The sequence below is a fragment of the Pseudomonas sp. FP1762 genome (assembly GCF_030687105.1).
Taxonomy (GTDB): domain Bacteria; phylum Pseudomonadota; class Gammaproteobacteria; order Pseudomonadales; family Pseudomonadaceae; genus Aquipseudomonas; species Aquipseudomonas siliginis.
In genome coordinates this window covers 3,430,808-3,487,845 of sequence record NZ_CP117458.1, presented here as the reverse complement: position 1 = coordinate 3,487,845, position 57,038 = coordinate 3,430,808, and the positions used below count along the sequence as shown (strand labels likewise).

The 57,038-nt window shown below is 60.4% G+C and carries 49 protein-coding genes, 1 pseudogene and 1 riboswitch (1 of these 51 cut by a window edge); of the genes and pseudogenes, 20 read left to right on the top strand and 30 right to left on the bottom strand.

The features are described 5' to 3' along the window. Positions 1–41 precede the first annotated feature (41 nt). Together PSH90_RS27525 and PSH90_RS27520 are read left to right on the top strand one after the other, a co-directional pair. Positions 42–1,082 (top strand): annotated as a pseudogene (locus PSH90_RS27525) (cache domain-containing protein); the annotation flags it as partial. 138 nt (positions 1,083–1,220) lie between these two features. Beyond that, entirely contained in the window at positions 1,221–1,988 is a 768-nt protein-coding gene (locus PSH90_RS27520) for a methyl-accepting chemotaxis protein (protein ID WP_370593578.1), read from the top strand. Between the two features lie 140 nt (positions 1,989–2,128). Here the strand turns inward: PSH90_RS27520 and PSH90_RS15420 are convergent, their stop codons facing one another. Continuing rightward, on the bottom strand, positions 2,129–2,614 hold the full coding sequence (locus tag PSH90_RS15420; protein WP_016775037.1) for a flavin reductase family protein: 486 nt from the start codon (positions 2,612–2,614) through the stop codon (positions 2,129–2,131). Between the two features lie 323 nt (positions 2,615–2,937). Here PSH90_RS15420 and PSH90_RS15415 point away from each other — a divergent pair, with 323 nt between their 5' ends. Beyond that, positions 2,938–4,344, top strand: coding sequence for a cytosine permease (locus PSH90_RS15415; RefSeq protein ID WP_016775036.1), 1,407 nt, complete (start codon positions 2,938–2,940; stop codon positions 4,342–4,344). 249 nt (positions 4,345–4,593) lie between these two features. After that, positions 4,594–5,694: a polyamine ABC transporter substrate-binding protein gene (locus tag PSH90_RS15410; protein WP_016775035.1), complete on the top strand. Its 1,101-nt coding sequence runs from the start codon at positions 4,594–4,596 to the stop codon at positions 5,692–5,694. Positions 5,695–5,818: 124 nt separating this feature from the next. On the opposite strand, the gene PSH90_RS15405 is transcribed toward PSH90_RS15410, so the two are convergent. Together PSH90_RS15405 and PSH90_RS15400 are read right to left on the bottom strand one after the other, a co-directional pair. Continuing rightward, on the bottom strand, positions 5,819–6,793 hold the full coding sequence (locus PSH90_RS15405) for a TerC family protein (RefSeq protein ID WP_150635069.1): 975 nt from the start codon (positions 6,791–6,793) through the stop codon (positions 5,819–5,821). Between the two features lie 239 nt (positions 6,794–7,032). Next, on the bottom strand, positions 7,033–7,821 hold the full coding sequence (locus tag PSH90_RS15400) for a helix-turn-helix domain-containing protein (protein WP_150635070.1): 789 nt from the start codon (positions 7,819–7,821) through the stop codon (positions 7,033–7,035). 82 nt (positions 7,822–7,903) lie between these two features. Here PSH90_RS15400 and PSH90_RS15395 point away from each other — a divergent pair, with 82 nt between their 5' ends. Next, positions 7,904–8,902 carry a bile acid:sodium symporter family protein gene (locus PSH90_RS15395; protein ID WP_041480047.1) on the top strand — a complete coding sequence of 333 codons (999 nt, stop codon included), beginning with the start codon at positions 7,904–7,906 and terminating at the stop codon, positions 8,900–8,902. 6 nt (positions 8,903–8,908) lie between these two features. Here the strand turns inward: PSH90_RS15395 and PSH90_RS15390 are convergent, their stop codons facing one another. Continuing rightward, entirely contained in the window at positions 8,909–9,511 is a 603-nt protein-coding gene (locus tag PSH90_RS15390) for a response regulator transcription factor (RefSeq protein WP_305380939.1), read from the bottom strand. 114 nt (positions 9,512–9,625) lie between these two features. Here PSH90_RS15390 and PSH90_RS15385 point away from each other — a divergent pair, with 114 nt between their 5' ends. Continuing rightward, positions 9,626–11,254 carry a hybrid sensor histidine kinase/response regulator gene (locus tag PSH90_RS15385; protein WP_305380938.1) on the top strand — a complete coding sequence of 543 codons (1,629 nt, stop codon included), beginning with the start codon at positions 9,626–9,628 and terminating at the stop codon, positions 11,252–11,254. A 50-nt stretch (positions 11,255–11,304) separates the two neighbouring features. On the opposite strand, the gene PSH90_RS15380 is transcribed toward PSH90_RS15385, so the two are convergent. From PSH90_RS15380 to PSH90_RS15365, 4 genes are all read right to left on the bottom strand, one after another. Then, positions 11,305–11,952: a hypothetical protein gene (locus tag PSH90_RS15380; protein ID WP_305380936.1), complete on the bottom strand. Its 648-nt coding sequence runs from the start codon at positions 11,950–11,952 to the stop codon at positions 11,305–11,307. 644 nt (positions 11,953–12,596) lie between these two features. Beyond that, complete coding sequence (locus PSH90_RS15375; RefSeq protein ID WP_305380934.1) at positions 12,597–13,862, bottom strand: hypothetical protein; 1,266 nt, start codon at positions 13,860–13,862, stop codon at positions 12,597–12,599. A 265-nt stretch (positions 13,863–14,127) separates the two neighbouring features. After that, positions 14,128–15,300 (bottom strand): cystathionine gamma-synthase, encoded by a 1,173-nt coding sequence (locus PSH90_RS15370; RefSeq protein ID WP_041480052.1) that lies wholly within the window; start codon positions 15,298–15,300, stop codon positions 14,128–14,130. Beyond that, positions 15,297–16,673 carry a pyridoxal-phosphate dependent enzyme gene (locus tag PSH90_RS15365; RefSeq protein WP_095180209.1) on the bottom strand — a complete coding sequence of 459 codons (1,377 nt, stop codon included), beginning with the start codon at positions 16,671–16,673 and terminating at the stop codon, positions 15,297–15,299. Before PSH90_RS15365 ends, PSH90_RS15370 begins: the two co-directional genes overlap by 4 nt. A gap of 364 nt (positions 16,674–17,037) precedes the next feature. On the opposite strand from PSH90_RS15365, the gene metE reads away from it, so the two are divergent. After that, positions 17,038–19,326: a 5-methyltetrahydropteroyltriglutamate--homocysteine S-methyltransferase gene (gene metE, locus PSH90_RS15360; protein ID WP_305380932.1), complete on the top strand. Its 2,289-nt coding sequence runs from the start codon at positions 17,038–17,040 to the stop codon at positions 19,324–19,326. A 209-nt stretch (positions 19,327–19,535) separates the two neighbouring features. Here the strand turns inward: metE and PSH90_RS15355 are convergent, their stop codons facing one another. The 3 genes from PSH90_RS15355 to PSH90_RS15345 are packed head-to-tail and all read right to left on the bottom strand — an operon-like array spanning position 19,536 to position 22,323. Beyond that, complete coding sequence (locus PSH90_RS15355) at positions 19,536–20,300, bottom strand: ABC transporter ATP-binding protein (RefSeq protein ID WP_305380931.1); 765 nt, start codon at positions 20,298–20,300, stop codon at positions 19,536–19,538. Further along, positions 20,297–21,313 (bottom strand): iron ABC transporter permease, encoded by a 1,017-nt coding sequence (locus tag PSH90_RS15350; RefSeq protein ID WP_130888544.1) that lies wholly within the window; start codon positions 21,311–21,313, stop codon positions 20,297–20,299. The genes PSH90_RS15355 and PSH90_RS15350 overlap by 4 nt, the downstream gene beginning before the upstream one ends. Beyond that, a complete protein-coding gene (locus PSH90_RS15345) occupies positions 21,310–22,323 on the bottom strand; it encodes an ABC transporter substrate-binding protein (protein WP_305380930.1) in 1,014 nt (337 codons plus the stop codon). The genes PSH90_RS15350 and PSH90_RS15345 overlap by 4 nt, the downstream gene beginning before the upstream one ends. A gap of 139 nt (positions 22,324–22,462) precedes the next feature. Beyond that, positions 22,463–22,655, bottom strand: a riboswitch (cobalamin riboswitch). Between the two features lie 209 nt (positions 22,656–22,864). Between PSH90_RS15345 and PSH90_RS15340 the strand changes: the two genes are divergently transcribed. Continuing rightward, positions 22,865–23,092 carry a ParD-like family protein gene (locus PSH90_RS15340; protein WP_007918027.1) on the top strand — a complete coding sequence of 76 codons (228 nt, stop codon included), beginning with the start codon at positions 22,865–22,867 and terminating at the stop codon, positions 23,090–23,092. Further along, on the top strand, positions 23,089–23,880 hold the full coding sequence (map, locus tag PSH90_RS15335) for a type I methionyl aminopeptidase (protein ID WP_122704021.1): 792 nt from the start codon (positions 23,089–23,091) through the stop codon (positions 23,878–23,880). Before PSH90_RS15340 ends, map begins: the two co-directional genes overlap by 4 nt. A gap of 203 nt (positions 23,881–24,083) precedes the next feature. Here the strand turns inward: map and PSH90_RS15330 are convergent, their stop codons facing one another. The 5 genes from PSH90_RS15330 to ribBA all read right to left on the bottom strand — a co-directional run bounded on the left by PSH90_RS15330 (position 24,084) and on the right by ribBA (position 29,434). After that, positions 24,084–25,238 (bottom strand): ABC transporter ATP-binding protein, encoded by a 1,155-nt coding sequence (locus tag PSH90_RS15330; RefSeq protein ID WP_252876451.1) that lies wholly within the window; start codon positions 25,236–25,238, stop codon positions 24,084–24,086. Between the two features lie 17 nt (positions 25,239–25,255). Continuing rightward, positions 25,256–26,065 (bottom strand): ABC transporter permease, encoded by an 810-nt coding sequence (locus tag PSH90_RS15325; RefSeq protein WP_007918021.1) that lies wholly within the window; start codon positions 26,063–26,065, stop codon positions 25,256–25,258. A gap of 6 nt (positions 26,066–26,071) precedes the next feature. Beyond that, complete coding sequence (locus tag PSH90_RS15320) at positions 26,072–26,980, bottom strand: ABC transporter permease (RefSeq protein ID WP_305383138.1); 909 nt, start codon at positions 26,978–26,980, stop codon at positions 26,072–26,074. Further along, a complete protein-coding gene (locus tag PSH90_RS15315) occupies positions 26,977–28,002 on the bottom strand; it encodes an ABC transporter substrate-binding protein (RefSeq protein ID WP_016775018.1) in 1,026 nt (341 codons plus the stop codon). Before PSH90_RS15315 ends, PSH90_RS15320 begins: the two co-directional genes overlap by 4 nt. 322 nt (positions 28,003–28,324) lie before the next feature. Further along, on the bottom strand, positions 28,325–29,434 hold the full coding sequence (gene ribBA / locus PSH90_RS15310; RefSeq protein WP_016775017.1) for a bifunctional 3,4-dihydroxy-2-butanone-4-phosphate synthase/GTP cyclohydrolase II: 1,110 nt from the start codon (positions 29,432–29,434) through the stop codon (positions 28,325–28,327). 68 nt (positions 29,435–29,502) lie between these two features. Between ribBA and PSH90_RS15305 the strand changes: the two genes are divergently transcribed. Then, the gene (locus PSH90_RS15305) at positions 29,503–29,799 is read left to right on the top strand and encodes a DUF1330 domain-containing protein (protein ID WP_305380929.1); all 297 of its coding nucleotides are present in this window, start codon (positions 29,503–29,505) and stop codon (positions 29,797–29,799) included. 123 nt (positions 29,800–29,922) lie between these two features. Here PSH90_RS15305 and PSH90_RS15300 read toward each other — a convergent pair whose 3' ends face one another. The 7 genes from PSH90_RS15300 to PSH90_RS15270 form a co-directional block, all read right to left on the bottom strand. Beyond that, positions 29,923–30,486: an NUDIX hydrolase gene (locus tag PSH90_RS15300; RefSeq protein ID WP_305380927.1), complete on the bottom strand. Its 564-nt coding sequence runs from the start codon at positions 30,484–30,486 to the stop codon at positions 29,923–29,925. A 1-nt stretch (position 30,487) separates the two neighbouring features. After that, entirely contained in the window at positions 30,488–31,252 is a 765-nt protein-coding gene (locus PSH90_RS15295) for a GntR family transcriptional regulator (protein WP_016775014.1), read from the bottom strand. A gap of 57 nt (positions 31,253–31,309) precedes the next feature. After that, positions 31,310–31,699, bottom strand: a complete 390-nt coding sequence (locus PSH90_RS15290; RefSeq protein ID WP_039763896.1) for a carboxymuconolactone decarboxylase family protein — start codon at positions 31,697–31,699, stop codon at positions 31,310–31,312. A 131-nt stretch (positions 31,700–31,830) separates the two neighbouring features. Next, complete coding sequence (locus tag PSH90_RS15285; protein ID WP_056789390.1) at positions 31,831–32,316, bottom strand: flavin reductase family protein; 486 nt, start codon at positions 32,314–32,316, stop codon at positions 31,831–31,833. A gap of 12 nt (positions 32,317–32,328) precedes the next feature. After that, positions 32,329–33,810, bottom strand: a complete 1,482-nt coding sequence (locus PSH90_RS15280) for an aldehyde dehydrogenase (protein WP_125927343.1) — start codon at positions 33,808–33,810, stop codon at positions 32,329–32,331. After that, the gene (locus PSH90_RS15275) at positions 33,807–34,640 is read right to left on the bottom strand and encodes an alpha/beta fold hydrolase (protein ID WP_258706815.1); all 834 of its coding nucleotides are present in this window, start codon (positions 34,638–34,640) and stop codon (positions 33,807–33,809) included. The genes PSH90_RS15280 and PSH90_RS15275 overlap by 4 nt, the downstream gene beginning before the upstream one ends. Before the next feature lie 32 nt (positions 34,641–34,672). Further along, the gene (locus tag PSH90_RS15270; RefSeq protein WP_007968626.1) at positions 34,673–35,263 is read right to left on the bottom strand and encodes an amino acid synthesis family protein; all 591 of its coding nucleotides are present in this window, start codon (positions 35,261–35,263) and stop codon (positions 34,673–34,675) included. 461 nt (positions 35,264–35,724) lie between these two features. Between PSH90_RS15270 and PSH90_RS15265 the strand changes: the two genes are divergently transcribed. Beyond that, a complete protein-coding gene (locus PSH90_RS15265; RefSeq protein ID WP_236169616.1) occupies positions 35,725–36,768 on the top strand; it encodes a YCF48-related protein in 1,044 nt (347 codons plus the stop codon). Further along, on the top strand, positions 36,765–39,149 hold the full coding sequence (locus PSH90_RS15260) for an RND family transporter (protein ID WP_024013186.1): 2,385 nt from the start codon (positions 36,765–36,767) through the stop codon (positions 39,147–39,149). Before PSH90_RS15265 ends, PSH90_RS15260 begins: the two co-directional genes overlap by 4 nt. A 264-nt stretch (positions 39,150–39,413) precedes the next feature. Here the strand turns inward: PSH90_RS15260 and PSH90_RS15255 are convergent, their stop codons facing one another. Both PSH90_RS15255 and PSH90_RS15250 read right to left on the bottom strand, forming a co-directional pair. Beyond that, the gene (locus PSH90_RS15255) at positions 39,414–40,133 is read right to left on the bottom strand and encodes a FadR/GntR family transcriptional regulator (RefSeq protein ID WP_024013185.1); all 720 of its coding nucleotides are present in this window, start codon (positions 40,131–40,133) and stop codon (positions 39,414–39,416) included. A 187-nt stretch (positions 40,134–40,320) separates the two neighbouring features. Beyond that, positions 40,321–42,057, bottom strand: coding sequence for an IlvD/Edd family dehydratase (locus PSH90_RS15250; protein ID WP_150635083.1), 1,737 nt, complete (start codon positions 42,055–42,057; stop codon positions 40,321–40,323). 192 nt (positions 42,058–42,249) lie between these two features. On the opposite strand from PSH90_RS15250, the gene PSH90_RS15245 reads away from it, so the two are divergent. From PSH90_RS15245 to PSH90_RS15210, 8 genes are all read left to right on the top strand, one after another. Then, a complete protein-coding gene (locus PSH90_RS15245; RefSeq protein WP_071172697.1) occupies positions 42,250–43,572 on the top strand; it encodes an MFS transporter in 1,323 nt (440 codons plus the stop codon). A gap of 145 nt (positions 43,573–43,717) precedes the next feature. Further along, positions 43,718–44,710, top strand: a complete 993-nt coding sequence (gene araD1, locus PSH90_RS15240) for an AraD1 family protein (RefSeq protein ID WP_073471123.1) — start codon at positions 43,718–43,720, stop codon at positions 44,708–44,710. Positions 44,711–44,719: 9 nt separating this feature from the next. Further along, the gene (locus PSH90_RS15235; RefSeq protein ID WP_305380926.1) at positions 44,720–46,300 is read left to right on the top strand and encodes an aldehyde dehydrogenase (NADP(+)); all 1,581 of its coding nucleotides are present in this window, start codon (positions 44,720–44,722) and stop codon (positions 46,298–46,300) included. 206 nt (positions 46,301–46,506) lie between these two features. Next, positions 46,507–46,818 carry a DUF5629 family protein gene (locus tag PSH90_RS15230; RefSeq protein ID WP_252884354.1) on the top strand — a complete coding sequence of 104 codons (312 nt, stop codon included), beginning with the start codon at positions 46,507–46,509 and terminating at the stop codon, positions 46,816–46,818. Next, complete coding sequence (locus PSH90_RS15225; RefSeq protein ID WP_305380925.1) at positions 46,805–47,980, top strand: lactonase family protein; 1,176 nt, start codon at positions 46,805–46,807, stop codon at positions 47,978–47,980. Before PSH90_RS15230 ends, PSH90_RS15225 begins: the two co-directional genes overlap by 14 nt. 156 nt (positions 47,981–48,136) lie before the next feature. Beyond that, the gene (locus tag PSH90_RS15220; protein ID WP_016775003.1) at positions 48,137–48,316 is read left to right on the top strand and encodes a hypothetical protein; all 180 of its coding nucleotides are present in this window, start codon (positions 48,137–48,139) and stop codon (positions 48,314–48,316) included. Between the two features lie 418 nt (positions 48,317–48,734). Then, positions 48,735–48,947: a hypothetical protein gene (locus PSH90_RS15215; RefSeq protein ID WP_039763920.1), complete on the top strand. Its 213-nt coding sequence runs from the start codon at positions 48,735–48,737 to the stop codon at positions 48,945–48,947. Further along, the gene (locus tag PSH90_RS15210) at positions 48,944–49,201 is read left to right on the top strand and encodes a hypothetical protein (protein WP_252867745.1); all 258 of its coding nucleotides are present in this window, start codon (positions 48,944–48,946) and stop codon (positions 49,199–49,201) included. The genes PSH90_RS15215 and PSH90_RS15210 overlap by 4 nt, the downstream gene beginning before the upstream one ends. Positions 49,202–49,320: 119 nt before the next feature. On the opposite strand, the gene PSH90_RS15205 is transcribed toward PSH90_RS15210, so the two are convergent. From PSH90_RS15205 to PSH90_RS15185, 5 genes are all read right to left on the bottom strand, one after another. Then, positions 49,321–49,917 (bottom strand): glutathione S-transferase, encoded by a 597-nt coding sequence (locus tag PSH90_RS15205; RefSeq protein ID WP_252867744.1) that lies wholly within the window; start codon positions 49,915–49,917, stop codon positions 49,321–49,323. Then, entirely contained in the window at positions 49,914–53,555 is a 3,642-nt protein-coding gene (locus tag PSH90_RS15200) for an AAA family ATPase (RefSeq protein ID WP_305380923.1), read from the bottom strand. Before PSH90_RS15200 ends, PSH90_RS15205 begins: the two co-directional genes overlap by 4 nt. Then, the gene (locus PSH90_RS15195; RefSeq protein WP_252867742.1) at positions 53,552–54,796 is read right to left on the bottom strand and encodes an exonuclease SbcCD subunit D C-terminal domain-containing protein; all 1,245 of its coding nucleotides are present in this window, start codon (positions 54,794–54,796) and stop codon (positions 53,552–53,554) included. The genes PSH90_RS15200 and PSH90_RS15195 overlap by 4 nt, the downstream gene beginning before the upstream one ends. 77 nt (positions 54,797–54,873) lie before the next feature. Beyond that, a complete protein-coding gene (locus PSH90_RS15190; RefSeq protein ID WP_252867741.1) occupies positions 54,874–56,034 on the bottom strand; it encodes a hypothetical protein in 1,161 nt (386 codons plus the stop codon). A gap of 201 nt (positions 56,035–56,235) precedes the next feature. After that, positions 56,236–57,038: the 3' portion of a SoxR reducing system RseC family protein gene (locus PSH90_RS15185; RefSeq protein WP_252884350.1), read on the bottom strand. The gene runs 313 nt beyond the window's last position; only the last 803 of its 1,116 coding nucleotides appear in the window; its start codon lies beyond the right edge, outside the window; it ends in the stop codon at positions 56,236–56,238.

Below are 57,038 nucleotides of genomic sequence, written 5' to 3'. Positions count from 1 at the left end.
AATATTTCTGACCGACACTTCGAACAAGGAAGGCGCAAGCAATGAACATAAAACAAAAACTGACTCTGGCGTTTGCGGTAATCGCCAGCCTGCCGGTGTTACTGGTGGCAGCGCTGATCATCCTCAATGTCCGCGAGGGCGCGCGCGACACCTTTACCGACAGCACCGGGCGCGAGGTGCGTCAGGTGGAAAACGCGATGCAGCTGTTTTTCGAGGGCATCAGCCAGAACGTCGCCTATCTGGCCGACCATCCGCAACTGCAGAGCATCGACGCCAGCCTCAAACGCTACCTGAGCAGCGACGCCGCGCAAGTGCCGATGGGGCCGCAGGATCAACAGCTGTTCAAGCTGTTCGACGGTCTGGCCAAGGCGCACCCGGCTTACACCTATCTATCTGTCGGCACCGAGCAGGGCGGTTATCTGTTCTGGCCGGGCGATGCGCAACTGGCGAACTACGATCCGCGCACCCGGCCCTGGTACAAAACCGCGATGGCCAATCCCGGCAAAACCCTGCGCACCGAGGCCTATTACTGGGCGGCGGATGACGTGGTGCTGGTGAGCACCGTGCGCAGTTTCAACAACCAGTTGGGCAGCAATGCTGGCGTGGTCAATATCGATGTGTCGCTCAAGCAGTTGACCGACCTGGTCAAGCAGATTCGCCTCGGCGAGAGCGGTTATCTGATGTTGATGGAAGCCAACAACACCGTGCTGGTCGACCCGAGTGATCCGGCGCACAACTTCAAGAAACTCAGCGATCTCGGCGACGGTTATCAGCAACTGGCCGAGGCGGGCAAAGGCCTGGTCGAGGTGCAATTGGCCGGCGAGGATTACATGGCGCTGGTCTGGCCGTCGCAGGCGTTGGGCTGGCGGTTTGTCGGCTTGGTCAAGGCGAGCGAAGTGATGGCCGGGGCGACTCGTTTGACCTGGTTGATCGGCGCTATCGCTGTGGTTTGCGCACTGTTGTTTGCAATGGCCGGCGCGTGGTTCGCCGGACTGATGGTCAAGCCGATTCGTGGTGTCGCCAGCGGACTCGAAGGCATTGCCCAGGGCGAGGGCGATCTGACTGCGCGACTGGAAGTACGTGGGCAGGATGAAACCGCGCAACTGGCGGGCTGGTTCAACCAGTTTCTCGAAGCGATTCGCACGTTGATTCAACGCATCGGCCAGGCAGCGGGGCAGATTCACAGCAGCTCCGGCAGCGCCACCGAGGTCTCGGCGGAGATGGCCGACGTCGCTTCGCGTCAGCGTGAGGCGGTGGACATGGTGTCTACGGCGTTTCACGAAATGGTCGCCACTTCCAACGAGGTCGCGCGTTCGTGCAGTCAGGCGGCCGATTCGGCAGACAACGGTCAGCGTCAGGCACACACCGGGCAGCAGCAGATCGATGCGGCGGTGAGCAACGTCGGGCGCTTGAGCCAGGAGATCGGCCACAGTGCCGAGTCGATGCAGCAACTGGAGCAGGACAGCAACGACATCCAGTCGATCCTCGGCACGATCCGTTCGATTGCCGAGCAGACCAATCTGCTCGCGCTCAACGCCGCCATCGAGGCCGCGCGCGCTGGAGAGCAGGGCAGGGGCTTTGCCGTGGTCGCTGATGAAGTTCGCGCGCTGGCCAAACGCACTTCCGACTCCACCGGTGAGATTGACGCATTGCTCGGCAATCTGGCGCGGCGCACCCATCAGATGGGCAAGCAGATGCACGCCAGCCTCGAGGTATCGCAGGAAACCGTGGTGTCGATCAACGAGGCGCGGGCGAGTTTTGAATTGATTCGTGAATCGGTTGACGTGATCCGCGACATGAACACGCAGATCGCCACGGCGGCGGAGGAACAGCATCAAGTGGCGGAGGACATCAATCGGCACATCAGCCAGATTCATGGTGATGCGCAGTTGGTGGCGAGCCTGGCGGATTCGACTCGCCAGGATGCGCAGAACCTGACGGCGTTGTCGCAGACGTTGAATCAGTTGGTGAGCCGGTTTAGGACCTGACACGGTCGCCCAGGCAACACCAAAACCTGTGGGAGCGAGCCTGCTCGCGAAGGCGTCGGGTCAGTCAAAAATGTAACAACTGACCCATCGCATTCGCGAGCAGGCTCGCTCCCACATGGGATATCCGAGATCTGGTGAAATCACGCCACAACCGGCAACGCGCCCATCTTGCCGTGGCAATACACCAGCGGTCCGGCGACCTGCTCGGGGACGATCAGGTTCTTCACTGCGCCGACCATGATCGCGTGGTCGCCACCTTCGTATTCACGCCACAACTCGCACTCGATCACCGCCGTGGCATTGGCGAGGATCGGGTTGCCCAGTTCGCTCAATGTCCACTCGATGCCCTGCGCCTTGTCCTTGCCTTTGCGGGCGAAGGCATAGGCCTCGCTTTGCTGCACGCTGGACAACAGGTGAATCGCAAAGCGTTTGTTCTTGATCAGCACGGGATAGGAGTCGGAGCTGTAGTTAGGGCAGAACAGCACCAGCGCCGGATCCATCGACAGCGAGCTGAACGCGCTGGCGGTCAGGCCGACGATCTGACCGTCGTCGTCCAGCGTGGTGATAACGGTGACGCCGGACGGGAACGAGCCCATGACTTGTTTGTAAATGGCAGCATCGATCATTGGGTGGTCCTCGGATGGTGTGACGCGGTTTTTATGGGTTATAGGTCTTATGGTATACCGTAATATATATCTTGCAAGAGCTTTTCTGGTGAACCGATAAACGTGCCGCTTTCGTCGGAAACTCAGTGTTTACGGGGCTTTCAGCTAGCCGGTCAGGGGTGGGATCAGCGAGGATAGCGGATCAGAGAGCGACAGAATCAGCGGATCAGGCTTGTGCAAAGTTTGGAATACCATAATATGGTCTGCATCTGAGGGTCGACCCAAGAGTCCTCCCGGTTTGGCTTCATACAAAGATAAAAACAGACAAACTCGAGTTCATGCATATGTCCCAGATGTCCCGGCAAGATCCGTTGATCGAGAATCATACGGTCGATTACGTCCCACTCGCGGAACGCCACGGGAAGGCCCGCGATCTGTTCACTCTTTGGTTCAGCACCAACATCGCGCCACTGCCCATCGTTACCGGCGCCATGGTGGTTCAGGTGTTCCATCTGAATCTGTTCTGGGGGCTGCTGGCGATTGCGCTGGGGCACATGATCGGCGGCGTGGTGATTGCGCTGGCCTCGGCCCAAGGCCCGCGCATGGGCATTCCGCAAATGGTCCAGAGTCGCGGTCAGTTCGGTCGTTATGGCGCACTGCTGATCGTGTTCTTCGCGGCGCTCATCTACATCGGTTTCTTCATTTCCAACATCGTGCTGGCCGGTAAATCCATTGTCGGCATTGCGCCGTCAGTGCCAGCGCCGCTGAGCATTCTGATCGGCGCGCTGGCCGCCACCGCGATCGGTGTGATCGGCTACAACTTCATCCATACGCTCAACCGCATCGGTACCTGGGTGATGGGCGGCGCATTGCTCGCAGGATTCATCTACATTTTCGCCCATGACTTGCCGGCAGACTTCCTGACGCGCGGCAGTTTCAATCTCTCCGGCTGGCTGGCGACGGTGTCGCTGGGGATCATCTGGCAGATCAGCTTCTCGCCGTACGTCTCCGACTATTCGCGATATCTGCCAGCAGACATCGGTATCGCCAAACCGTTTTGGGCGACTTACTTGGGCGCGACGCTGGGCACGATTCTGTCGTTCAGTTTTGGCGCGGTGGCGGTACTGGCGACGCCGGAAGGCACTGAAGCGATGGCAGCGGTCAAGCAGTCCACCGGCTGGCTGGGGCCGATTCTGATGGTGCTGTTTCTGCTCAACATCATCAGCCACAACGCGCTGAATCTGTATGGCGCGGTGTTGTCGATCATCACCTCGATTCAGACCTTCGCCAGCCAGTGGACGCCGAGCATCAAGGTGCGCGTGGTGCTCTCGAGCGTGATCCTGGCCGGATGCTGCGTGGTCGCCCTCGGTGCCTCGGCGGATTTCATTTCCGAATTCATCGGACTGATTCTCGCGTTGTTGCTGGTGCTGGTGCCGTGGGCGTCGATCAACCTGATCGATTTCTATCTGATCAAGCGCGGTAACTACGACATCGCCTCGATCTTCCGCGCTGACGGCGGGATTTACGGGCGCTTCAACCTGCACGCGATCATTGCCTATTTCATCGGCATCATCGTGCAGCTGCCGTTTGCCAACACCTCGCTGTACGTGGGGCCGTACGCCAATCTGGTGGAAGGTGCCGACCTGTCCTGGCTGGTCGGTCTGGTGGTAACGGTGCCGCTGTATTACTGCCTCGCAACCCGTGGTCAGGCGCAGCAGAGCAGGGCGGCCAGGCTCGGCTATACCGACTGATCCCAACGGCAACACAGCAATGCCCGGCCCAGTGCCGGGCATTTTTGTGTGCGTATCTCGGCGGTCAAGCAAATTGGCCATATCGATCCCCTTTTGGCCTGCCGCCTACTGTCATCGCGCTACGCTGTCAGCAAGAATCGAAACCATAACAACAGGCTCGACCTTTTTTGCCCTTGGCTATCGTTACAGCCACTGCCGTGTACAGAACATAAAAACCATCGATCTCACGTCGCATTCGGGGAAACAACCATGGTCACGATCAAACGCATTCTGGGCGCCACCGTGTGTGGCTTGACGCTGCTGGCCAGCGCCGTCCAGGCCGAGCAGCGCGAACTGCGGGTGTACAACTGGGCGGATTACATCCTGCCGTCAGTGCCCAAGGACTTCGCCGAGCAAAGCAAGATCAAAGTGACCTGGGACACCTTCGACACCAACGAATCCCTGGAAGCGAAACTGCTCACCGGCAACTCCGGTTACGACCTGGTGGTGCCGTCCAATCAGTTCATCGAAACCCAGATCAAGGCCGGCGTGTTCCAGAAACTCGACAAGTCGAAACTGCCGAACTGGCAGCACCAGGATCCGGCCCTGCTCAAATTGCTCGACGCCAACGACCCCGGCAACCAGTACGGCGTGCCATACATGTACGGCACCGTGCTGATCGGCTTCAACCCGGCGAAGGTCAAGGCCGCCCTGGGCGACAACGCGCCGGTGGACAGTTGGGATCTGGTGTTCAAGCCCGAGAACATGGAAAAGCTCAAGGCCTGTGGCGTGGCGATGCTCGATTCGCCGTCGGAGATCCTGCCGCTGGCCCTGCATTACCTCGGCCTCGATCCGAACAGCCAGAACCCGGCGGACTATGAAAAGGCCAAGGCCTTGATGATGAAGATTCGCCCGTACGTGACCTACTTCAACTCGGCCAAGTACATGACCGACATCGCCAACGGCGACATCTGCGTGGCGATCGGTTATTCCGGCAGCTTCTACCAATTCGGCAATCGCGCCAAAGAGGCGGGCAATGGCGTGGTGGTCGACTGGCGTTTGCCGAAGGAGGGCGCGCCGATCTGGTTCGACACGTTCGCCATTCCGAAGAGCGCGAAGAACGTCGCCGAGGCCCACGAATTCCTCAACCACTTGCTCGACCCGAAAGTGATCGCACCGATCAGCGATTTTCTCGGTTACCCAAATGCCAACAAGGACTCGATGCCGCTGGTCAACAAGGACATCACCGACAACCCCAACCTGACCCCGACCAGCGAAGCGCTGAAAACCCTGTATGTGGTGCAGCCGTTGCCGCAGAAAATGGAGCGGGTGCGCACGCGGGTGTGGACCAGTATCAAATCCGATAAATAAGAGCATCGCACTTCAAATGTGGGAGCGAGCCTGCTCGCGAAAGCGGGGTGTCATTCAACTCCTATGTTGAATGATCCGGCGTATTCGCGAGCAGGCTCGCTCCCACAGGTAGGGTTGTGTGGTGTCATTCGGTGCGGCGTTCAGCCTCGCGGCTGGTCGCCAGACTCAACAGCACCGACCCTAGAATCACCGACCCGACGATTGCCAGCGACCATTCCACCGGCATGTGGAACCACGGCATCAGCACCATCTTGCCGCCGATGAACACCAGTACGATCGCCAAGCCATACTTGAGCAGGTGAAAGCGATCAGCCATGTCCGCCAGCAGGAAGTACAGCGCGCGCAGGCCCATGATCGCGAAGATGTTCGAGGTGAAAACAATGAACGGGTCAGTGGTCACGGCGAAGATCGCCGGAATGCTGTCGACCGCGAACATCAGGTCGCTGGCCTCGATCAGCACCAGCACCAGGAACATCGGTGTTGCCCAGCGAACGCCGTTCTGCAGGATGAAAAACTTCTCGCCGTGAAAGCCACTGGTGATGCGCATATGCCCGCGAACCCAGCGCAATATCGGATTCTTTTCCAGATCCGGTTGATGATCAGCGAACACCAGCATCTTGATCCCGGTGATGATCAGGAACACACCGAAGGCATACAGCAGCCATTCGAACTGCGACACCAGCCACACCCCGGCAAAAATCATGATCGCGCGCATGACAATCGCGCCGAGCACGCCGTACAGCAGCACCCGCCGCTGCAATTCCGGTGGCACGGCGAAGTAGCTGAAGATCATCACGAAGATGAACATGTTGTCGATCGACAGGGACTGCTCGATCAGATAACCGGTGAGAAATTCCAGGGTTTTCTGTCGGGCGATTTCACTGCCGAATTCGCCATGCAGATACCACCAGAGCAACCCGGCGAAGCTCAGCGCCAACAGGCACCAGGCAACCACCCAGGCCGACGCTTCCCGCACCGACACCCGGTGCGCCTTGCGCCCACCGAAGACAAACAGGTCCAGGGCCAGCATGGCCAGAACGAAGATGATGAAGGCACCCCACATCCAGGGTTCGCCGATGTTGATGTTCGTGGCAGGCATGGCACGCTCCCCTGTCTTTTTATTTGCAGCAAGCACATCTCCTGTGGGAGCGAGCCTGCTCGCGAATGCGATGGAACAGCGAAGTTGAGGTTGCTGACCCACCGCGTTCGCGAGCAGGCTCGCTCCCACAGGGATCATCTTCTCTTCTCGATCAAAGTCAGACGGGGCCATGCTAGCGACGGATCTGGAGCAAAGAAAAATCGTTTATTTCTGACTGACAGTTCGGCAAAAACGAAGTATCAGCGGAAAAACTCTCCCGGCGTTTCGCCGAACTGCTGACGAAACGCGGCGATAAACGCCGAGGTCGAGTCGTATCCACAAGCCAGTGCAACGTCGGTCACACGCTCACCTTTCTCCAGCGGCGTTAGAGCTCCGAGCAAGCGCAGGCGCTGGCGCCAGGCGCGGAAGGTCAGACCGGTGTCGCGCAAAAACAGGCGCGTCAGAGTCTTTTCGGTGATGCTGAATTTTTCGCTCCAGTGGCTCAGCGTGGTCTGCTGTTCCGGGTGTTGCTCCAGGCTCTGATAGATCTGCTTCAGGCGCGGGTCTTGCGGCAGCGGCAGCATCAAGTCGATGGTCGGCGCGTCGGCCAATTGATCAAGGATCACCTGGGCCAAGCGTCCGTCAGGGCCGCTTTCGTCGTATTCCACTGGCACCTGACTGAAGGCGCGGATCAACTCCCTGAGCAAATCGCTGACGCCGAGCACATGGCAATGCTCAGCCGCCCAACCGGTGACGCTGCTGTCGATGTACAGGCTGCGCATTTCCGTATGCGGTGCGCTGAACACCCGGTGCGGCACGCCGGCCGGAATCCACACCGCACGCTCCGGCGGCGCGACGAAACGGCCAGCGCTGGTCTGCACTTCGAGGACGCCTTGAATCGCGTAGGACAACTGCACCCACGGATGACTGTGGCGGCGGGTGAGGGCGCGGTTGGGCAGAGATTCAATGCGTCCATACACGGGGCGCGGCAGGCTCGGCAGCCCGGGAACACTGCGGCGGACGCTTTTGGCATGTCCTTTAGGCGGCATCTTGCGGCTCTTCGGCGTTAGTCGGTAATTGCCAGTCACGTTAGAGTCGTTCGCACGCACTGGCAACCTTCGGATGAACCGCATGACTCGCCCACGTTTTTTGCCCGATAACTTCACCCTGACCTTGATCGGCGTCGTCTTGCTGGCGAGCTTCCTGCCCGCCAGCGGCCAGGTCGCAGTCGGCTTCGGCTGGCTGACCAACATCGCCATCGCCCTGCTGTTCTTCCTGCACGGCGCCAAGCTGTCGCGCGAATCGATCATCGCCGGCGCTGGCCACTGGCGTCTGCATCTGCTGGTGTTCGGGCTTACCTTCGTGCTCTTCCCGATTCTCGGTCTGGCGCTCAAACCACTGTTGTCACCGCTGATCGGTGATCAGCTGTACATGGGCATGCTCTATCTGTGCGCATTACCGGCCACCGTGCAGTCGGCGATCGCGTTCACTTCGCTGGCGCGAGGCAATATTCCGGCGGCGATCTGCAGTGCGGCGGCGTCCAGCCTGTTCGGGATTTTTCTTACGCCGCTGCTGGTGACTTTGCTGCTCAACGTCCACGGCGACGGCGGCTCGACCCTCGATGCGATCGTGAAGATCAGCGTGCAATTGCTCCTGCCGTTCATTGCCGGGCAGATCGCCCGCCGCTGGATCGGCGCGTGGGTAGGGCGCAACAAGAACTGGCTGAAATTCGTTGATCAGGGCTCGATTCTGCTGGTGGTGTACGGCGCATTCAGCGAGGCGGTCAACGAAGGCATCTGGCAGCAGATTCCGTTGTTCGAGTTGCTCGGCCTGGTGGTGGTCTGCTGCATCCTGCTGACGTTGGTTCTGGTGGCATCAATTCTGTTGAGCAAAGCCTTCGGCTTCAATCAGGAAGACCGCATCACCATCCTGTTCTGCGGCTCGAAAAAGAGCCTGGCCACCGGCGTGCCGATGGCGCAGGTACTCTTTGCCGGCAGCACCATCGGCGTGCTGATTCTACCGCTGATGCTGTTCCATCAGATTCAACTGATGGTCTGCGCGGTGCTGGCGCAGCGCTATGCCAAGCGGCCGGAGTCGGTGCCGGATCTGATGGCGCAGGTTGATCCGTAAAAGGGTTCACAGCCCCGAATACTTGACCGCCGCTGCCGCTCGCGTCGGCACGTCCAGCGCGCGCAACAACGAAGACACATGGATCCTCACCGTGAACGGCGAAATATCCAGTTCACGGGCGATTTCCTTGTTGGTCTTGCCTTGCGCAATCAACCGCAGCACGTCCTGCTGACGCGGCGTCAGCGTCGTCGCGGTTTCCAGCGGCAACAAGCCGGACGGCGCCGACTTCACCAGCACCTCACCTTCACGGATCGCCAGAATTGCCTGGCCGATTTCATCCGGCGCAATGTTCTTGCCGATAAAACCGTCAATGCCCGCCGCCATGACTTCACTGATCAGCGTCTGATCGTCAACCATCGACACCACGATCAGCGTGGTGCGCGGCAATCGTCTTCGCAAGTCGGCGAGTTGAGTGATGCAGGTCAGTCCGGGAAAACGCAGATCGAGCATCAGCGTGTCCGGCTCGTCGCCCTGTGACAGCAGCTTGAGCACCGCGTCGAAGTCGCCGGCCTCGCAGGTATCCGCATCGGGCAGCAAGCGCTGCACGGTGCGCAGCATCGCCTCGCGAAACAGCGGGTGATCGTCGGCTATGATGATCCGGCACGTCATGACGCGACCCTCCCTGGGTCAGGCGTGATTCAAGGCCTGCACCTTAGCACTGGACGCGAAGGTTGCCTGTAGGCTGCTTCCGAAACTGACGATTGCTGCACAAGGACGTTTACCATGAAGTTCGAAAAAAATACCGAACTCGACCAAGCCAACCTGCGCATTATCATCGCTGCCATTGCGGTGGTTTACATGGTCGTGCTGGGTTTTCTGCCGGGCCATCGCTTCGATACCTACCTGCCGGTCATCACTTACATTGTCTTGTTTCTGCTGGCTTCGATCGCGTTCCGCCAAGCCATTGCGCGTTGGCCCGGGCATTATCCGGCGCGGCGGATTTTTGCCATGGTCCACGATTACACCGGCACCTGTTTTGGACTGGTGATCGGCGGCGAAGCGGCGCTGCCGTTGTATGCGGTGATGGTCTGGGTCAATCTCGGCAACGGCATGCGCTACGGCTCGCGCTATCTGGCAATCGCCACCGGCCTTGCATTGGTGGCGCTGCTGGTGGTCTATCGCCTGACGCCGTATTGGCAGGCGCAGCCGTTCATGGTGCTGATGCTGCTGATCACCAGCACGGTGATTCCGTTTTATGCGCACTTGCTGCTTGAGCGCACGCGCAAGGCGTCGGAAGAAGCGCTGGCGGCTAACCTGGAAAAGTCGCGGTTTCTGGCGCAGGCCAGTCATGACTTGCGTCAGCCGATTCATTCCATCGGTCTGTTTACCGCGTGTCTGCGAGAGTCGCGCCTGGGCGATGACGAGCGGCGGCTGGTCGATAACATCGACCGCTCGCTGCTTAACGTTTCGCAATTGTTCCGCTCGATTCTCGACCTCTACACCCTCGATAACGGTCGGGTTGAAGCGAAAATGCAAACGCTGAATCTTGGTGAATGGCTTGCGGATCTGATACGCCAACACCAGGAAGCGGCCCGTTGGGCAGGCGTCGAGTTGCGGCTGCGACCGTGCAACCACTGGGTCAGAACCGACCCGGCGCTGCTCGCGACCATGGTGCAGAACGTGCTCTCCAACTGTTTCAAATACGGCGCGCAACGTCCCGTGCTGATCGGCGTGCGTAAACGTGGGGCAGGGCTGGCCATCGTCATCCATGACCGTGGCAACGGCATTGCCGAAGAGCATCTGCACAAGGTCTTCGAGGAGTTTTATCGGGTACGGCAAGTGCGCGACAAAGATGTCGAGGGCGTCGGGCTGGGCCTGTCGATCATCAAGCGTCTTGGTGAACTGATCGATGTGCACGTTGCTCTGCGTTCACGGTTGGGACGCGGCACCGCTGTGACGCTTGCGGGGTTGCCGATCGTGGCGGCGCCGCAGTCACCGGTGGTTCGCAGTGAAGCGCGGCAGGCAGGTTTGTTGACCGGGCTGAAGGTGTGTCTGGTCGAGGATGACCGCAACGTGTTGCTCGCGACTTCGGCGTTGCTCGAACGCTGGGGCTGCGTGGTGCAGGCCGAGTGGTCAGCTGAAGGCCTGGTCACCGACTGCGACATCATCGTCGCCGACTATGACCTCGGCACCCACGCCACGGGTATCGAATGCATCGATGAAGTGCGCAGGCAGCGCGGCTGGGCCGTGCCGGCGATGATCATCACCGGGCATGACGTCGAGAAGATTCAGGCTGCCTTGCATGACCGGCAGATTGCGATTCTGTCGAAACCTGTGCGCCCGGCCGAGTTACGCGCGACGTTGCGCGCCCTGCGTGATCGACAAGGCGCAGCGGTTGAACAGATGCTGTAAAGGCCAATGTAAACGGGCGGCTCAGGAGCTCGCCCGTTATTTCGCGGCGATTATTGTGGGCTGTTGAACTGGTCGGAATAGCTGCCGGTCATCAGCGACGATGCCACGCGATCAGAACCGACTCCGACCCGGGAGTAGGCCACTCGGTTGACGCCGGTGCGGTCGGCCCCATCCGCTGCCAATGCTCCGGCACCGACACGATCAGCGCCATCGGCAGCCACCGCGCCTGCGCCGACACGATCAGCGCCATCGGCAGCTACCGCGCCGGCACCGACACGATCAGCGCCATCGGCAGCCACCGCGCCCGCGCCGACACGATCAGCGCCATCGGCAGCCACCGCGCCTGCACCGACACGATCAGCGCCATCGGCAGCCACTGCGCCCGCGCCGACACGATCAGCGCCATCGGCAGCCACCGCGCCGGCACCGACACGATCAGCGCCATCGGCGGCCACCGCGCCGGCGCCGACGCGATCAGCGCCATCGGCAGCCACCGCGCCTGCACCGACGCGATCAGCACCATCGGCAGCCACCGCGCCTGCACCGACGCGATCAGCACCATCGGCAGCCACCGCCCCAGCACCAACATGATCAGCCCCATCCGAAGCCAACGCCTGCGGTTGCGCCGCCAAGACATTCGGCACCACAACGCTGGCCGCTACCGCAAGAAGCACGCCTGACAACAACTTGTATTTCATGGTTTTCTCCACGACCCGTTGCCAAACAGCGATCAATCGCGCGCGATGCATACAGACGCCACGACTCACTGGCTTGGGTTCTACCTGGTTGGCGAAAGGCACGGGCACACCGAACGGCGTGCGGGTGTCGAGATAATTTTGATCGAGCCGATTGAGTATAGGATCGGCCTCGGGAACTGCCACGGCAGAAAGATCGACGGACAAAAAAAGACGACGCCCGCATTGCGCGGGCTTCTTTGGGTGGAGCTGTTTACATTCTTGCCAGTGCCTGAGCCAGGTCGGCGTGCAGGTGTTCAACGTCCTCAACCCCAACTGACAACCGCACTGATCAGAGCCTTCAGCCACGACGTAGTTGAGCAATTCGCCAATCAACCACAGGCGTTCGACTCACTGGCTCGGCTCAAGCTAATTGGTGAGCGCAGGCCGAAGGCCGGAAACGTTTGGGATTGAAGCCCGAAAGGGTGAAACGGGCCGGCTGTTTGGCCTAGCTCAACGCGCACCGCGAAAGTCCGGCCCGCAGGGAACGTCAGATGGCACGATCGGCAGTAAGCCATCACTGATCGCATGCGACCATTGCAACGATGGCCTCAGCAACTTGAAGCACGAAGCTTGACACCTGTTTCCGGTCCCGCTGGCCGCTGAGATTAAACGCCTTCAATCGGGTGAGTGACCTTCCATTTTTCGGCAAAAGCTTTGCCTTGCTCGATTTGTTCGGGTGTCATTTTTTCAGAATATTCTTCTAATCTTTCCCGATCATACTCTTTATCAGACTCATCATTATCTAAGCCTGCTAAAAGCAACGTAAGGCCATAAGCCTTCACCATATCAAATGGAAAGCCATAGTAATTTGGATTACTTGCATACTCTCGAGCAAGCAAACCGATGCCATTGCTGTCACCCGCCTTCGCAGACTCCTCTAGCCAATACCGGGAAATTGATAGGTCTCCGTTATCTTCATAAATGGAGGCTGCATAGGCAATCATTGCTTTTGGATAGCCATTTTCAGCCGCTCGCTTATACCACTTGTTGATTTCCTTGCGGCGCTGCCCAAACCACCAAAAAAATCCATCACCAGCTGAATAACTCTCGGCAAGCTGATATTGTGCGAATGAGTACCCTCCCTCTGCTGATTTAATCAGCATATTAAAGTCAGAATTGCCTACGTATAACAAATAGGCAGCTTCCATGTCACCGGAAGCAATTTTTTCTCGCGCAATCTTCTCAAATTCTGATTTCCACTCGCGCTGAGTTTTATCTCCCTTCGGGCAGTTCTCAACGATCGTGCATAATTTATCTCCATCATCAAGAGCCAGACGAAGTAGGGAGTTAAAATTTCCTTGATTAGCAGAATGTACTAGCCATTCGCGCGTATCTTCCACCCTGTGGTTTTTTGCATAACGAAGCTCATCCTGTAGATGAAACCACTCTCCTACAACATCCGACTTGGCTACCCAATCATTTAGTTCGCCTAGTTGTTGCAAATCATTTGAGGCAAATTTCTCCATTAAAGTTTTTCTGTACTCTTGATCCCATTCACCTCGGCTTTTTTCCCCTTTGGGACAAAATGAAGCAATAACACACAGCTTGACGTTGTGAGATAACTGATATAGGGAGAATAAATTGCCTTGATTGGCAGAAGCCACGAACCACTTTACAGATTCTTTCGAGTCTAGCGCTTCACTAAGTTCCATTTGTCGAAGTTGTTGCGCCAAATAAAATTGTGCTTCTGCATCGCCAGCCTCAGCGGCAATGCGCAATTCACGCTCTGCATTTTTCTCTTGTTTATATAATGAAATGCCGCGTTCCTTGGCTGTCTGCTGCTCCTGTGAAAGCACTGCCGATGCGGTGACTGAGTTAAATAAAAAAAGTAAACTTAAAATCGATTTGATTAGATTTTTATAATGATTCATTTTCTTCCCTGTGTAATTAACAAGCGAGCGCCGTATTCCATATGCTGTTTGACACCAAGCTGCGAAATGAGGTGGGCGAATGTTGCGACACTTGTGTTGTCGAGTTTGCGCAGCAGCACGGAGCTCTTCATTCGGCAGACTTGATGCCATTTTCAAAAAGACTTGTATGACAATAAAAACGAAAGATCGAAAGGCCACAGGGGGGTTCCCCGTGTGGCGACGGTATTTATCCCCGTTGGGCTGCGATGCAGCCCCCTTCAAAGAGTCACATTTTAGCCAAAGCCTGCGTCAAATCTTCCCGCAGATCCTCAACATCCTCAACCCCCACCGACAACCGCACCAGCCCATCGCCAATCCCCAGCTTCGCGCGAGTTTCCGGCGGGATGGTCGCGTGGGTCATGATCGCCGGATGTTCGATCAGGCTCTCCACACCGCCCAGACTTTCCGCCAACGCAAAGATCTTCACATTCTCCAAAAACCGCCGTGCGCCGGCCAGGTCGCTGTTCAGATCCACGGAAATCATCCCGCCAAAACCGCGCATTTGCCGCTTGGCCAGTTCGTGCTGCGGGTGCGAGGTCAGGCCCGGATAGTAGACGCGTTTGACCTGCGGTTGCTGTTCCAGCCACTGCGCCAGATCCAGGGCGTTGCTGCAATGACGTTCCATGCGCAGCGCCAAAGTCTTCACCCCGCGCAGGGTGAGGAATGCATCGAACGGCCCGGAAATCGCCCCGACGGCGTTTTGCAGGAAACCGAGTTTTTCCGCCAGCTCGTCGTTCTGTCCGACCACGGCAATGCCGCCGATCACGTCGGAGTGGCCGTTGAGGTATTTGGTGGTCGAGTGCAGGACGATGTCGAAGCCCAGCTCCAGTGGGCGCTGGATGTACGGGCTGGCAAAAGTGTTGTCGGCGACGCAGATGATCCCCCGCGCGCGGCAGATGCGCGCAATGGCGGCCAGATCCGACAGGCTCAGCAGCGGGTTGGTAGGGGTTTCGACCATGACCATGCGCGTGTCGTCCTGCAGCGAGGCTTCGAACGCCGACAGATCGGTCAGGTCGACGAAGCTGAAACGGTGCCCGGCACTGCGCTGACGGACCTTGTCAAACAGGCGGAAGGTGCCGCCGTACAAGTCATTGCCGGAAACGATGTGCGAGCCTGCGTCGAGCAGTTCCAACACCGTGGAGATCGCCGCCAGCCCCGAGGCGAAGGCGAACGCGCGGGTGCCGCCTTCGAGGTCGGCGACGCAGCGCTCCAGCGCGAAGCGCGTCGGGTTGTGCGAGCGGCCGTAGTCGAACCCCTTGTGCACGCCGGGGCTGTCTTGCAGGTAGGTGGAGTTGGCATAGATCGGCGGCATCAGCGCGCCGGTGGTCGGGTCAGGCTCTTGCCCGGCGTGGATCACCCGGGTGGCGAAGCCTTGGGATTTATCGTCGTGCTGACTCATGCAAGGGATCTCCGTAATTGGTTGAGCATGTCGGTGCGGGTGATCAGGCCATGGAAGCCGGAGGCGTCGGCGATGATCGCGACGAGGCCACGGCTGAGCACCGCTTCCAGCTCGGCCAGGGTCGCAGCCGGGGCGAGGGTTTGCAGTTTGTCGGTCATCACGCTGGACACTGACTGGCTGAAGCGCGCGGCATCTTCGTGGACGCCGAGGAGGATGTCGGACTCGTCGATCACGCCCACCAGTTGCTTGCCTTCGACCAGCACCGGCAGTTGCGAAACATCCGCCAGACGCATGCGCTGAAACGCAGTGAGCAGGGTGTCGTCAGGGCCGACGCTGATCACCCGGCCGTCCTCGAAACGCCGTGCGATCAAGTCGCGCAAGTCGCCGTAGCCTTTGCGTTGCAACAGGCCTTGATCGGTCATCCACTGGTCGTTGTAGACCTTCGACAGGTACCGCGTGCCGGTGTCGCAGACGAAGCTGACCACGCGTTTCGGCTCGGTCTGTTCGCGGCAATAACGCAGCGCGGCAGCGAACAGGGTGCCGGTCGATGAGCCGCCGAGAATGCCCTCGGCCTTGAGCAACTGGCGCGCGTGATCGAAGCTTTCCGCGTCGCTGATCGAGTAGGCGTGACGCACGCTGGAGAGGTCGGTGATCGACGGAATGAAGTCTTCGCCGATACCCTCGACCGCCCACGAACCGGGCGTCGGCAAGGTGCCGTCGCGGCTGTATTGCGCCATCACCGAGCCGATCGGATCGGCGAGGACCATTTCCAGATCCGGCTGCACGCGCTTGAAGAAGCGACTCAACCCGGTCAACGTGCCGGCCGAACCGACGCCGACGACGATGGCGTCCAGATCATGTTCGGTCTGCGCCCAGATTTCCGGCGCGGTGCTGCATTCATGGGCCAGCGGGTTGGCGGGATTGTTGAACTGGTCGGCGAAAAACGCCCCGGGAATGTCCTTGGCCAAGCGGGCGGCGACGTCCTGGTAATACTCGGGATGGCCCTTGCCGACATCGGAGCGGGTGATGTGCACTTCGGCGCCCATGGCCTTCAAGTGCAGGACCTTCTCGGTGGACATCTTGTCCGGCACCACCAGCACTACGCGATAGCCTTTGGCGCGGCCGACCAGCGCCAGACCCAGACCGGTATTGCCGGCGGTGGCCTCGACAATCGTGCCGCCCGGTTGCAGGCGACCGTCACGTTCCGCAGCGTCGATCATCGCCAGACCGATACGGTCCTTGATTGAGCCGCCAGGGTTCTGCGATTCGAGTTTGAGAAACAGCGTGCACGGTCCGGTATCGAAGCGGGTGACCTGCACCAGCGGAGTATTGCCTATCAGCCCAAGCACGGCAGGGCGTGATTCCTTTGACATTTCTTCACCTCTTTATGGTGTTGATCGCGTTCCAATCGCGGGGAAAAGACTCGCGTGCAACTTAGGCGCAGACATCCTCTCTCGCAACCTCTAATCCTTGGAAAATCCAGCCGTTTGGATCTAACGATAGAACGAAAACTTGCATGTTGCCCTGACGTGTTCTGATCGTTCCCACGCTCCGCGTGGGAATGCAGCCTTGGACGCTCTGCGTCCCTACGGCCAGAAGATCCCAGCCTTCGACAGCTTCTACGGGGCGCCTGTGCATGAGTAGAACTTGTGATGATCTAGAATTTATTGAGTTTGTTTCATCAAGTCCGGTTCCCGACAATATCTGCCATCGAATAAGCATCTGGAGTTGTTTGTCATGGCACTGGCCCATTCCCTGGGATTTCCGCGCATCGGTCGCGACCGCGAACTGAAGAAAGCGCAAGAGGCGTTCTGGAAAGGAGAACTGAACGAGGCGGGCCTGCGTGACGTCGGGCGTGAGCTGCGCAAGGTCCATTGGGACTTGCAGAAAAACGCCGGCATCGACTTGCTGCCGGTTGGCGATTTCGCCTGGTACGACCAAGTGCTGACCCACTCGCTGATGTTCGGCGTGATCCCCGAACGTTTCCGTCCGCACGACGGTAAAGCCACGCTGCAGACCCTGTTCAGCATGGCCCGAGGCGTCAGCAATGCTTGCTGCGGCGAAGGCCACGCTCAGGAAATGACCAAGTGGTTCGACACCAACTATCACTACCTCGTACCGGAATTCAGTGTCGACCAGCACTTCCAGTTGGGTTGGGAGCAGCTGTTTGAAGAAACCGAAGAGGCCCGTGCGCTAGGGCACAACGTCAAACCGGTGATCATCGGTCCGCTGACCTATCTGTGGCTGGGTAAAACCAAAGGCGCCGATTTCGACAAGCTCGATTTGCTTGACCGCCTGCTGCCGCTGTACGGCCAGATCTTCGCGCGACTGGCGGCATTGGGCGTGGAGTGGGTGCAGATCGATGAGCCGATTCTGGTGCTCGATTTGCCGCAGGACTGGAAGAATGCCTTCGAGCGCGCCTACAACCAGATCCAGCGCGATCCGCTGAAAAAACTGCTCGCCACGTATTTCGGTGGTCTGGAAGAAAACCTCGGTCTGGCGGCGAACCTGCCGGTCGATGGCCTGCACATCGATCTGGTGCGCGCGCCGGATCAATACCCGACCATTCTGGATCGTCTGCCGGCTTATAAGGTGCTGTCGTTGGGTGTGGTCAACGGTCGGAACGTCTGGCGCTGCGATCTGCAAAACGCGCTGGCGACGCTGCACCATGCTCATGAGCGTCTGGGTGATCGTTTGTGGGTAGCACCGTCCTGTTCATTGCTGCACAGCCCGGTTGATCTGGGCCGCGAAGACCAGCTCGATGCCGAACTGAAAAGCTGGCTGGCGTTCGCCGTGCAGAAGTGCGAAGAGGTCGCCGTGCTCGCTCAAGCGGTCAGCGAGCCGGAAGCGCCGAAGGTACTGCGTGCCCTCGCGCAAAGCCGTTCGGTGCAGACCAGCCGCGCTGCCTCGCCGCGTATTCACAAACCGGCGGTGCAAGCGCGGGTCGCGGCGATCACTGCCAGGGATGCGCAACGCCAATCGCCGTTTGCCCAGCGTATTGCCAAACAGCGCGGCAAGCTCGACCTGCCGTTATTCCCGACCACCACCATTGGCTCGTTTCCGCAAACGGCGGCGATCCGTCTGGCGCGTCAGGCCTACAAGCAAGGCAAGCTCAGCGCGGCCGATTACACCGATGCGATGCACACGGAGATTCGCCACGCGGTGGAAATTCAAGAGCGCCTCGGCCTGGATGTGCTGGTGCACGGTGAGGCCGAGCGCAACGACATGGTCGAATACTTCGCCGAACAGCTCGACGGCTATGCCTTCACCCGCTTTGGCTGGGTGCAGAGCTACGGTTCGCGCTGCGTCAAACCGGCGGTGATTTTCGGCGACCTCAGCCGCCCGCAGGCGATGACGGTCGAGTGGATCCGTTACGCCCAAGGCCTTACCGACATGGTCTTGAAAGGCATGCTGACCGGCCCGGTGACCATGCTGATGTGGTCGTTCCCGCGCGAAGACGTCAGCCGCGAGGTGCAGGCTCAACAACTGGCGCTGGCCATTCGTGACGAGGTGAATGACCTGGAAGCGGCGGGAATCAAAATCGTGCAGCTCGACGAAGCGGCGTTCCGTGAAGGCCTGCCGTTACGCCGGGCGCAGTGGCCGGCGTATCTGCACTGGGCAAGCGAAGCGTTCCGCCTGTGCGCCTCCGGCGTGCGCGACGAAACGCAGATCCACACGCACATGTGCTACAGCGAGTTCAACGATGTGATCGAGTCGATCGCGGCGATGGACGCCGATGTCATCACCATCGAAACCTCGCGTTCGGACATGGAACTGCTCGAAGCGTTTGAAGCGTTCGCCTACCCGAACGACATCGGCCCCGGCGTGTACGACATTCACTCGCCACGGATTCCCGATGTGACGGAAATGGTCGGTTTACTGCGCAAAGCGGCGCAGCGTATTCCGGTGGAGCGGCTGTGGGTCAATCCGGATTGCGGGTTGAAGACCCGAGGCTGGCCAGAGACCGAAGCGGCGCTGGTGCACATGGTCAGCGCCGCGCGGCAACTGCGCAAAGAGTGGGCCTGACCCTTTACCGCCCTGGAATACATAACCCTGTGGGAGCGAGCCTGCTCGCGAAAGCGGTGTGTCAATCGACACCATGTTGGATGACCTGACGCCTTCGCGAGCAGGCTCGCTCCCACAGAACTCGCGTTCTCCCCGTCATTCACGGCAACACACAAATCCTTTGTGGGAGCGAGCCTGCTCGCGAAAGCGGTGTGTCAGCCACCCATGCATCAGGCAAGGAAGCGCAATATCGGCGCACCATCGAACGGGTCTGTCAGATAGTGCGCCCTGACCCCGAAAGTCGTCTGTAACCGCTCCGGCGTCAGCACGTGCAGCGGCTCGCCCAGTGCCACCAGACGCCCGCGCTCCAGCACCGCCAGGCGATCGCACTTGAGCGCCTGATTGAGATCGTGCAGGGCGATCAACGTGGTCACCGGCAGTGCGCGCACCACGTGCAGAATGCTCAACTGATGCTGGATGTCGAGGTGGTTGGCCGGCTCGTCGAGCAGCAGGATCTGCGGGCGCTGCGCCAGTGCGCGGGCGATGTGCACGCGTTGGCGTTCCCCGCCGGAGAGGCTGCGCCAGAGGCGGTTGCGCAGGTGCACGGCGTCGACGTCGACCAGCGCTTGCTCGACGATGGCGTCATCGGCGGGCGACCACGGTTGCAGCGCCGACAACCACGGCGTCCGCCCCAGCGCCACCGCGTCGAACACGCGAATGCCATCGTCGGTATCGGCCTGTTGCTCAACCACCGCGAGCGTCTGCGCGATAGTGCGCCGCGACATCTTGCCCAGCGTCCGACCGTCGAGCTGCACATGGCCCACGCTCGGTTCACGCAGCCCGGCCAGCAATTTGAGCAACGTGGATTTCCCCGACCCGTTCGGCCCGACAATGCCCAAGGTCTCGCCGCGCTGAACGTCGAGGCTGACACCGTTGAGCAGCTCGGCACCACGCACCTTGAAGCCCACATCAGCACAACTCAAAACCGTGTTCATCGCGCCGATCTCCGGCCCACCAGAATCAGCGCGAACACTGGCGCGCCGACCAGCGCGGTAATCACGCCGACGGGAATCACCTGACCCTTGATCAGGGTGCGTGACAGCACATCGGCGGCGATCAGAAACACTGCGCCGCCCAACGCACTGGCAGGCAGAAGACGCGCATGGCCGGTGCCGAGCAACAACCGCGCGGCATGGGGAATCACCAGACCGACAAAGCCGATCGAGCCGACAATCGACACCATCACCGCCGTCACCAGCGCGGCGCAGCCAATCAACAGAATCTGCACACGTCGCACTGGAATGCCGAGAGACGCCGCCGAGTCCGCACCAAAGGTGAACGCATCCAGCGCCCGGCGATGCCACAGACAAACAACCAACCCCAACACAGCCACCGGCACCGCCAGCCACACCGACGGCCAGCGCACGCCGCCGAGATTGCCGAGCAGCCAGAACATGATCCCGCGCGCCTGTTCCGAGCTGGCCGAGCGGGTGATCAGAAACGCGGTGAGGGCGTTGAACAGCTGCGAGCCGGCAATCCCGGCCAGAATGATCTGCCCGGTGCCGCTGGCCGAGCCGCTGACCCGTGCCAACAGGATCACCAGTACGAAAGCGGTCACCGCGCCGGCAAACGCACCGACCGACAGTGAAATCGCCCCGGCGCCGACGCCAAGCAGGGCGACCATCACCGCGCCAGTCGAGGCACCCGCGGAAATCCCCAGCAGATACGGATCGGCCAGCGGATTGCGCAGCAGCGATTGCAGGATCACCCCGCACGTCGCCAGACCGGCGCCGCAGGCCGCCGCGACCAAAGCGCGGGTCAGGCGATAGTTCCAGACAATGCCTTCGTCGATCGGGTCGAGCACATAACCGGCGCCCCACAGCTTGTTCGCCAGCACCTGCAACACCACGCTCGGCTCGATCGAAGTCTCACCAATGGCCACGCCGCCAATCAGCGCGACCGACAGCGTCAACAGCACCAGCAGCAAACGGATCAGGCGTCTGCTCATTGCGACAGGTCGTAGCCGTTGATGGCGCTGGCCAGTTGTTCGAGGCCGTCGAAGGTGCGCAGGCTGGCCTGCATGGCCATGGCGTCAAGGATGATGATGCGGTTGTGCTTGACCGCGTCCATGTTGCGCGTCACCGGATCACTGCGCAGGAAGGCGAGTTTCTTCTGATAGTCGTCCGCCGGGAAACGTCGACGATCCATGCGCGCGATCACCAGAAACGTCGGGTTGGCCTTGGCGATGGTTTCCCAGCCGACCGTTGGCCATTCTTCATCCGACTCGACGACGTTGCGCACGCCGAGGGTGCTGAGCATGAAATCGGGAACGCCTTTGTGCCCGGCCACGAACGGCTCGATGTCCATCTCGGCGCTGGAGAACCACACCAGGGCGCTGACGTCTTTGCGCTGCTGCTTTTTCGCGGTGGCGATCGATTGCGCGAGGCTGGCGTTGAGCTGTTCATTGAGCTGCTCGCCACGCGCCTGCACATCGAAAATCGCCGCCAGTTGGCTCACGCTTTTGTAGATGCTGTCGATGCGAAACGGTGCCAGCCGCGTGCCGTCCGAACCCACGAGGTTGTCCTTGGCTTCGCAATCGGAGGGCAGCAGATAGGTCGGAATCTTCAGTTCATGAAACTGCTCGCGGGTGCCGACCGCGCCTTGCGGGCCGACCATCCATTCCAGCTCGACGGCAACCAGCTCCGGGCGTTTAGCGATCACTGCTTCGAAACTCGGCTCGTTGTCGGCAAGGCGCTCGATCCTGTCGTTCTGCGCTTTGTATGTGCCCAGCACGTCGTTGAACCACAACGAGGTGCCGACGACTTTTTCGCCCAGGCCCAAGGCGTAGAGCATTTCCGTACCGGCCTGGCCGATGGTCACCGTGCGCGCAGGCGCGTGCTGAAAGGTCAGGCTGCTGCCACAGTTTTCCACGGTCAGCGGATACGCAGTCGGCGCCGCTTGCGCCAGGGCGCAAAGGCTCAGAGCGGTGAGCAGGGTGGCAACGCGGGGCAGCAGCATGGGGCAGTCTCCAAGGGAACCGTACGGGAGCGGGCGGGTACGGTTTGGAAACACACCTCGGGCGCGGTCGTGGAAACTGCGCAAGGCCGGCACGGGGAAAATGCGCACGGCACGATGTCCTTCCCGGACACCCCGCCGGTTGGTCAGTCACTGTGCCGGCAGGTCTCCTGACTGATGCGTCATCGCCACGCTCCGGCCTTCCCGGGGTTCACCCAGTGGCAGTCGAGGAGCAGGCTCGGCACCTACAGTTGCGGGGGCAGTTCCGATTGATGCGTGGAGCATCTCGGATTCCCTATTAATTCCGTGTGGAAACCGGCGCGGGCATGGTAGTCGATCAGGCCGCTGATGGGGAGCCGAATCTGCTTTGGTAGGAGCTGCCGAAGGCTGCGATCTTTTGATCTGGTCTTTAACGGGCAAGATCAAAAGATCGCAGCCTTCGGCAGCTCCTACACGGGTGCGTGTTTGCGTGGCGAAGCGTTTGCAATCCGAGGGTAAGCTTGGCTAGTATACGATCCATATACATTTCGTATCGGATATAGACATGGGCATCGTAAAGATTTCAGAGGACATGCACGAGAACCTGCGTATCTCCAGCAACGCCCTCAGCCGCTCGATCAACGCGCAGGCTGAGCACTGGATGCGCATCGGCATGCTCGCCGAGCTGCATCCCAATCTCGACCACAGCGCCATTTGCCGCCTGCTGATCCGCGCCGAACAGAATGGTGGGCTGGATCTGCAACAACTGACTCAGGAAGCCGTCAGCGCATGAGAAACCAGATCAAGATCAACACCCCGGCCGACATCGAAAAATCCCGCGCCGCCGGCAAACTCGCCGCTGAAGTGCTGGCAATGCTGGTGCCGCATGTGAAGGCTGGCGTAACCACCGATGAGCTGGATCGACTGTGCAACGATTACATCGTCAATGTGCAGAAGGCGGTGCCAGCCAATGTCGGTTATCACGGCTTTCCGAAAACCGTCTGCGCGTCGGTCAACGATGTGGTGTGCCACGGGATTCCATCGGGTACGCCATTGAAAGACGGCGACATCGTCAACCTCGACATCGCGGTGATCAAGGACGGCTGGTTCGGCGATACCAGTCGCATGTATGTGGTGGGCGAGGCGACTCCTGAAGCGCAGCACCTGATCAAGACCACCTACGAAGCCATGTGCGCAGGCATCCGTGCAGTGAAGCCGGGCGCAACGCTGGGCGATATCGGCCACGCGATCCAGAGCCTGGCGGAGGCGGAGGGCTTCAGTGTGGTACGCGAATACTGCGGCCATGGCATCGGCAAGGTCTATCACGATGAACCGCAGATCCTGCATTACGGCTTTCCCAATCAGGGCCTGAAGCTTAAGGCCGGGATGATTTTCACCGTGGAACCGATGCTCAATGCCGGCAAACGCCATGTGAAGAACATGCCGGATGGCTGGACCGTATTGACCAAGGATGGCTCGTTGTCGGCGCAGTGGGAGCATATGGTCGCGGTGACGGAGAGCGGGTTCGAAGTGCTGACGGCTTGGCCGGATGAGATTGAAGGGTACCGGGCCATTGGCTAATACCGTGTCGCCTGCTTGCCCTCACCCTAGCCCTCTCCCAATGGGAGAGGGGACTGACCGAGGTGTTGTTGCGAGATACGCCGACGTGCGATACCGAGTCGAACTTACATTTTGAACAGCATGAAGATCGGCTCCCTTTCCCCCTCGCCCCCCGTGGGGGAGAGGGCTGGGGTGAGGGGGTAGATCCAACTGACTCAGCGCAATCAGTGAGCCCCGGCAGCCTTGTTCAAGTCGCTCTCGGTCCACTCGGTATAAACACAAGCATCCGCCGTCGCCCAGCGCACCCGTACCGGATCGCCGGCCTTGAGCGGCATGCCCGCTGCCGATAGCGCTTTCACCGTCATCGACGTCCCGCCCGCAGTCACCACGCTGCACGTCTGGCTTTCACCGAGAAACAGCACCTCCACAACGTTCGCCGACACCTCATTCCAGCCCGCCGCCAGCGGCTCATCCAGCGCCTGCTGCGTGCTCAGCGCCAAGGCCTTTTCCGGACGCACCATCAGCAGCACATCCTGATCAGTGTGCAACCCGGACGTCAGCCGAATCGACAACGACTGGCCCTCGAAACGCGCTGCTGCATTGCCTTGCGCCTTGAGCTTGAGGAAGTTCGAATTGCCCAGAAACGACGCGACAAATGCATTGGGCGGATTCTGGTAAAGGTCATAACCACTGCCCAGACCAACGATTTTGCCGTGGCTGAAAATCGCGATGCGTTGCGACAGACGCATGGCTTCTTCCTGGTCGTGGGTCACGTAGACGATGGTGATGCCCAGGCGCCGGTGCAGCTGGCGCAGTTCATCCTGCAAGTCTTCGCGCAGCTTCTTGTCCAGCGCACCGAGCGGTTCGTCCATCAGCAGAATGCGCGGCTCGTAAACCAAGGCGCGAGCGATGGCAACCCGTTGTTGCTGGCCGCCAGACAGTTGCGAAGGGCGGCGATGGGCGAACTGTTCGAGCTGCACCAGCTTCAACATCGCATCGACGCGTTTTTCACGCTCGGCCGCAGCCAATTTGCGAATGGCCAGAGGGAAGGCGATGTTGTCGCGTACCGACAGATGCGGGAACAGCGAGTAACGCTGAAAGACCATGCCGATGTCGCGCTTGTGCGGCGGCACGTTGACCAGTGATTGGCCGTTGACGAGGATCTCGCCGCTGCTCGGTGTTTCAAAACCGGCGAGCATCGACAGCGTGGTGCTTTTGCCCGAGCCGCTGGAGCCCAGGAACGTGAGGAATTCACCGTCCTTGATGTCCAGCGAGATATTGTCGACGGCAGCAAAATCGCCGTAGTGCTTGTTCAGGTTGCGCAGGCTGACCAGGGGTTTGTCGCTCTGCTGGGATGCGTCTTTGATCACGGCACTCATGTCGTACTCCTGGGCGCTCAGGCGCTGATTTCGTTGCGCCGGCGCAGGGCGGCGGCGATCACCATGACCAACACTGACAGGCCGATCAGCAGCGTCGAAGCGACGGCGATCACCGGGGTCAGGTCCTGGCGCAGGGTGGTCCACATTTTCACGGGAAGGGTTTGCAGAGTCGGGCTTGCCATCATCACGCTGAGCACCACTTCGTCCCACGAAACGAGGAAGGCGAAGAGGGCGCCGGCGACCATGCCCGGACGGATCGCCGGGAACGTCACCTTGAACACCGCTTGCAGGCGCGAGGCACCGCAGATTACCGCCGCGTCTTCAATCGACTGATCGAACAGCTTCAGCGAGTTGATGATCGAGATGATGGTGAACGGCAGCGCGACGATCACATGGCTGACGACGAAGGCGAACATCGTCCCGGTGTAGCCGAGCTTGAGAAACAGCGCGTACACCGCCACGGCAATGATCACCAGCGGCACGATCATCGGCAGGGTGAACAGGCCGTAGAGCATCTCGCGGCCGGGGAAGCGTCCGCGCACCAGCGCAAACGCGGTCGGCAAACCGAGCGCAACAGCGCAGATGGTGGTCAGCACGGCGACCTTGAGGCTGGCGGCAGCGGCGTTCATCCAGTCGGGATTGGAGAAGAACTGCCCGTACCATTTCAGCGTCCAGCCCGGTGGCGGGAACACCAGCCACTGCGAGGAGCCGAACGACAGCAGCACGATGAACACGATCGGCAACAGCAAGAACAGACCGATCAGCCCGGTAGTGGCGTAGAGGCCGAAACGCATGCGCCGGCTCATGGCATTGGGGGTCAGGAGCATGTCGGCTTACCTCGCGTTACTGGCGCCAACCGGGGATTCCGGTTGAAGCTTCAGGTAGAAGTAGAACAGCACCAGGGTGATTGCGATCAGCAACGCGGCGCCGGCACTGGCCAGGCCCCAGTTGAGGAACGATTGCACCTGCTGAATGATGAACTCCGGCAGCATCATGTTCTGCGCCCCGCCGAGCAGCGCCGGGGTGACGTAGTAACCGAGCGACATTACGAACACCATCAAACCGCCGGACGCCAGACCCGGCCGGCACAGCGGCAGGAACACCCGGAAGAAGTTGGTCCACGGACTGGCGCCACAGATCGAGCCGGCCTGCAGGATCATCGGGTCGATGGCCTGCATGGTCGCCTGCAACGGCAGCACGATGAACGGGATCATGATGTAGCTCATGCCGATCACCACGCCCGTCAGGTTGTGCACCATCTCCAGCGGTTGATCGATGATGCCCATGGCCATCAAGGTCTTGTTGATTACGCCCGAGGCTTGCAGCAACACCAGCCACGAATAGGTGCGGGCGAGCAGGCTGGTCCACATCGACAGCAGCACGATGTTGAGGATCCAGCGCCCCCAGCCGCGCGGCACCAGGGTGATCGCCCAGGCCAGCGGAAAGCCCAAGAGCAGGCTGAACAGCGTCACCAGCCCGGCCACCGAAAAGGTGTTGAGCAGCACTCGCGCATAGGCCGAGTTGGCGAACAACTGTTCGTAGTTGCCGAGACCAAACACAGGTTCCAGCACACCGCGCAACAGCAGGCCAATCAACGGCGCGAGAAAGAACAGGCCGAGGAACAGCAGCGCCGGGACGAGGTTGCCGGCGCCGCGCCAGCGTTGTTTAAACGCCGAACCGGGAGCGCCAGCGGCGCTCCCGGTGGCAGTGGAAGGACGAGGCGCAGTGGCCGCGATTTTCATTTGACCAGCCATTCGTTCCACCGTGTCGCGATAGCCGGACCGTTCTTGGCCCAGTAAGCGAAATCAAGGGTGATCTGATCCTTGGCGTAAGCCGTCGGCAGGTTGGGGGCCAGCGTCGAATCCAGACGCTCCACACTGTCGAGGTTGACCGGCGCGTAGGCGGTCAGGTTGGAGAAGTCGGCCTGGCCTTTGGCGCTGCTGGCATTGGCGAGGAACTTCATCGCCGCGTCCTTGTTTTTCGAGCCTTTGGGGATGACCAGAATGTCGGCCATGACCAGGTTCTGCTTCCAGCTCACGCCGACCGGTGCGCCGTCTTCCTGCAGGGCGTGCACCCGACCGTTCCAGAACTGGCCCATGCTCGCTTCGCCGGACGCCAGCAGTTGCTGCGACTGCGCACCGCCGCCCCACCAGACGATGTCTTTCTTGATGGTGTCGAGTTTCTTGAAGGCGCGATCCAGATCCAGCGGGTAGAGCTTGTCAGCCGCAACGCCGTCGGCCAGCAGCGCCAGTTCGAGCACGCCGGGGCTTGGCCATTTGTACAGGGCGCGCTTGCCCGGGTAGGTCTTGGTGTCGAACAGCGCGCTCCAGTCCTGCGGCTTGTTGGCGCCGAGCTTGCCTTCGTTGTAGCCGAGGACAAAGGAGAAGAAGAACGAACCGACGCCGTGATCGCTGACAAAGCGCGGGTCGATCCTGTCGCGCTGGATCACTTTGAAATCGAGGGGTTCGAGCAGGCCTTCGGCAGCGGCGCGCAGGGCGAAATCGGCTTCGACATCGACCACGTCCCACTGCACGTTGCCGCTTTCGACCATGGCCTTGAGTTTGCCGTAGTCGGTGGGGCCGTCCTGGACGACGGTGATGCCGCTGGCCTTGCTGAACGGATCGGCCCAGGCCTGTTTCTGCGCATCCTGGGTGCTACCGCCCCAGCTGACAAAATTCACGCTTTCGGCAGCCATTGCAGCCTGGCCGGTAACGCTGAGCAGTCCCGCGAAAAAGATCGCGGTTGCAGCTTTGTTCAACACCATGTTCACGCCCTCATTGTTGTGTTTTTGAGCGGGCCTTGCGTTGTTGCCCGCCTGTCGGGAGCAGTAGCTGGACGCTTTTTCACGTCGTCCGGTCTATGGAATATCATATTATGGTATTCCAAACTTTGTGCAAGCACTTTGCCTTACCGGTTATCTGGCGGATCTGTTTTTTTGATGAGTTCAGGACAATGGATTTGAAATGCAAAACCCTTGTGGGAGCGAGCCTGCTCGCGAAGCGGTGGATCATTCAACATTCAAGTCGACTGACACATCGCTTTCGCGAGCAGGCTCGCTCCCACATGGGGTTTGTGCTGGGCTCGGGTTATTCGGTGAACGGAATGCTCTCAACCACCTCGAGGTCATACCCGGTCAACCCCGCGTACTTCAGCGGCGGACCGAGGTGCCGCAGCTTGCCAACCCCGAGATTCTGCAGAATCTGCGCCCCCGTCCCGACCTCGGAATAAATCCGCGATTGCGAACGGCTGAACTGCCGTGGCGGCTGGGTCAACTGCGGAACGCGCTCGAGCAACGCCTGCGACGATTCATGATTGGCCAGCACCACCACAACCCCATGACCTTCCGCCGCGACCCGTTGCAACGCTGCCCAGAGGGTCCAGTTCGTCGGCCCGCTGTACTCGGCGCCGACCAGATCGCGCAGCGGATCGATCACATGCACGCGCACCAGCGTCGGCTCTTCGCGGCGCAGGTCGCCCATGACCATCGCCATGTGCACGCCACCTTCGATGCGATCTTCGAAGGTGATCAAACGGAAGGTGCCATGCACCGTCGGCAGCTCACGTTCACCGATGCGTTCGATGGTGTGCTCGGTGCTCAGGCGATAGTGGATCAGGTCAGCAATGGTGCCGATCTTGATCCCGTGTTTGCGTGCGAACTGCTCCAGATCCGGGCGGCGCGCCATGGTGCCGTCGTCGTTCATCACTTCGACGATCACCGAGGCCGGGGTGAAACCGGCCAGGCGCGCCAGGTCGCAGCCGGCTTCGGTGTGCCCGGCGCGGGTCAGCACGCCACCTTCCTTGGCGCGCAACGGGAAGATGTGACCGGGCTGCACCAGGTCTTCGGCGCGGGCATTTGGCGCGACGGCGGCGGCCACGGTGCACGCGCGATCTGCTGCGGAGATGCCGGTGGTCACGCCGACCGCCGCTTCGATCGACACGGTAAATGCAGTGCTGAACACACTGCCGTTGGCGGGTACCATTTGCTCCAGGCCCAGACGCTGGCAATGTTCGTCGGTGAGGGTCAGGCAGATCAGCCCGCGTGCTTCGCGGGCCATGAAGCTGATAGCCTCCGGTGTGCAGCGATCGGCAGCCAGCAGCAGGTCGCCTTCGTTCTCGCGGTCTTCGTCATCGACCAGCAGGACCATTTTGCCGAGGCGATAATCTTCGATGATTTCTTCGATGCTGTTGAAGGCCATGCTGGACTCTCAGGGTTCGTTGGAAATATATTGGTATACCATAATACAAAATCAACAAAGAGGTCACTATGAAGGCGTACTGGATTGCACATGTGGATATAGCCGATGCCGAGCACTACAGCCAATACACCCAGCGCACCCCGCAGGCGATTGCCGCATTCGGCGGCAAGTTTCTCGCCAGAGGCGGGCGCAGCGAAGCGCTGGAAGGCCGGCAGACGCCGCAGCGCACGGTGATCATCGAGTTCGAGAGCTACGAACAGGCCGTGGCGTGCTATCGCTCGGCGGCGTATCAGGAGGCGAAAAGTTACCGCGAAGAATGGGCGAGGGCGGAGATCATCATCGTAGAAGGCATCGCCCCGAACTGAGCCACACCACCAAACTATGTGGGAGCGAGCCTGCTCGCGAATGCGTTCGATCATTCAACATTTGTATCGACTGACACGACGCCTTCGCGAGCAGGCTCGCTCCCACAGGGGTATAGGTGGTGATCAGCGCATGAAATGGATTTTGCCGCTGTCATCATTACCCATGTAAATCCCGTAAACCCCAGCCTGGCGCTCTTCGATATAGCGCTCGAGAATCTGCCGGATCGCCGGGTAGTAGATCTGCTCCCACGGAATCTCTTCCGGGGCGAAGAACTTGTAATCCATGGTCTCCGGTCCGGACTGCCCGGTGATTTCCAGGGCGATGGCGCGGAAGATGATGTACACCTCGCTGATCTTCGGCACGCTGAAAATCGAATACGGCGAGACGATTTCCGCGCGCACGCCGCTTTCTTCCCAGACTTCGCGCAGCGCCGCCTGTTCGGTGGTCTCACCGCTTTCCATGAAACCGGCCGGCAGGGTCCAGGTGCCAGGGCGCGGGGGGATCGCCCGTTGGCACAGGAGGTATTTGCCGTCCTGCTCAATGATGCAGCCGGCAATGATCTTCGGATTGACGTAGTGGATATAACCGCAGCCGCGGCACATCAGGCGCTCGTGCGTATCACCCGGCGGCGTCTGCTGACCGAGGTCAGGGCCACCGCATTTCGGGCAAAAGCTCGGGCTGAACATGTCATTGACCTATGCGGGGTTCTTTCAGCGCGATCGGCAGGGTGATCGCCGGAGTGCCTTTGACGGCGACGCCGGTTTCTTCCTGCTTGCGCTTGAGGTAATCGAGAGCGACGGCAGCCGCCGCGCGGACGTGATCGACACACGCCTGATGCGCCGCCAGCGGATCGCCGCTCTTGATCGCCTCGACCATTTTTTCCATCTCGTGATTACTCGCGCCGCGTCGGTTTTCCTGGGAGACCGAGGTCGCGCGCAGATAGCTGATGCGCGCCTGCAACTGGCGCAATTGGGTGGCGGCGACATGGTTGCCCGAGCCTTCGAGCAGCACGTCGTAGAAGCCCTGCACCGAGTCGATCACCTGTTGCAGCTCGCCGTCCTTCAACGCCTTGCGGTTGTCATCGAGGGCTTTTTCTAATGCTTTGATGTCCTTGGCTTTGGCGCGCAAAGTGAACAGCTGCACGATCAGGCCTTCGAGCACACAACGCAATTCGTAGATATCGACAGCGTCGTCGAGGGTGATGATGGCTACGCGCGGGCCTTTGGCATCGGCGAATTCGACGAGACCTTCGGATTCAAGGTGACGCAAGGCTTCGCGCACCGAAGTGCGGCTGACACCGAGGCGATCACAGAGGTCGCGTTCGACCAGGCGATCGCCTGGCATGAGCTGGAAATTCATGATCGCGCTACGCAGTTTGTCCAGCACGATTTCGCGCAGGGTAACGGGGTTGCGATTGACCTTGAAGCTGTCGTCGAGTGGCTGGCGTTTCATGGGGTCCGCTCTTGAGCTTGGCTGTCCATGCCAGACGGGCATCAAAACAGCCGAGGGTTAACTGGAGGCCTCGGCGTCGGCTTCGGCAAAGGCTTCACGGGCCAGCCGGAAACTGTCCACGGCCGCCGGAACGCCGCAATAAATGCCGACCTGAAGCAGAATTTCGCGTATTTGCTCACGACTCAGGCCGTTACGCAAGGCGCCACGCACATGCAGCTTGAGTTCATGCGGGCGGTTGAGCGCCGAGATCATCGCCAGGTTGATCATGCTGCGCTCCTTGAGCGACAGACCCTCACGCCCCCAGACATGGCCCCAGCAGTATTCGGTGACCATTTCCTGCAGCGGACGGGTGAAATCGTCGGCGTTGTCTATCGAGCGTTGCACGTAGGCTTCGCCCAATACCTGGGTGCGGATCTGCAGACCTTTTTCATACTTTTCGTTACTCATAAATCCTCCAGTCACCACAGATCCCTCGTGTAGGAGCTGCCGAAGGCTGCGATCTTTTGACTTTGACTTTTGAAAACAAGATCAAAAGATCGCAGCCTTCGGCAGCTCCTACAGGGATTTGTGTGAATTCGTCAGGCCAGAGTCGGCAACGGGCCGAGCTTGCCTTTGTGATAAATCATCGGCGTCACCGGTTGCTCGGGCAGGATCAGGTTCTTCACTGCGCCGACAATGATCGCGTGATCACCACCATCGTACTCACGCCACAACTCGCACTCGATGATCGCCGTCGCCTTGGCCAGAATCGGGTTACCGAGTTCGCTCAAATGCCACTCGATGCCCTTGGCCTTTTCCTTGCCCTTGCCGGCGAACGCGTAGGCTTCGGCGGTCTGCTCGGCGGAGAGCAAATGGATGGCGAACTTCTTGCTGTCGCGCAGCACCGGATAAGTGTCGGAGGCGTAGTTGGGGCAGAACAGCACCAGCGCCGGGTCGATCGACAGCGCGCTGAACGCGCTGGCGGTGATACCGACGATGCCGCCGTCCGGGTCGAGGGTGGTGACCACCGTGACGCCGGACGGGAACGAGCTCATGACGTCTTTGTAAATGCCGGGTTCGATCATTTCGCAGGACTCCTAGCGCATCACAAACGGATCAGGCATTGGCGCCTGGGAGAGGTTGATCCACACCGTTTTCAGTTCGGTGTAGGCCAGCACCGAGTCGATGCCGCTTTCGCGTCCATAGCCACTGTTCTTGAAGCCGCCGATCGGCGCCATCGCCGACACTGCGCGGTAAGTGTTGACCCAGATAATCCCCGAGCGCACATCGCGGGCGAGGCGATGGGCGCGACCGAGATCGCGAGTCCAGATGCCGGCAGCGAGGCCGAACTGCGAGTCGTTGGCGATCGCCAGTGCTTCGGCTTCGTCTTTGAAACGAATCACCGAAGCCACCGGGCCGAAGACTTCTTCCTGCATGATCTTCATCGAATTGCGGTCGCACTCGAACAGCGTCGGCTCGTAGAACCAGCCTTCACCGAGATCCGCCGGACGCTTGCCACCGGTGCGCAAACGCGCGCCTTCGGCGATCGCATCGGCGACCAGACCTTCGACCACCGCCAGTTGCTGCGCGGTGGCCATCGGCCCCATTTCACTGTTGTCTTCCTGTGGGTTGCCGATGCGGATGCGCTGGGCGCGCTCGACCAGACGATTGACGAATTCGTCGTAGATTTCGTCCTGCACCAGCAAGCGCGAACCGGACACGCAACTCTGCCCGGACGCTGCGTAGATCCCGGCAATCGCGCCGTTGATCGCGCTGTCGAGATCGGCGTCGGCAAAAATGATGTTCGGCGACTTGCCGCCGAGCTCCAGCGACAGCTTGGCGAAGTTCTCGGCGCTGCTGCGCACCACATGCCGTGCCGTCGCCGCGCCGCCGGTGAAGGCGATCTTGCGGATCAATGGATGGCGGGTGAGGGCGGCGCCGGTGCTCGGGCCGTAACCGGTGACGACGTTGACCACGCCCGGCGGAATCCCGGCTTCAAGGGCCAGACGCGCCAGCTCGAGAATGGTCGCCGAAGCGTGCTCGGACGGCTTGATCACAATCGTGTTGCCGGCGGCGAGGGCCGGGGCCAGTTTGATCGCCGTCAGGTACAGCGGGCTGTTCCATGGAATGATCGCGGCAACCACACCCATGGCTTCGTGCACGGTGTAGGCAAACAGATCGGGCTTGTCCAGCGGCAGGGTGCCGCCTTCAAGCTTGTCGGCGAGGCCTGCGGTGTAGTGGAAGAACTCCGGCAGATAGCTGACCTGGCCACGGGTTTCGCGGATCAGCTTGCCGTTGTCGCGGCTTTCAAGCTGCGCCAGGTGTTCCTTGTTTTCTGCGATCAGATCACCGAGGCGGCGCAGCAGTTTGCCGCGCGCAGTGGCGGTCAGACCGCGCCACGCCGGGCTGTCAAAAGCAGTTTGCGCTGCTTGCACGGCGCGTTCGACGTCCGCTTCATCGGCGTCGGGCAGTTCCGCCCAAGCCTGCGCGGAGGCCGGGTTGAGGCTTTCGAAGGTCTTGCCGGAGAGGGCGTCGACCCAGTCTCCGCCGATGCACATCTGGAAGCGTGCGAGTGTCATGCAACGATCCCCTTTATATGGTTTTGTCGGGCGTGTGCGAATTGGAGAAATTCCAGCAGCATCTGGTTGACCAGACGCGGCGACTCTACCGGCATCATATGCCGTTGCTCGGGCAGCACGGCAACCTTCGCGCCGGGGATGCGTCGGGCCAGTTGCTCGGCCATTTCCGGCGTCGAGCCAGGGTCGAGTTCGCCGGTGGCGATCAGTGTCGGCGCCTGAATGCTGCTCAGGTCTTCGGCGCGATACATGTCCTGGGTGGCGAACAATTCGTAGGTGGTCAGGTAACCCTGCGGATCGTTGTTGGCCAGGGTCTGGCGCAACGCGGCGATCTGCGCCGGGTTGGCCGCCTGATATTCACGGCTGAACCAGCGTGACAGGGCGGCTTCGGCGTTGGCGTCCGGGCCATGTTCGGCAGCCTGCGCAGTGCGCGCGATGACACCGGCACGCTGTTCTTCGCTGCGGTTGAAGACGCTGTTCAACACCACCAGGCTTTGCAGGCGCTCCGGGTAGTGCAGGGCGAAGGCCCGCGCGACCAGACCGCCCATGGAGAAACCGATCACCGCTGCCTGGGGCAGATTCAGGTGATCGAGCAGCTCGAGCAACTGATCGGCGTAACCGAGCAGGTCGGTGCCGCTGGCCGGGCGCGGGCTGGCGCCGTGGCCGAGCATGTCGTAGGCGATCACCTGGTACTGGCTGGCGAGGCCGACAATCTGCCCGCCCCACATTTCTTTGTTCAGGCCCACGCCGTGGATCAAGACCACGGGCTGGCCTTGGCCGGTCGCCAGGTAACTGGTGCCAGCCGGGGTGAGTTCAGCGGTGAGCCGAATCATGGAGCGCTCCTGCAATGCCTTTCTTGTTGTGATTACTGGGCTTTTTCGGCGGCCAGTTCTTCCAGATCGATGTAGCGGTTGCCGATACGCGGGTGCAGGCGGCCACCGTCGGCGCAACCCAGCACGACGACGATTTCGTCGGCACGCGGCGCGTCTTCGATCTGCATTTCCAGGGTGATGTAGTGCGAACGCAGGCCTTCGTCGTCCTTGTGCATCATCGGGATCTGAATCGACGTGCCCGGACCGCCGCGCTTGTTGGTGAAGCTCAGGTAGCTCTTGGCTTTCACCGCTTCGCGATAGTGGTTGCCGAAGCGCAGGGTGTGGATCACCGCGGAGGCGTGTTCGATCTCGCCATCAGCGCCGACCACCGCCGCTTTGCCATAAGCCTCGATCTTCTCGGCGCCACCAATGATGCCCACCAGACGCTCGACCATCATTGCGCCGAGGTCGGAGCAGTTGGCGCGGATCTGCGGCTTGAGGTCTTCGACAAAACCATTGCCCACCCACGGGTTCTTCATCACCACGGCGAGGCCGACCATGGTCACCGGCTTGTCAGTAGCCTTGCCGCCTTCGATGAAGGTTTCTTCGACATAGCTGACGATCTTGCGAATTTCGAAACTCATGAGCTGCTCCGTTGGGGGATTGAGAGTGTCTGTGCGTCTGATGGTATACCATAATACCGATCCTGCAAGTCCCCTCCGCAACAATTGCGTCATCCATCCTACGAATGGCTGCGCATTCACCCTTTGTCGCAAAACCAACCATCACTACAAACCCTGTGGGAGCGAGCCTGCTCGCGAAAGCGGTGGGTCAGCCAATAAACAGGGTGACTGATACACCGCATTCGCGAGCAGGCTCGCTCCCACAGGGAAAATGATGGGTTACAGAGAGCCGCTTTCGGTTAACAAAAGATAACGCGGCGCCGATTGTCAGACATTTGCAAAGCCCGATAGGATGAGCCAGCTTCCGAAGGGGCTCTGGATTGCGGGTTTCAGGACTATGCTTCTGAAACGCCAGTAGCCGAGCACCCTTGCGGCGCCCTTGAAGGCCCGATGGCCCAACAATAATAAATAGGGGAAGGTCTATGAGTCGTTGCCGCCCGCCGGCGTTACGCAACACCGCGTTGCTGGCCACAGCACTCTCGCTGCTGGGCTTTGCCACGTTATCGGCACCTGTGATTGCCGCCGAGGCCCCGGCTGACGTGGTCTATGCCACCGAATCGGCCAAGGCCGCGAAAAGCCTGATTCTTGATGTCGTCCATGCTGGCGCGCGTCTGGTCGCGGTCGGCGATCGCGGACACATCGTCTATTCCGATGACCAGGGCAAAACCTGGACCCAGGCCAAGGTGCCGACCCGGCAACTGCTCACTGCCGTGTATTTCGTCGATGACAAAAACGGTTGGGCCGTGGGCCACGACGCGCAGATTCTCGCCAGCGCAGACGGCGGTCTGACCTGGACCAAACAATTCGAAGACCTCGCACGCGAATCGCCGCTGCTCGACGTCTGGTTCAAGGACGCCAGCAGCGGCTTTGCCGTGGGCGCCTACGGCACGCTGCTGGAAACCACCGACGGCGGCAAGCACTGGGAAGACGTCAGCGATCGCCTCGACAACGAAGACCAGTTCCACCTCAACGCCATCGCCGCCGTGAAAGACGCCGGGCTGTTCATCGTCGGCGAGTCCGGCAGCATGTTTCGCTCCGCCGATGACGGCCAGACCTGGGAAAAGCTCGAAGGCCCGTATGAAGGTTCACTGTTCGGAGTGATCGGCATGGCGCAGCCGCAAACCCTGCTGGCGTACGGCTTGCGCGGCAACCTCTATCGCTCCACTGATTTCGGCAGCAACTGGGAGCAGGTCGAACTCAAAGCTGCACGTGGTGCGCTGGAGTTTGGTCTGTCCGGCGGCACGCTGCTCGAAGACGGCTCGATCGTCATCGTCGGTAACGGTGGTTCGGTGATCAGCAGCAGTGACAACGGCGAAACCTTCAGCGTGTTCAACCGCCCGGATCGCATTTCGCTGTCGTCGGTCACCGCCGCTGGCAACGGCAACCTGATTCTGACCGGGCAGGGTGGTTTGCACATCACCCAGCCAAACGGTGCCGAGACCAATAACAAGAAGGCGGGGCTATGACTTCCTTGATCACTCCTCAGCAGGAAAAGGCGACGGTTCTCGAGCGCCTGATCTTCAACAACCGTCCGGCCGTGATCCTGATCTGCCTGGTGGTGAGCATTTTCCTGTTCTGGCAGGCCACGCTGATCCGGCCGTCGACCAGTTTTGAAAAAATGATCCCGCTGCAGCATCCCTTCATCGAAAAGATGATGGAGCACCGCAACGATCTGGCGAACCTTGGCAACACCGTGCGTATTTCGGTGGAAGCCACCGACGGTGACATCTTCTCCAAGGAGTACATGGAGACCCTGCGCCAGATCAACGACGAAGTGTTCTACATTTCCGGCGTCGACCGTTCCGGGCTCAAATCTCTGTGGAGCCCGAGCGTACGCTGGACCGAAGTGACCGAAGAGGGTTTCGCCGGCGGTGAAGTGATTCCGCAGAGCTACAACGGCTCCCAGGACAGCCTCGATCTGCTGCGCAACAACGTGCTCAAGTCCGGCCAGGTCGGGCGTCTGGTGGCCAACGACTTCAAGTCGAGCATCGTCGACATCCCGCTGCTGGAGGCCTATCCGGACCCCCAGGATCAGGGCAAGTTGCTGGCGCTGGACTATCGCCAGTTCTCCCATGAGCTCGAAGACAAGATCCGCAACAAGTTCGAAGCGCAGAACCCCAACATCAAGATCCACATCGTCGGTTTCGCCAAGAAGGTCGGCGACCTGATCGACGGTCTGGTGATGGTGGTGCTGTTCTTCGGGGTCGCCTTCGTCATCACCCTGATTCTGCTGCTGTGGTTCACTAACTGCCTGCGCAGCACCATCGCGGTGTTGAGCACGACGCTGGTGGCGGTGGTCTGGCAACTCGGGTTGATGCACTTCTTCGGCTTCGGGCTCGACCCGTATTCGATGCTGGTGCCGTTCCTGATTTTCGCCATTGGCATCTCCCACGGCGTGCAGAAGATCAACGGTATCGCCCTGCAATCCAGCGAGGCCGATAACGCCCTGACCGCTGCACGGCGCACCTTCCGCCAGTTGTTCCTGCCGGGGATGATCGCGATTCTGGCCGATGCGGTGGGCTTCATCACACTGCTGATCATCGACATCGGCGTGATCCGTGAACTGGCGATCGGCGCGTCCATCGGCGTTGCGGTGATCGTGTTCACCAACCTGATCCTGCTGCCGGTGGCGATTTCCTATGTCGGCATCAGCAAGCGCGCGATTGCCAAGAGCAAGAAAGATGCGAACCGCGAGCATCCGTTCTGGCGCCTGCTGTCGAACTTCGCCAGCCCGAAAGTCGCGCCGATTTCGGTAGCGCTGGCGCTGATCGCCTTCGGTGGTGGCCTCTGGTACAGCCAGAACCTGAAGATCGGCGACCTCGACCAGGGCGCGCCGGAACTGCGTCCGGACTCGCGTTACAACAAGGACAACAACTTCATCATCAGCAACTACTCGACCAGCTCCGACGTGCTGGTGGTGATGGTCAAGACCAAGGCCGAAGGGTGCTCGCGCTACGAAGCCATGGCGCCGATCGATCAGCTGATGTGGAAGATGCAGAACACCGAGGGCGTGCAGTCGGCGATCTCGCTGGTGACCGTGTCCAAGCAGATGATCAAGGGCATGAACGAGGGCAACCTGAAATGGGAAACCCTGTCGCGCAACCCGGACGTACTGAATAACTCGATCGCCCGCGCCGATGGCCTGTACAACAACAGCTGCTCGCTGGCGCCAGTGCTGGTGTTCCTCAACGATCACAAAGCTGAGACCCTCGATCGTGCGGTCAACGCGGTGCAGGAGTTCGCCAAGGAAAACAACAAGGACGGCCTGGAATTCATCCTCGCCGCCGGTAACGCCGGGATCGAAGCGGCCACCAACGAAGTCATCAAACAGGCTGAGCTGACCATCCTGATCCTGGTGTACATCTGCGTGGCGGTGATGTGCATGATCACCTTCCGCTCATGGGCAGCGACCCTGTGCATCGTCCTGCCGCTGGTGCTGACCTCGGTGCTCGGCAACGCGCTGATGGCGTTCATGGGCATCGGCGTGAAAGTCGCGACGCTGCCGGTGGTGGCGTTGGGCGTGGGGATCGGCGTGGACTACGGCATCTACATCTACAGCCGCCTGGAAAGTTTCCTGCGTGCTGGGCTGCCGTTGCAGGAAGCCTATTACCAGACCCTGAAGTCCACCGGTAAAGCGGTGCTGTTCACCGGCCTGTGCCTGGCGATCGGCGTGTGCACATGGATCTTCTCGGCGATCAAGTTCCAGGCCGACATGGGCCTGATGCTGACCTTCATGCTGCTGTGGAACATGTTCGGCGCGCTGTGGCTGCTGCCGGCGCTGGCCAAGTTCCTGATCAAGCCGGAGAAGCTGGCGGGGCAGAAGGGCAATTCGCTGTTTGCCCACTGATCTGAAGGCCTGAAACGACAAAGCCGCAACCTTGAGGGGTTGCGGCTTTTTTTGTGAATCAAGATCAAGAGCCCCTCACCCTAGCCCTCTCCCGGAGGGAGAGGGGACTGACCGAGGGGTGCGGCTAGATATATCGGCCTGAGATACCGAGTCGGTTATGGATTCACAGCAGAACGTTCAAGTCGGCGTAAATCTCAAATATTCCCCAATCGGTCCCCTCTACCTCTGGGAGAGGGCTAGGGTGAGGGCAAGCGGTCTCAAGCCCTAAGAAAGCTCAGCGCCAAGCACCACACTCAACGCACTGCGCGCATCATCCAGCTGCACCAGCGTCGCATGTCGGGCACCCAGCGCATCACGATTCTCGATGGCGGTCAGGATCGCCTTGTGCCGCGGCAACGCCAGTTCATGCAGATTCGGCCGTTGATTGGAATGCTTCAACGCCTCGGCAATCGCTACCGCCAACATGTTGCACAGGTTCGCCAGCAGGTCGTTGTGCGTGGCATCGGCGATGCGGCTGTGGAAGTCCAGGTCCGGCTGCAACAGCGCTTCCGGAGTCGGCGCGGCTTCCATGCGTTGGTAGGCTTCGTTGATCGCGGCGATGTCGGCATCGGTTGCATGCTGAGCGGCGAGGGCGGCCGCTGCCGGCTCGATGATGCTGCGCACGCTGGTCAGCACGTTGAAGAATTCATTCTGCGGGCTGCTCTGCATCAGCCAGTGCAGCACGTCCGGGTCGAGCATGTGCCATTCGCGGCGAGCCTTGACCACGGTGCCGACGCGCGGTTTGGAATACACCAGACCCTTGGCCACCAGCACCCGCGTGGCTTCGCGCAATACCGGGCGACTGACCGCGTACTCCTCGCAAAGCAGGGCTTCGGCGGGCAGTTTGTCGTCGGGCAAAAAGCGTCCGGAGACGATCTGCATGCCCAGTTCCTGGACGATGCGCGAGTGCATGCTTTTACGGTCGGAAGGTTTGCGGTAATCCATGGGGAGTGGCGCGATCCTGAGCGATGGAGATGCCGCGCATCATAGCAGGCACGGCACAGATTTGAGGCGATACGCAAAAGCAACTGTGGGAGCGAGCCTGCTCGCGAAGGCGGCATATCAGTCAAATAGATGTCGACTGACACTCCCTCTTCGCGAGCAGGCTCGCTCCCACAGGGGAATTGCGCTGTTAGTGAGAGTGACGCGGAACCTCGGCACCTCGGCAACCAACCAGGAAGTCAAAGTCGCAACCCTGATCCGCCTGCAGCACGTGATCGATGTACAGTTGACGATAACCGCCCACCAGCAACTGCTGCGGTGCTTGCAGATCGGCCATGCGCGCGGCCAGTTCAGCATCCGGAATGTCCAGATGCAGACGGCCGCTGGCGCAATCGAGTTCGATCCAGTCGCCTTCCTGCACCGCCGCCAAAGGCCCGCCCGCTGCCGCTTCCGGGGCGACGTGCAGAACCACCGTGCCGTAAGCGGTGCCGCTCATGCGTGCATCGGAAATGCGCACCATGTCCGTCACGCCTTGCGCCAACAGCTTGGCCGGCAAGCCCATGTTGCCGACTTCAGCCATGCCCGGATAACCCTTCGGCCCGCAGTTCTTCATCACCAGAATCGAATCCTTATCGACGTCCAGCTCCGGATCGTTGATCCGCGCCTTGTACATGTCGAAGTTCTCGAACACCACGGCGCGACCGCGATGCTGCATCAGTTCAGCGCTAGCGGCGGACGGTTTGAGTACCGCGCCCAGCGGCGCCAGATTGCCGCGCAACACGCAGATGCCACCGTCAGCGCGAATCGGATTGTCGAGGGTGCGGATCACTTGGTCTTCGCCATAGATCGGCGCGTCCTTGGTGTTCTCGCCGATGGACTTGCCGTTGACGGTCAGTGCGTTCGGGTTGGGGATCAGATTGGCTTCGCCGAGGCGACGCAGCACCGCTGGCAAACCACCGGCGTAGTAGAACTCTTCCATCAGGAAACGCCCGGACGGTTGCAGGTCGACGATGGTCGGCATGCCGCGACCGATGCGCGTCCAGTCGTCCAGATCGAGCTCGACGCCGATGCGCCCGGCAATGGCTTTCAAGTGGATCACGGCATTGGTCGAACCACCGATGGCGGCGTTGACGCGAATGGCGTTTTCAAAGGCTTCCTTGGTGAGGATCTTCGACAGTTTCAAATCTTCGCGAACCATCTCCACCGCACGCATGCCGGACATGTGCGCCAGCACATAACGCCGTGCATCCACTGCCGGAATCGCGGCGTTGTGCGGCAGCGAAGTGCCCAGCGCTTCAGCCATGCAGGCCATGGTCGACGCGGTGCCCATGGTGTTGCAGGTGCCCGCCGAACGCGACATGCCGCCCTCGGCTGCGAGGAAGTCGTCGATGGTGATGGTGCCGGCCTTGACCTGTTCGCTGAGCTGCCAGACCACGGTGCCGGAGCCGATATCCTTGCCTTTGTGCTTGCCGTTGAGCATCGGCCCGCCGGTGACGACGATGGCCGGCACGTCGCAACTGGCCGCGCCCATCAGCAGTGCTGGAGTGGTTTTGTCGCAACCGGTGAGCAGCACGACGCCGTCGATCGGGTTGCCGCGAATCGCTTCTTCAACGTCCATGCTCGCCAGGTTGCGGGTGAGCATGGCGGTCGGGCGCAGGTTCGATTCGCCGTTGGAGAACACCGGAAACTCCACCGGAAAACCACCGGCCTCGATCACCCCGCGTTTGACGTGCTCCGCGATCTGGCGGAAGTGCGCGTTGCACGGGGTCAGTTCCGACCAGGTGTTGCAGATGCCGATGATCGGCTTGCCGTGGAACTGATGGTCGGCGATGCCCTGATTCTTCATCCAGCTGCGGTACATGAAGCCGTTCTTGTCGGCTGTGCCAAACCATTGGGCGGAGCGCAGGGTGGGTTTCTTATCAGACATGATCGATTCTCTTATTGTAAGACTATTGTTTGCGAGCTGACGCTTAATCTAAGCTCAAAATCCGCGCTTTGGAAGTGTTGTTGGGTAATTAGTATTACTATATAGTCGTTTTCGACGGAGGGATGGCCCTGGCTGTTTTGGCGAGAGGCGTCCCCCGAGGTTCTATAAAAACAACAATCGGAGACCGATCTCATGAGCCAGGAATTGCGGCTTGTCCGGCGCATCACACTGAAACTGATTCCCTTCCTGATCCTGCTGTACCTGATCGCCTATGTGGATCGCTCCGCCGTCGGCTTCGCCAAGCTGCACATGGGCGCCGACATCGGCATCGGCGATGCCGCCTACGGCTTGGGTGCCGGGCTGTTCTTCATCGGCTACTTTCTTCTAGAGATTCCCAGCAACCTGATGCTCGAACGCTTCGGCGCACGGCGCTGGTTCGCGCGGATCATGATCACCTGGGGCGCGATCACCATCGGCATGGCCTTTGTGCAAGGGCCGCACAGCTTCTATGTGATGCGTTTTCTGCTCGGCGCGGCCGAGGCGGGGTTCTTTCCCGGTGTGCTGTACTACATCACCCAATGGTTCCCGGTGCGCCATCGCGGCAAGATCCTTGGCCTGTTCATCCTCTCGCAACCCATCGCGATGATGATCACCGGTCCCGTGTCCGGTGGTTTGCTGGGCATGGACGGCATCCTCGGCCTGCACGGCTGGCAGTGGCTGTTCATCGTCATCGGCACCCCGGCGATCCTGCTGACCTGGCCGGTGCTGCGCTGGCTGCCGGACGGCCCGCAGCAAGTGAAGTGGATGGATCAGGCGGAAAAAGACTGGCTGACCGGCGAACTGAAAAAGGACTTGCAGGAATACGGCCAGACCCGTCACGGCAATCCGCTGCATGCGCTGAAAGACAAACGTGTGTTGTTGCTGGCGCTGTTCTATCTGCCGGTGACCCTGAGCATTTATGGTCTGGGCCTGTGGCTGCCGACGTTGATCAAACAGTTCGGCGGCAGCGATCTGGTCACCGGTTTCGTCTCTTCGGTGCCATACATTTTCGGGATCATCGGCCTGCTGATCATTCCGCGCAGTTCCGACCGCTTGAATGATCGCTACGGCCACTTGGCGGTGCTCTATGTGCTCGGTGCGCTGGGCCTGTTCCTCAGTGCCTGGCTGTCGCTACCGGTGGCGCAACTGGCGGCGCTGTGTCTGGTGGCGTTCGCGCTGTTCTCATGCACCGCAGTGTTCTGGACCTTGCCGGGGCGTTTCTTTGCTGGCGCGAGTGCGGCGGCGGGGATTGCCTTGATCAACTCGGTGGGCAATCTGGGCGGGTATATCGGGCCGTTCGTGATCGGCGCGTTGAAGGAATACACCGGCAATCTGGCTTCGGGGTTGTACTTCCTCTCGGGCGTGATGGTGTTCGGGCTGATTCTGACCGGCGTCGTTTACCGCGTGCTGGAACGCAAGCATGTGCTGCCCGTCGACCAGTTCGCCGCCAGCGCCCGTGGCGCGACCCGAACTTGACTGACCAACACTGGCCCCTGTGGGAGCGAGCCTGCTCGCGAAGAGGCCATCACATTCAACACTGTTGGTGACTGATACACCGCTTTCGCGAGCAGGCTCGCTCCCACAGGGGATAGCGGCGTTTTTGATGGAACAGGAGAAAATCATGCATCTGGTTCAATTCGAATTACCCAACGGCGAGCGCCGGGTCGGCGTGGTCGACAACGGTCAGGTCCGCGAAGTCGAGGACGCCCGCAGTGTCCGTGATCTGGCCCTGGCGGCAATCGAGGCCGGCAACTCGCTTGAGCAGCAAGTGCAAAGCCTCGGCCTCGGCGCCAGTCACGACTATGGGCAGTTGCTCAAAGACCTGCGCATCCTGCCGCCACTCGATCACCCGGACCCGGCGCACATGCTGGTCAGCGGTACCGGCCTGACCCATCTGGGCAGCGCTTCGGCCCGGGACAAGATGCACCAGCAGGCCGGCGATGAAGCGGCAATGACCGACACCATGCGCATTTTCAAATGGGGCGTGGAGGGTGGCAAACCGGCGGCGGGGCAGGCCGGTGTGCAACCGGAGTGGTTCTACAAGGGCGACGGCAGCATTGTCGTGCGTCCGGGGCAGGCGTTCCCGCTGCCGCCGTTCGCCGAAGACGCCGGTGAAGAGCCAGAGATGGCCGGCCTGTATGTCATCGGCAACGATGGCAAGCCGTATCGCCTCGGTTTCGCCGTCGGTAACGAGTTCTCCGATCACGTCATGGAACGCAAGAATTACCTGTACCTGGCGCACTCGAAATTGCGCAGTTGCAGTTATGGCCCGGAACTTCGTACCGGTGAATTGCCTCAACACCTTGCCGGCACCAGCCGAATCCTGCGTGACGGCGAAGTGCTCTGGCAGAACGAGTTCCTCAGTGGCGAGGCCAACATGTGCCACAGCCTGGCGAACCTCGAGTACCACCACTTCAAATACAGTCAGTTCCTGCGTCCGGGCGACGTGCACATTCACTTTTTCGGCACTGCGACCCTGTCGTTTGCCGACGGCATCCGCACCCAGCCGGGCGACACGTTCGAGATCAGCCAGGCCGACTTCGGCGCACCGCTGGTCAACGGTATCGCACCGGTTCAGGCGGCTTTTGAACCGGACAGCATCGGCACCCTTTAAGGAGATCCCATGACTCAGATTCTCGGTCACAACTACATCGGCGGTCAGCGCAGCGCCGCCGGCAGCGTCAAACTGCACTCGGTCGACGCCAGCACTGGCGAGGCCCTGCCGCATGATTTCATTCAGGCCACGGCCGAAGAAGTCGACGCCGCCGCCAAGGCCGCCGCTGCGGCTTACCCGACCTATCGCAGCCTCAGCGCCGAACGTCGCGCGCAGTTCCTCGACGCAGTCGCCGATGAGCTCGATGCGCTTGGCGACGACTTCGTTGCCGTGGTCTGCCGCGAAACCGCGCTGCCGGCCGGACGCATTCAGGGCGAGCGCGGTCGCACCAGCGGGCAGATGCGTCTGTTCGCCAAAGTCCTGCGTCGTGGTGATTTCTACGGCGCACGGATCGATCAGGCATTGCCGGATCGCCAGCCGCTGCCACGTCCGGATCTGCGTCAGTACCGCATCGGCCTCGGCCCGGTCGCGGTGTTTGGTGCGAGCAACTTCCCGCTGGCGTTCTCCACTGCCGGTGGCGATACCGCAGCAGCACTGGCCGCGGGTTGCCCGGTGGTATTCAAGGCCCACAGCGGCCATATGGCCACGGCTGAACTGGTCGCCGACGCGATCATTCGTGCCGCAGAAAAAACCGGTATGCCCGCTGGCGTGTTCAACATGATTTACGGTGGCGGCGTCGGCGAATGGCTGGTCAAGCATCCGGCAATTCAGGCCGTTGGTTTCACTGGCTCGCTGAAGGGCGGTCGCGCTTTGTGCGACATGGCCGCTGCACGTCCGCAACCGATCCCGGTGTTCGCCGAGATGTCGAGCATCAACCCGGTGATCGTGCTGCCGCAGGCACTGGCTGCGCGTTCGGAAACCGTCGCGCGCGACCTCACCGCTTCGGTGGTGCAGGGTTGCGGTCAGTTCTGCACCAATCCAGGTCTGGTCATCGGTATTCGCTCTGCGCAGTTCAGCGCGTTTGTAGAGCAAGTCGCCGCTGCGATCGGTGATCAACCGGCGCAAACCATGCTCAACGCCGGCACCCTCGGCAGCTACGGTAAAGGCCTGGAAAAGCTCCTGGCGCACAGCGGCATTGAGCATCTGGCCGGTAATCCGCAGCAGGGCAATCAGGCGCAGCCGCAGTTGTTCAAGGCCGATGTCAGCCTGTTGATCAACGGCGACGAAGTGCTACAGGAAGAAGTGTTCGGTCCGACCACAGTAATCGTCGAAGTGGCCGATCAGGCACAACTGAGCGCAGCGCTGCACGGCCTGCACGGTCAACTGACCGCGACGATCATTGGTGAGCCGTCTGACTTCGAGCAATTCGCCGAACTGACGCCGCTGCTGGAACAGAAAGTCGGGCGCATCCTGCTCAACGGTTATCCGACTGGTGTCGAAGTGTGCGATTCGATGGTGCATGGCGGCCCGTACCCGGCGACGTCCGATGCGCGCGGCACGTCAGTGGGCACGCTGGCGATCGATCGCTTCCTGCGCCCGGTGTGCTTCCAGAACTACCCGGACAGCTTGCTGCCCGAACCACTGAAAAACGCCAACCCGCTGCGGATTCAGCGTTTGGTGGATGGCAAGCCATCGCGAGAGGCGATCTAGCCAGCACTGCGATTTTTTGTGTTGATCGTTCCCACGCTCTGCGTGGGAATGCAGCCCGGGACGCTCTGCGTCCCACTGGAACGCGGAGCGTCCCTTGAGGCATTCCCACGCGGAGCGTGGGAACGATCAGACAGAGATTCCAGCAGGGGCCTCTGGATCACATTGGGCTATCATTGGCCCTTTCCCCCCTAGAAAGACTGTTTGCCATGACTGCCCAAACCCTTCTCAACGCCCTCGAACACTGCGGTATGGTCGAAATCGATGGCCTGCACGCCTTCGAATTCGCCCTCGACGAGGACGATAACCTGCACATCGAATGCATTGATGGCCGTGCAGCCAAGCACTGGGAATTCACCCCGGCGCAGGTCGCGCAAGCGACGTTCGATGAGACGCTGCAGAGCTGGCTGATCGTCGGTTACGCCAGCGACACCAAGACCACGGGCGAGCATCGTCTGGTGTGCCTCGCCGACGTAGTCAGCAGCAGCGACGATGAGGATGACAATAATGAAGATGCGTAATTTCTGGCCTTTGCTGATGGCCGGCAGCGTCGGCGCGATGGGGCTTTCCAGCGCCAGCGCCGACACCTTGCAGTTGCTGGTCGGCTCGTACACCGCCGGTTCCAGCCAGGGCATCTACCGCATGCAGTTCGACAGCGCCACCGGCCAGATCGACGCCAAGCCGCTGCAAGTGGTCAAGACCGAAAACCCGTCCTGGCTGACACTCTCGAAAGACCAGAAGCGTTTGTTCGTGGTCAACGAAAACGGCCCGGGCCAGACCGATCCGGTCGGCCGCGTCAGCAGCTTCGCCATCGACCCGAAGACCCATGCGCTGAGCCTGATCAATCAGGTGCAGAGCCTGGGCAACGAGCCGACCCATTCCAGCCTCAGCGCCGATGCCAAACACCTGTTCGTCAGCAACTACTCAGTGATGCAAGATCCGGGCGGCACCCTGGCGGTATTGCCGGTCGATGCCGACGGCCAGTTGAAACCGGTGGTGCAGATGAGCGGCCACCCGGCCAGTCGGGTCAACCCTGAGCGTCAGGCTTCCAATCATGTGCACTCGACGGTGTCGTCGCCGGACGGGCGCTATGTGTTCTCCAATGATTTGGGCGCGGACAAGGTTTTCATCTATCAGTACGACCCGAAGGCCAATCCACACCTGCCGCTGACCCCGGCAAAAACCGCCTCGGTAGCCTTGCCGGCCGGCAGTGGCCCGCGTCATCTGCTGTTCAGCGCTGACGGCAAACACGCCTGGCTGACCATGGAGATGAGTGCACAGGTCGCGGTGTTCGACTACAAGGACGGCGTACTGACCCAGACGCAACTGGTCGATCTGGCGGCGGGCCAGCCAACCTCGGACAAGGCCGGCGCGGCGCTGCATGCTTCGGCTGACGGCAAGTTTCTCTACGTGAGCAATCGCGGCACGGCCAATCAACTCGTAGTGTTCGGCATTGATCCTGCGACCGGTCAGCTCAAAGAGCTGCAAAAGCGCTCGGTCGAGGGGGATCACCCGCGCGAGTTTGCTCTCGATCCGAGCGGTAAATTCGTCTTGATCGCCAACCAGAAGAGTAACCAGATTGTCGTCGTCGAGCGCGATACCAAGACCGGTCTGCTCGGCAAAACCGTGCAAAAACTGCCGATGGACGCGCCAAGCGATCTGAAGTTTGTAGTGCGACAATAAGCCACAGGCCCCGGTCTGCGGGGCCTGCATCGTTGTATTAATTGCACTGATATCGGCTAATGCTACAAAAGATTTCAAGCGAGCAACCCTCGAGCGTTACGTTTGTTTCACAGCCCGACCGGGCAAACCAAGCAAACGAACACGAGGGTTACCGCCATGAATTTCAATCTCTTCTCCGTCATCGCCGCTTCCGCCATTTCTGCCACCGTGGTATTGCCAGCCGGTGCCAACGTCGAAATCGCCAGCAAAAAATCCCACACCCAGAGCTACACCCAGAAATACCTGCAACAAAGCGCCAACTTCTACGCCGCACTGGATCACAAAACCCAAGCCTGAGCGCACCGTTCTCCTGTAGGAGCTGCCGAAGGCTGCGATCTTGATCGTTCCCATGCTCTGCGTGGGAACGATCAAACAAGAGATCGCAGCCTTCGGCAGCTCCTACGCGTGCGCGTAACCTGATCGTTCCCACGCTCTGCGTGGGAACGCAGCCCGGGACGCTCTGCGTCCCATTGGAACGCGGAGCGTCCCTTGAGGCATTCCCACGCGGAGCGTGGGAACGATCAATCAGAAGATCGCAGCCTTCGGCAGCTCCTACGCGCGTACGCGTTCTCCACTCATAGGTTTTCTCTCGCCGGCAAATAGAGCCGCTAAATAATCAACGAAGCTGATATTCACCATTGCAAACCCTGAGTGGTTGCTTCGGCTTTTTTGATTGATTCTGTGGCCATCGAAACCTTTGCCCACGGAGAACACCATGGCCAGCGCAATCCTCACTTCCGCCAAACGCGGCGCCTACCTGGCCATCGGTCTGTACCTGGCCGTGGTGCTGTTTGTCAGCATCGGCGCGCAAATGGAACACAGCTTCGACGCCCCGATCGACGTCGCCCACCCCGGCATCCAGTTCGAACTGCGCTCGCAAAGCGCGATGGTCGACAGGGCCGAACTCGCAGGAGTCGGCGGCGCATGAAAGGCTACAGACTCTGGGTCATCGCCAGCCTCGCGCTGATGACCAACGGCGCTTCCCTCTTGGGGTTTGGCCAGGGCTCGGTGGGCGGCTTGGCCCGGGCCATAGAGGCCAACCACAACATCGCGCACAACATTGAACGAGCCAACACGCTGGGGCTGATGGCCGGCAATCCACCGGTCAAGGTTGGGGTGGATTTTCTCGGGCCGTTTGAAGTGGATTGCATGGCGCTGGGCATGTGCCAAGCACTGGCCTAATGATCGTTCCCACGCTCTGCGTGGGAATGCCTCAAGGGACGCTCCGCGTTCCACTGGGACGCAGAGCGTCCCCGGCTGCATTCCCACGCGGAGCGTGGGAACGATCAAGAGAGAGAGAGTTACTTCTTCATGATCGAGGTGAACAGGTCGGATTCGAGCAAGCGCTGCAACCAGGCCTGCAAGCGAACATAAGGCGTCTGCGCGAACCACTCCCGATCAACATGAGCGAACTGGCGAATGAAAGGCAGCAGGGCGATGTCGGCGAGGCTCGGATGATCGGCCAACAAGTAGTCACGTCCTTCAAGCAGCTCATCCAGTTTCTGCAGAAATAACGCACCTTCAGCCCGATAAGCTTTCATCGGCTGCTCAGGGTAACGCTCGGCGTACTTGTAGCGATTCAAAGCCGATTTGAAAATCTGATCATTGCCTTCAATCAGTTTCTCCATCCACAGTGCCGCGAACGAATCACCGCCCAGCAACCAATCATCCGGATCATTCTGCGCCAACGCCCAGCACATGATCTGCAGACTCTCATCAATCACCACGCCATCGGCATTCAGCACCGGCACCGTGCCCTTGGGCGAGAGCGCCAGCATCTGCGCCGGTTTGTCCTTCAGGCTGACCTCAACGATCTCCACCGGCACGCCCGCATAACGCAGCGCCATTCGCGCACGCATGGCGTAAGGGCAGCGGCGGAAGGAATACAGCGTGTTCATTTCACCTCCAGCGTGCTCAAACCATTGCCTTGGCGCCGCACCTGAATCTGCACAGGAATCCGTTCGTGCATTTCCTGCACATGGGAAATCACCGCCACCTTGCGTCCCTGCGCCTGCAAGCCATCGAGCGCGTCCATGGCCAGTTGCAAGGATTCCGGATCTAGGCTGCCGAAACCTTCGTCGATAAACAGCGATTCGATTTTCAGCGTGCTCGACGCCATCGAAGCCAGACCCAGCGCCAACGCCAGTGATACGAGGAACGTCTCGCCGCCCGACAACGAATGCACCGAGCGCAGTTCGTCGCCCATTTCCGTGTCCATCACCAGCAGGCCGAGCATGCTGCCGCCACGTTTGAGGCGATAGCGTTTAACCAGTTGGCGCAGCTGCGCGTTAGCGTGGTGCACCAGCAGGTCGAGGTTGTAGGCCTGGGCGATCTTGCGGAAGGTGTCGCCGGTGGCTGAGCCGATCAAGGCACTGAGTCGCGCCCAGCGTTGATACTCGGCGTAGGCGTCAGCGATCTGCCGGGCCAACGCCTGATTGGCGTTCTGTCGGCGCTGGTCTTCCGCCTGTTCGGCGCGCAGTTCGGCGCACTGCTGTTCGCTGACGGCGAACTGGTTTTGCAGCTCGGCGAGGGCGCTGTCCAGCTGTTCGGCGTCAAGATTGCCGTCCTGCCGGGCCTGGTGATCGAGCAGGCGCTGATCGCGCTCTTGCAACAAGACCTGGGCCTGTTCGATGGCTTTTTCGTTGTGCTGAAGGGTCTGACGCAGGTCGGCGACTTGCGCGTCGTCGAAGCGCAGCAAGTCTTCCAGGCCGCTGTCATCCAGTTCCGGGTGGCTGGCGCGCCAATCGGCGATCTTGCCGGCGAGTGCCTGTTCTTCAGCCTCCAATGCTTGCAGGCGATCCTGCTGAGACTTGAGTTCGGCTGCGATCTGCACCAGCTGCGTGCGCACGCTTTGCAGCTCCTCAGCGGTGCTGGTTTCGGCGACGCGCGCCTGTTCCACCGCGTGTTCCAGCTGCTGCTGCCAATGCTCGGCGCTGCTGTGCTCGCCAAGTAACTGCGCGAGTTTTTCCTGACAGCTTTGCTGCTGCTCGGTCAGCGCGGTGAATTGTTGCTCGGCGCTGTGCAGTTGCTGAGTGCGCAGCTGTTGGCGATCCTGTTCTTTTTCCAACGTCTGCTGGCGTTGCTGCTGTTCGCTCAGCTCTTCCTTTTGCTGTTCGAGCTGGGCCAGACGCTCGGCGATCTGCCGATCCAGCTGCATGAAGGTCGCGGCCGGCTCCAGGCGCAGTGCTTCGAGGGTGTCAGCCGGCAGCAGCGGGCCGAACGCGCTGAGTTCTTCTTCAAGACGCTGACGGTCGCTGTTGAGTTCATGCTGCTGATGGCTCAGCTGTTGCGTCGCTTGCTGATGCGCCACCTCGGCCTGACGCAATTGTTGCGACAAGCGCGCCGCGTCCTGTTGCAAGGTGAGCAGGGCGCTTTGCCGTTGTTCGTCCTGAGTGATGCTCTGGTTCAATTGCTCGTTCTGGCGGCTGAGCCAGGCGTCGCGTTTGTCAGCGTCCTGATTGAACAGTTGCGCGGCCAGCGGATGCGCGTCGAGGCTCGGGGCCAGGGCTTGTTGTTGCGCCGCCAGTTGTTCCTGTTGCTGGAGCAATTCTTTCTGTTGCGCGATCACGCCACCGACTTCGCCGCGCAGCTCGATCAGTTTTTCCTTGAGCTGATCGACCACTTGCTGGGCGTTGGCCTGTTCGCTTTCATCGTGACGGCCAAGGCTTTGCAACAGCGCTTCGGGCTGATGATAGGGATGCTCGTTGCTGCCGCAGACCGGGCAGGGCTGATCGTCCTGCAACTGCGCGCGCAACTCTTCGACACTGGCACTGCGCGCCAGCCGCTGACGCTCGAGCAGTTCGCGAGTGACATTGAGGGTCTGCTCGGCGACGGTCAGCTCGGCCTTGGTTTTCACACCGTCCTGGGTCAGACGTTCACGTTGCTGCTGCGCGTCGAGCTGACGTTGTTGCAACTCGGCGCTGCGCTTGTCGAGATCCTGCTGAGACGCCCACAGGCGCGACAGGTCTTCGATTGCGCGCAGCTGTTTGCGGTTGTCCTGCAGCAAAGTGCCGAGCAGGCCGATCTGTTCGGCGACTGCGTCCGGCTCTGCGCCAGCCTCTTTGAACAGCACTTCCAGTTGCTGCTTGTGCGAGGCCAGTTGCTCAGCACTGCGCGCGGCGTTCTGTTCGAGGGACGCCAGTTCGGTCTGGCCCTTGTTCATGCGGTTGCCGATCAGCATCAGCTGTTGCAGACGGTCGCGATAGGCGCTCCAGGCATCGCTCAACGGCGCCAGATGGGCGCTCTGCTCAAGCTCGGTGGCGATGCGTTGCAAACGCTCGGCGACCTCAGCCTGTTTTTCCTGCAAGGTCTGAATCGCGCTCTGGCCATCCTTGAACGCTTGCTCGGCGGTTTGTCGGGCTTCGGCGCTGCTGGCAGTGTCCTTGATCAGACGGGCGAGGGTGCTTTGCTCTTCGAATGCCTGACGCAGCAACGGCGCGTTTTCGCTCTGGCGTTGTTGTGCTTCGCTGAGGGCGACTTTTGCTGTATCGAGGTTTTGCGCCAGTTGCGTCTGGCGTTCGCCCAACGCGGCATGTTGTTGGGTGTGCGCGGCAATCTGCGTCGTCAGTGGCGTCAGCAGCGCATCAAGCTCGGCCTTGCGCGCGAACTGATGGCGTTGCGGGCCAAGCTGTTCCAGACGCGTCAGCTTCACCCGCTCGCCGGCCAGTGCCTGCCATTGCTGTTGCGCGGTTTGCAGTTGTTCGCTGGCGGCTTTTTGCGCGTCCTGCAACTGACGCAAATCCTTCAGCCAACCGTGTTGTTGCTCAAGCTGTTTGAGCTGCGCCTGTTGCGCCTTCATATGTTGCTGCGCGGTGTTGAAACGCTCGTCGAGTTCGGCGCGCGCTTCCGGCGCCAAAGGCGTTACCCCGGTAGCCTGATCCTGCAACAGCTTGTGCGCTTCGCGGGCTTCTTTGGTCTTGTCGAAAGCGCGGCGGCCGAGGCGGGTGTAGAGCGCGGTGTCTGTGAGTTTTTCCAGCAGTTCACTGCGGTCGTTGTCGTCAGCCTTGAGGAACGCGCTGAACTCACTCTGCGCCAGCAGCACAGCGCGGGTGAACTGTTCAAAGTTCAGGCCCAGCGCGGCTTCCAGCTGGGTTTTGTATTCGCCTTTCTGGCTGGCGAGCAGTTGATCCTGATCGATGTCGCGCAGGCTCTGCCGACTGGCCTGGAGTTTGCCACCAGCCTTCTCGCGAGCACGATTGGCTTCCCAGCGCGCGCGATAGCGGCGGCCATCGACGCCGACAAAATCCACTTCGGCATAGCCTTCACCGGTGCCGCGTCGCAGCAAGGTGCGCGGGTCGCCAGTGGCGATTTCACCGTCAGCATCGGGGACTTTGGCATCGCGACCGGTGTTGTTCAGGCGCGGCACGGCGCCGAACAGCGCCAGACACAACGCATCAAGCAGCGTGCTCTTGCCAGCGCCGGTCGGGCCGGTGATCGCAAACAGACCAGCGCTGGCCAGCGGTTCAGCGGTGAAATCAATCTGGAAAGGACCGGCCAGCGAGGCGAGGTTTTTCAAGCGAATGGCGAGAATCTTCATGGCTGCTCGCCCTCCAGTTGCACGTCCTGCAGCAGTTCGGCGAAGTCCTTGAGCGTCTGCTCGTCGACCTCGCTGCCGTAATTGTCGAGCCAGGCGCGGCTGAACAATTCCTGCGGGGTGAGCTGGTCTAGTTCGATCAACGTGCTGCCGTCATCGCTGCCATCGTCACCACGATTGCCGGCGTATTCAGCGGCGATGCGCACCAGTCGCACGGCTTTGCCTTGCAGTGCGGTTTCCACTTGATGGCGCAGATCCGGCTGCGGCTCATCCAGACGCACGCGCACTTCGAGCCAGGGCTGGCGCTGGGTTTCGGCGAGCAGATCGATGTTCGGCAGGTCGGCCAGTTGCAGCAGAATCTCGGCCAGCGGCGCCGGGCCGATGCGTTGCAGATTGACCGAGCGCGGGATCAATTTCGGCTCGACGCCGACCAGGGTTTCACCCTCGAGGACCACATCGAGAATCTGATGCTGATAACCGATTTCGGAGAACGACAGCGGAATCGGCGAGCCGCTGTAGCGAATGCGCTCCTCGCCGTTGACCTTCTGCGGCTTGTGCAAATGGCCGAGGGCGACGTAACTGATGCTTTCGCCGAACAGGCTGGCGGGTAGCGCTTCGGCATTGCCGATGATCAGGCTGCGCTCGGAATCCTCCGACACCGAGCCCCCGGCCATGTGCGCGTGGCTGATAGCGATCAACGCCTGCCCGGGCTGACGCTTGGCATTCGCCGCCGCGATCAGCCATTCATGCACCTGACCGATGCCGCGCAGATAGTTGTCACCCAGATGCGCGCCAGTGACTTCCGCCGGGCGCAAAAACGGCAGCGCCAGACACCACGCGGCGATTTCTCCCTGCGCATTCGGCAACGGCAGCAACAAACGTTCGGCGTCGAGCTGCCCGTCATCCAGCCACAGCACCCGACCCAACGCGTGAGTACGCAAACGCCGCATCAACGGCGCCGGCAGTTCGATCCGCGAGCCGGAATCATGGTTGCCGGCGATCATCACGATGGTCAGCAACGGCTGCTGTTCGTGAGCGCTGACGATGAAGTCGTAAAGGCGTTCCTGAGCTTTGACCGGCGGATTGACCGTATCGAAGATATCGCCGGCAATCAGCAGCACATCCGGCTGCGCCAAGTGCAACTGGCGCAGCAGCCATTCGAGAAAACACGCGTGCTCGAAATCGCGCTCCTGGCCGTGCAGGTTTTGCCCAAGGTGCCAGTCGGAGGTGTGGAACAGACGCAAGGTGGACTCCGCATTTTGATCAAGAGGGTGGCCGCGAAGAAGAACGGGCGGCGAGAGGAGGGGAGTTTACTGGCAAATCACGCCCCTTGCCTTGTCGCGTGTCTGCTTGCACCGGCAGCGGCGAATATTTCGGTAATCGGCCGATGCGGGTGGCGTCTGTGCATCTGCCGCACCAGCTCGCTCATCCGCAACAACTCTTCGCTCGGCTTGGCCCATTGCTCTTTCGGCAATGGCTCGGACCATTCGCGCATGACTTCCGGCACCGCCTGCTTGCCGATTCTTTCCAGCCGACGAATTTCCCATTCGAGCAGACGGTTGGGAATCGTCCATAGGGTCATGACGTGATACAGGTACCAGAAGAACCCCGACAACCGCGAGCGGCGGCCTTCACGGATCTGCTGGTGCATCCGCGCGCGGGCGTTACGGAAAGTGTGCAGGCCTTCGTGGGGCGGGTCGTCCGGGCCTTGCAGATCCTGCAAATCCTGAATCGATTGGAGGTCGTTGACTTCGTACTCCATGTAACCGCGAATCGCTTCCCAGTGGCTGATCGCAAGCTCCAGGCCGGCGCATTGGAATTCCTGGCTTATGAGGGTTTCACCTTGGTAGAAACCGATGCCCATACCGTATTGGCGATGGATCCCGAACTGGGTGGCGCCCTTGGCTTCGATGATCCACGCGCAGAGCGACTCCCACGGGACAAAAACCGGCTCGGTGGCGCCTTCGGGCATGAAGCAGACTTCGCGGCGTTGGCGGTTGAAGCGGGTTGGGATGAGGGAGAGGCGTTTTTTGTGGACGTGGTGCCAGACGCCCAGGCCGATACCCAAGGCCATAAAACCCGTTAATAACGCCAATTTGTAAAGGGCAAGAAAAACACTCTCAATAATTTCCTGAATAAACTCCCAGTTATCTCCAAACATGAGCCCAATAAAGCCTCCCACCAGTGGATATAGAAACGCGATCATGAATGTGCCACTGAACGGTCCTCCTAAAGTCATCTGCCACATGAATACCTGCGGGTTTCCCAACCCGAAGTCCATGTAAACACTGTTTAGTACCCCTATATGAGGCCCGTAGGGTGGCGTTTGTGTTGGTAATGGCAAGGGCGCGAGATAGGTAATTTTTCCACTCGGAAACGGCTCTACATCGCCCGCTTTTCTGATCACCTCACATTGCGCATCAACAAGAGGCTCATTTTGATTATTCAGCATGGTCAGCCCTTTCGAGGTATTGATTTTCAACCAGCAGAACCATCGGGTTTTCCTTGAACGAGCCGGGAGCAACAACTGCGAAATGGCCGTCACCCCGAGGGTCTCTCGCCTCGGCCAACATCAACCGAAACATCCGCATCCAACGCGGTCCTCTGTGGAAGCGAGCCTGCTCGCGAAGGCGCTCAAACAGGCAAAAAACCTCCCACCCTCTGGCCACAAAACTGCTCAACATCAGCACTCAGCTCGCCTGCAAACCTCAGCGAAAATCTGCGTAATCGGCCGATGCGGCTGGCGCTTGTGCATCCGCCGCACTTGTTCACTCAGTCGCAACAACTCTTCACTGGGCTTGGCCCATTGCTCTTTCGGCAGCGGCTCGGACCAGGCACGCATGACTTCCGGCAGCGCCTGCTTGCCGATTCTTTCCAGCCGACGCACTTCCCATTCAACCAGGCGATTGGGAATCGTCCATAAGGTCATGACGTGATACAGGTACCAGAAGAACCCCGAAAGCCGCGAGCGCCGGCCTTCACGGATCTGCTGATGCATCCGCGCGCGGGCGTTACGAAAAGTGTGCAGGCCTTCGTGGGGTGGGTCGTCCGGGCCTTGAAGGTCTTGCAGGTCCTGAATCGATTTGAGGTCGTTGACCTCGTACTCCATGTAACCGCGAATCGCCTCCCAATGGCTGATCGTGAGCTGCAGGCCGGCGCATTGGAATTCGAGGCTGATGGGGGATTCGCCGTGGTGAAACCCGATGCCCATGCCGTATTGGCGGTGGATGCCAAACTGGGTGGCGCCTTTGGCTTCGATGATCCAGGCGCTGAGCGACTCCCACGGGACAAAGACCGGCTCGGTGGCGCCTTGGGGCATGAAACAGACTTCGCGGCGTTGACGGTTGAAGCGGGTTGGGATGAGGGTGGCGCGGGTTTTGTGGACGTGGTGCCAGACGCCTAGGCCAATAAACAAGGCAATTAAACCCGTTGAGAAAGCCAATTTGTAAATGGCAAAAAAAATACCCTCAATGACTTCTTTAATGA

What these genes read in the sequence shown, in the direction of transcription:
- PSH90_RS27520 (WP_370593578.1), top strand. Translation starts at nt 1,221, where the DNA reads ATGGCCGACGTCGCTTCGCGTCAGCGTGAGGCGGTGGACATGGTGTCT.
- PSH90_RS15420 (WP_016775037.1), bottom strand. Translation starts at nt 2,614, where the DNA reads ATGATCGATGCTGCCATTTACAAACAAGTCATGGGCTCGTTCCCGTCC.
- PSH90_RS15415 (WP_016775036.1), top strand. Translation starts at nt 2,938, where the DNA reads ATGTCCCAGATGTCCCGGCAAGATCCGTTGATCGAGAATCATACGGTC.
- PSH90_RS15410 (WP_016775035.1), top strand. Translation starts at nt 4,594, where the DNA reads ATGGTCACGATCAAACGCATTCTGGGCGCCACCGTGTGTGGCTTGACG.
- PSH90_RS15405 (WP_150635069.1), bottom strand. Translation starts at nt 6,793, where the DNA reads ATGCCTGCCACGAACATCAACATCGGCGAACCCTGGATGTGGGGTGCC.
- PSH90_RS15400 (WP_150635070.1), bottom strand. Translation starts at nt 7,821, where the DNA reads ATGCCGCCTAAAGGACATGCCAAAAGCGTCCGCCGCAGTGTTCCCGGG.
- PSH90_RS15395 (WP_041480047.1), top strand. Translation starts at nt 7,904, where the DNA reads ATGACTCGCCCACGTTTTTTGCCCGATAACTTCACCCTGACCTTGATC.
- PSH90_RS15390 (WP_305380939.1), bottom strand. Translation starts at nt 9,511, where the DNA reads ATGACGTGCCGGATCATCATAGCCGACGATCACCCGCTGTTTCGCGAG.
- PSH90_RS15385 (WP_305380938.1), top strand. Translation starts at nt 9,626, where the DNA reads ATGAAGTTCGAAAAAAATACCGAACTCGACCAAGCCAACCTGCGCATT.
- PSH90_RS15380 (WP_305380936.1), bottom strand. Translation starts at nt 11,952, where the DNA reads ATGAAATACAAGTTGTTGTCAGGCGTGCTTCTTGCGGTAGCGGCCAGC.
- PSH90_RS15375 (WP_305380934.1), bottom strand. Translation starts at nt 13,862, where the DNA reads ATGAATCATTATAAAAATCTAATCAAATCGATTTTAAGTTTACTTTTT.
- PSH90_RS15370 (WP_041480052.1), bottom strand. Translation starts at nt 15,300, where the DNA reads ATGAGTCAGCACGACGATAAATCCCAAGGCTTCGCCACCCGGGTGATC.
- PSH90_RS15365 (WP_095180209.1), bottom strand. Translation starts at nt 16,673, where the DNA reads ATGTCAAAGGAATCACGCCCTGCCGTGCTTGGGCTGATAGGCAATACT.
- metE (WP_305380932.1), top strand. Translation starts at nt 17,038, where the DNA reads ATGGCACTGGCCCATTCCCTGGGATTTCCGCGCATCGGTCGCGACCGC.
- PSH90_RS15355 (WP_305380931.1), bottom strand. Translation starts at nt 20,300, where the DNA reads ATGAACACGGTTTTGAGTTGTGCTGATGTGGGCTTCAAGGTGCGTGGT.
- PSH90_RS15350 (WP_130888544.1), bottom strand. Translation starts at nt 21,313, where the DNA reads ATGAGCAGACGCCTGATCCGTTTGCTGCTGGTGCTGTTGACGCTGTCG.
- PSH90_RS15345 (WP_305380930.1), bottom strand. Translation starts at nt 22,323, where the DNA reads ATGCTGCTGCCCCGCGTTGCCACCCTGCTCACCGCTCTGAGCCTTTGC.
- PSH90_RS15340 (WP_007918027.1), top strand. Translation starts at nt 22,865, where the DNA reads ATGGGCATCGTAAAGATTTCAGAGGACATGCACGAGAACCTGCGTATC.
- map (WP_122704021.1), top strand. Translation starts at nt 23,089, where the DNA reads ATGAGAAACCAGATCAAGATCAACACCCCGGCCGACATCGAAAAATCC.
- PSH90_RS15330 (WP_252876451.1), bottom strand. Translation starts at nt 25,238, where the DNA reads ATGAGTGCCGTGATCAAAGACGCATCCCAGCAGAGCGACAAACCCCTG.
- PSH90_RS15325 (WP_007918021.1), bottom strand. Translation starts at nt 26,065, where the DNA reads ATGCTCCTGACCCCCAATGCCATGAGCCGGCGCATGCGTTTCGGCCTC.
- PSH90_RS15320 (WP_305383138.1), bottom strand. Translation starts at nt 26,980, where the DNA reads ATGAAAATCGCGGCCACTGCGCCTCGTCCTTCCACTGCCACCGGGAGC.
- PSH90_RS15315 (WP_016775018.1), bottom strand. Translation starts at nt 28,002, where the DNA reads ATGGTGTTGAACAAAGCTGCAACCGCGATCTTTTTCGCGGGACTGCTC.
- ribBA (WP_016775017.1), bottom strand. Translation starts at nt 29,434, where the DNA reads ATGGCCTTCAACAGCATCGAAGAAATCATCGAAGATTATCGCCTCGGC.
- PSH90_RS15305 (WP_305380929.1), top strand. Translation starts at nt 29,503, where the DNA reads ATGAAGGCGTACTGGATTGCACATGTGGATATAGCCGATGCCGAGCAC.
- PSH90_RS15300 (WP_305380927.1), bottom strand. Translation starts at nt 30,486, where the DNA reads ATGTTCAGCCCGAGCTTTTGCCCGAAATGCGGTGGCCCTGACCTCGGT.
- PSH90_RS15295 (WP_016775014.1), bottom strand. Translation starts at nt 31,252, where the DNA reads ATGAAACGCCAGCCACTCGACGACAGCTTCAAGGTCAATCGCAACCCC.
- PSH90_RS15290 (WP_039763896.1), bottom strand. Translation starts at nt 31,699, where the DNA reads ATGAGTAACGAAAAGTATGAAAAAGGTCTGCAGATCCGCACCCAGGTA.
- PSH90_RS15285 (WP_056789390.1), bottom strand. Translation starts at nt 32,316, where the DNA reads ATGATCGAACCCGGCATTTACAAAGACGTCATGAGCTCGTTCCCGTCC.
- PSH90_RS15280 (WP_125927343.1), bottom strand. Translation starts at nt 33,810, where the DNA reads ATGACACTCGCACGCTTCCAGATGTGCATCGGCGGAGACTGGGTCGAC.
- PSH90_RS15275 (WP_258706815.1), bottom strand. Translation starts at nt 34,640, where the DNA reads ATGATTCGGCTCACCGCTGAACTCACCCCGGCTGGCACCAGTTACCTG.
- PSH90_RS15270 (WP_007968626.1), bottom strand. Translation starts at nt 35,263, where the DNA reads ATGAGTTTCGAAATTCGCAAGATCGTCAGCTATGTCGAAGAAACCTTC.
- PSH90_RS15265 (WP_236169616.1), top strand. Translation starts at nt 35,725, where the DNA reads ATGAGTCGTTGCCGCCCGCCGGCGTTACGCAACACCGCGTTGCTGGCC.
- PSH90_RS15260 (WP_024013186.1), top strand. Translation starts at nt 36,765, where the DNA reads ATGACTTCCTTGATCACTCCTCAGCAGGAAAAGGCGACGGTTCTCGAG.
- PSH90_RS15255 (WP_024013185.1), bottom strand. Translation starts at nt 40,133, where the DNA reads ATGGATTACCGCAAACCTTCCGACCGTAAAAGCATGCACTCGCGCATC.
- PSH90_RS15250 (WP_150635083.1), bottom strand. Translation starts at nt 42,057, where the DNA reads ATGTCTGATAAGAAACCCACCCTGCGCTCCGCCCAATGGTTTGGCACA.
- PSH90_RS15245 (WP_071172697.1), top strand. Translation starts at nt 42,250, where the DNA reads ATGAGCCAGGAATTGCGGCTTGTCCGGCGCATCACACTGAAACTGATT.
- araD1 (WP_073471123.1), top strand. Translation starts at nt 43,718, where the DNA reads ATGCATCTGGTTCAATTCGAATTACCCAACGGCGAGCGCCGGGTCGGC.
- PSH90_RS15235 (WP_305380926.1), top strand. Translation starts at nt 44,720, where the DNA reads ATGACTCAGATTCTCGGTCACAACTACATCGGCGGTCAGCGCAGCGCC.
- PSH90_RS15230 (WP_252884354.1), top strand. Translation starts at nt 46,507, where the DNA reads ATGACTGCCCAAACCCTTCTCAACGCCCTCGAACACTGCGGTATGGTC.
- PSH90_RS15225 (WP_305380925.1), top strand. Translation starts at nt 46,805, where the DNA reads ATGAAGATGCGTAATTTCTGGCCTTTGCTGATGGCCGGCAGCGTCGGC.
- PSH90_RS15220 (WP_016775003.1), top strand. Translation starts at nt 48,137, where the DNA reads ATGAATTTCAATCTCTTCTCCGTCATCGCCGCTTCCGCCATTTCTGCC.
- PSH90_RS15215 (WP_039763920.1), top strand. Translation starts at nt 48,735, where the DNA reads ATGGCCAGCGCAATCCTCACTTCCGCCAAACGCGGCGCCTACCTGGCC.
- PSH90_RS15210 (WP_252867745.1), top strand. Translation starts at nt 48,944, where the DNA reads ATGAAAGGCTACAGACTCTGGGTCATCGCCAGCCTCGCGCTGATGACC.
- PSH90_RS15205 (WP_252867744.1), bottom strand. Translation starts at nt 49,917, where the DNA reads ATGAACACGCTGTATTCCTTCCGCCGCTGCCCTTACGCCATGCGTGCG.
- PSH90_RS15200 (WP_305380923.1), bottom strand. Translation starts at nt 53,555, where the DNA reads ATGAAGATTCTCGCCATTCGCTTGAAAAACCTCGCCTCGCTGGCCGGT.